At 67.1% G+C, this 56,313-nt stretch carries 54 protein-coding genes and 1 pseudogene (2 of these 55 running past the window's edge); 26 read left to right on the forward strand and 29 right to left on the reverse strand.

Annotated features, from left to right (window positions below; genetic code table 11):
- A protein-coding gene (locus OU998_RS12630) for an ABC transporter ATP-binding protein (protein WP_267513931.1) crosses the window boundary here: on the reverse strand, positions 1-328 show its 5' portion. The gene continues 302 nt to the left of window position 1, outside the view; the window shows 328 of its 630 coding nt (coding positions 1-328); its start codon is at positions 326-328; its stop codon lies off the left edge, out of view.
- Positions 329-444: 116 nt separating this feature from the next.
- On the opposite strand from OU998_RS12630, the gene OU998_RS12635 reads away from it, so the two are divergent.
- On the forward strand, positions 445-822 hold the full coding sequence (locus OU998_RS12635; RefSeq protein ID WP_267513932.1) for a MerC domain-containing protein: 378 nt from the start codon (positions 445-447) through the stop codon (positions 820-822).
- 197 nt (positions 823-1,019) lie between these two features.
- Here OU998_RS12635 and OU998_RS12640 read toward each other — a convergent pair whose 3' ends face one another.
- Positions 1,020-1,508, reverse strand: a complete 489-nt coding sequence (locus OU998_RS12640) for a DUF6702 family protein (protein ID WP_267513933.1) — start codon at positions 1,506-1,508, stop codon at positions 1,020-1,022.
- Positions 1,508-3,895 (reverse strand): M1 family metallopeptidase, encoded by a 2,388-nt coding sequence (locus OU998_RS12645; RefSeq protein WP_267513934.1) that lies wholly within the window; start codon positions 3,893-3,895, stop codon positions 1,508-1,510. The genes OU998_RS12640 and OU998_RS12645 overlap by 1 nt, the downstream gene beginning before the upstream one ends.
- Positions 3,896-4,065: 170 nt before the next feature.
- Between OU998_RS12645 and OU998_RS12650 the strand changes: the two genes are divergently transcribed.
- Genes OU998_RS12650 through OU998_RS12660 form a run of 3 tightly spaced genes read left to right on the forward strand, consistent with a single transcriptional unit; the run spans position 4,066 to position 7,495 of the window.
- Positions 4,066-4,806, forward strand: a complete 741-nt coding sequence (locus OU998_RS12650; protein ID WP_267513935.1) for an ABC transporter ATP-binding protein — start codon at positions 4,066-4,068, stop codon at positions 4,804-4,806.
- Positions 4,803-6,239 carry an ABC transporter permease gene (locus OU998_RS12655; RefSeq protein WP_267513936.1) on the forward strand — a complete coding sequence of 479 codons (1,437 nt, stop codon included), beginning with the start codon at positions 4,803-4,805 and terminating at the stop codon, positions 6,237-6,239. The genes OU998_RS12650 and OU998_RS12655 overlap by 4 nt, the downstream gene beginning before the upstream one ends.
- The gene (locus OU998_RS12660; protein WP_267513937.1) at positions 6,239-7,495 is read left to right on the forward strand and encodes an ABC transporter permease; all 1,257 of its coding nucleotides are present in this window, start codon (positions 6,239-6,241) and stop codon (positions 7,493-7,495) included. Before OU998_RS12655 ends, OU998_RS12660 begins: the two co-directional genes overlap by 1 nt.
- 60 nt (positions 7,496-7,555) lie before the next feature.
- Here the strand turns inward: OU998_RS12660 and OU998_RS12665 are convergent, their stop codons facing one another.
- Positions 7,556-8,830 carry a ferredoxin reductase family protein gene (locus OU998_RS12665; protein WP_267513938.1) on the reverse strand — a complete coding sequence of 425 codons (1,275 nt, stop codon included), beginning with the start codon at positions 8,828-8,830 and terminating at the stop codon, positions 7,556-7,558.
- A 465-nt stretch (positions 8,831-9,295) separates the two neighbouring features.
- On the opposite strand from OU998_RS12665, the gene OU998_RS12670 reads away from it, so the two are divergent.
- The 4 genes from OU998_RS12670 to OU998_RS12685 all read left to right on the forward strand — a co-directional run bounded on the left by OU998_RS12670 (position 9,296) and on the right by OU998_RS12685 (position 12,652).
- Complete coding sequence (locus OU998_RS12670; protein ID WP_267513940.1) at positions 9,296-9,955, forward strand: helix-turn-helix domain-containing protein; 660 nt, start codon at positions 9,296-9,298, stop codon at positions 9,953-9,955.
- Between the two features lie 167 nt (positions 9,956-10,122).
- Complete coding sequence (locus tag OU998_RS12675) at positions 10,123-11,580, forward strand: PAS domain S-box protein (protein WP_267513941.1); 1,458 nt, start codon at positions 10,123-10,125, stop codon at positions 11,578-11,580.
- Positions 11,570-12,172, forward strand: coding sequence for a response regulator FixJ (gene fixJ / locus OU998_RS12680; protein ID WP_267513942.1), 603 nt, complete (start codon positions 11,570-11,572; stop codon positions 12,170-12,172). Before OU998_RS12675 ends, fixJ begins: the two co-directional genes overlap by 11 nt.
- A gap of 75 nt (positions 12,173-12,247) precedes the next feature.
- Positions 12,248-12,652 (forward strand): response regulator, encoded by a 405-nt coding sequence (locus tag OU998_RS12685; RefSeq protein ID WP_267513943.1) that lies wholly within the window; start codon positions 12,248-12,250, stop codon positions 12,650-12,652.
- Between the two features lie 26 nt (positions 12,653-12,678).
- Here the strand turns inward: OU998_RS12685 and OU998_RS12690 are convergent, their stop codons facing one another.
- Both OU998_RS12690 and OU998_RS12695 read right to left on the reverse strand, forming a co-directional pair.
- The gene (locus OU998_RS12690) at positions 12,679-13,311 is read right to left on the reverse strand and encodes an NAD(P)H-dependent oxidoreductase (RefSeq protein WP_267513944.1); all 633 of its coding nucleotides are present in this window, start codon (positions 13,309-13,311) and stop codon (positions 12,679-12,681) included.
- A 43-nt stretch (positions 13,312-13,354) separates the two neighbouring features.
- Positions 13,355-13,993 (reverse strand): hypothetical protein, encoded by a 639-nt coding sequence (locus tag OU998_RS12695; RefSeq protein ID WP_267513945.1) that lies wholly within the window; start codon positions 13,991-13,993, stop codon positions 13,355-13,357.
- A 124-nt stretch (positions 13,994-14,117) separates the two neighbouring features.
- On the opposite strand from OU998_RS12695, the gene OU998_RS12700 reads away from it, so the two are divergent.
- Together OU998_RS12700 and OU998_RS12705 are read left to right on the forward strand one after the other, a co-directional pair.
- Entirely contained in the window at positions 14,118-14,534 is a 417-nt protein-coding gene (locus OU998_RS12700) for a c-type cytochrome (RefSeq protein WP_267513946.1), read from the forward strand.
- On the forward strand, positions 14,531-15,046 hold the full coding sequence (locus tag OU998_RS12705; RefSeq protein WP_267513947.1) for a pyridoxamine 5'-phosphate oxidase family protein: 516 nt from the start codon (positions 14,531-14,533) through the stop codon (positions 15,044-15,046). The genes OU998_RS12700 and OU998_RS12705 overlap by 4 nt, the downstream gene beginning before the upstream one ends.
- Before the next feature lie 22 nt (positions 15,047-15,068).
- Here OU998_RS12705 and OU998_RS12710 read toward each other — a convergent pair whose 3' ends face one another.
- The gene (locus OU998_RS12710) at positions 15,069-15,359 is read right to left on the reverse strand and encodes a hypothetical protein (RefSeq protein WP_267513948.1); all 291 of its coding nucleotides are present in this window, start codon (positions 15,357-15,359) and stop codon (positions 15,069-15,071) included.
- A gap of 142 nt (positions 15,360-15,501) precedes the next feature.
- Between OU998_RS12710 and OU998_RS12715 the strand changes: the two genes are divergently transcribed.
- Together OU998_RS12715 and OU998_RS12720 are read left to right on the forward strand one after the other, a co-directional pair.
- The gene (locus tag OU998_RS12715; RefSeq protein WP_267513949.1) at positions 15,502-16,152 is read left to right on the forward strand and encodes a BON domain-containing protein; all 651 of its coding nucleotides are present in this window, start codon (positions 15,502-15,504) and stop codon (positions 16,150-16,152) included.
- A 174-nt stretch (positions 16,153-16,326) separates the two neighbouring features.
- Positions 16,327-17,388, forward strand: coding sequence for a sensor histidine kinase (locus OU998_RS12720; protein WP_267513951.1), 1,062 nt, complete (start codon positions 16,327-16,329; stop codon positions 17,386-17,388).
- A gap of 12 nt (positions 17,389-17,400) precedes the next feature.
- Here the strand turns inward: OU998_RS12720 and trhA are convergent, their stop codons facing one another.
- The gene (gene trhA, locus OU998_RS12725) at positions 17,401-17,961 is read right to left on the reverse strand and encodes a PAQR family membrane homeostasis protein TrhA (RefSeq protein ID WP_324287965.1); all 561 of its coding nucleotides are present in this window, start codon (positions 17,959-17,961) and stop codon (positions 17,401-17,403) included.
- A gap of 288 nt (positions 17,962-18,249) precedes the next feature.
- Between trhA and OU998_RS12730 the strand changes: the two genes are divergently transcribed.
- The 10 genes from OU998_RS12730 (at position 18,250) to OU998_RS12775 (ending at position 29,330) form a co-directional block, all read left to right on the forward strand.
- On the forward strand, positions 18,250-18,708 hold the full coding sequence (locus OU998_RS12730; protein WP_267513953.1) for an aldehyde dehydrogenase family protein: 459 nt from the start codon (positions 18,250-18,252) through the stop codon (positions 18,706-18,708).
- Entirely contained in the window at positions 18,696-19,631 is a 936-nt protein-coding gene (locus tag OU998_RS12735; RefSeq protein WP_267513955.1) for an aldehyde dehydrogenase family protein, read from the forward strand. Before OU998_RS12730 ends, OU998_RS12735 begins: the two co-directional genes overlap by 13 nt.
- Before the next feature lie 94 nt (positions 19,632-19,725).
- A complete protein-coding gene (locus OU998_RS12740) occupies positions 19,726-20,892 on the forward strand; it encodes an NAD(P) transhydrogenase subunit alpha (RefSeq protein WP_267513957.1) in 1,167 nt (388 codons plus the stop codon).
- Positions 20,889-21,254, forward strand: coding sequence for a proton-translocating transhydrogenase family protein (locus tag OU998_RS12745; protein ID WP_267513958.1), 366 nt, complete (start codon positions 20,889-20,891; stop codon positions 21,252-21,254). Before OU998_RS12740 ends, OU998_RS12745 begins: the two co-directional genes overlap by 4 nt.
- A gap of 9 nt (positions 21,255-21,263) precedes the next feature.
- Entirely contained in the window at positions 21,264-22,709 is a 1,446-nt protein-coding gene (locus OU998_RS12750) for an NAD(P)(+) transhydrogenase (Re/Si-specific) subunit beta (protein WP_267513959.1), read from the forward strand.
- Between the two features lie 35 nt (positions 22,710-22,744).
- Positions 22,745-23,776: an alcohol dehydrogenase AdhP gene (gene adhP / locus OU998_RS12755; RefSeq protein ID WP_267513960.1), complete on the forward strand. Its 1,032-nt coding sequence runs from the start codon at positions 22,745-22,747 to the stop codon at positions 23,774-23,776.
- Positions 23,777-23,780: 4 nt separating this feature from the next.
- A complete protein-coding gene (locus OU998_RS12760) occupies positions 23,781-25,346 on the forward strand; it encodes an NAD(P)H-hydrate dehydratase (protein WP_267513962.1) in 1,566 nt (521 codons plus the stop codon).
- Positions 25,343-26,353, forward strand: a complete 1,011-nt coding sequence (locus OU998_RS12765; RefSeq protein ID WP_267516796.1) for a zinc-dependent alcohol dehydrogenase family protein — start codon at positions 25,343-25,345, stop codon at positions 26,351-26,353. The genes OU998_RS12760 and OU998_RS12765 overlap by 4 nt, the downstream gene beginning before the upstream one ends.
- Positions 26,350-27,096, forward strand: a complete 747-nt coding sequence (locus OU998_RS12770) for an HAD family hydrolase (protein WP_267513963.1) — start codon at positions 26,350-26,352, stop codon at positions 27,094-27,096. The genes OU998_RS12765 and OU998_RS12770 overlap by 4 nt, the downstream gene beginning before the upstream one ends.
- Entirely contained in the window at positions 27,093-29,330 is a 2,238-nt protein-coding gene (locus tag OU998_RS12775) for a glycosyl hydrolase family 65 protein (RefSeq protein WP_267513964.1), read from the forward strand. The genes OU998_RS12770 and OU998_RS12775 overlap by 4 nt, the downstream gene beginning before the upstream one ends.
- Positions 29,331-29,351: 21 nt before the next feature.
- Here the strand turns inward: OU998_RS12775 and OU998_RS12780 are convergent, their stop codons facing one another.
- From OU998_RS12780 to guaB, 8 genes and pseudogenes are all read right to left on the reverse strand, one after another.
- Entirely contained in the window at positions 29,352-30,134 is a 783-nt protein-coding gene (locus tag OU998_RS12780) for a VIT1/CCC1 transporter family protein (RefSeq protein WP_267513966.1), read from the reverse strand.
- Positions 30,135-30,364: 230 nt separating this feature from the next.
- Positions 30,365-32,884 (reverse strand): cation-translocating P-type ATPase, encoded by a 2,520-nt coding sequence (locus OU998_RS12785; RefSeq protein ID WP_267513967.1) that lies wholly within the window; start codon positions 32,882-32,884, stop codon positions 30,365-30,367.
- Between the two features lie 173 nt (positions 32,885-33,057).
- Positions 33,058-33,200, reverse strand: a pseudogene (locus OU998_RS17110) (integrase); the annotation flags it as partial.
- 128 nt (positions 33,201-33,328) lie between these two features.
- On the reverse strand, positions 33,329-34,891 hold the full coding sequence (gene guaA / locus OU998_RS12790) for a glutamine-hydrolyzing GMP synthase (protein WP_267513968.1): 1,563 nt from the start codon (positions 34,889-34,891) through the stop codon (positions 33,329-33,331).
- Positions 34,888-35,586: a 5'-methylthioadenosine/S-adenosylhomocysteine nucleosidase gene (locus tag OU998_RS12795; RefSeq protein WP_267513969.1), complete on the reverse strand. Its 699-nt coding sequence runs from the start codon at positions 35,584-35,586 to the stop codon at positions 34,888-34,890. Before OU998_RS12795 ends, guaA begins: the two co-directional genes overlap by 4 nt.
- Positions 35,586-36,887 (reverse strand): RsmB/NOP family class I SAM-dependent RNA methyltransferase, encoded by a 1,302-nt coding sequence (locus OU998_RS12800; protein ID WP_267513970.1) that lies wholly within the window; start codon positions 36,885-36,887, stop codon positions 35,586-35,588. The genes OU998_RS12795 and OU998_RS12800 overlap by 1 nt, the downstream gene beginning before the upstream one ends.
- A 16-nt stretch (positions 36,888-36,903) precedes the next feature.
- Positions 36,904-37,296, reverse strand: coding sequence for an MAPEG family protein (locus OU998_RS12805; RefSeq protein ID WP_267513972.1), 393 nt, complete (start codon positions 37,294-37,296; stop codon positions 36,904-36,906).
- 137 nt (positions 37,297-37,433) lie between these two features.
- Positions 37,434-38,891: an IMP dehydrogenase gene (gene guaB, locus OU998_RS12810; protein WP_267513974.1), complete on the reverse strand. Its 1,458-nt coding sequence runs from the start codon at positions 38,889-38,891 to the stop codon at positions 37,434-37,436.
- 127 nt (positions 38,892-39,018) lie between these two features.
- Between guaB and OU998_RS12815 the strand changes: the two genes are divergently transcribed.
- On the forward strand, positions 39,019-39,567 hold the full coding sequence (locus OU998_RS12815; protein ID WP_267513976.1) for a DUF2061 domain-containing protein: 549 nt from the start codon (positions 39,019-39,021) through the stop codon (positions 39,565-39,567).
- An 83-nt stretch (positions 39,568-39,650) separates the two neighbouring features.
- On the opposite strand, the gene OU998_RS12820 is transcribed toward OU998_RS12815, so the two are convergent.
- Both OU998_RS12820 and OU998_RS12825 read right to left on the reverse strand, forming a co-directional pair.
- Positions 39,651-41,981, reverse strand: a complete 2,331-nt coding sequence (locus tag OU998_RS12820) for a TonB-dependent receptor family protein (protein ID WP_267513977.1) — start codon at positions 41,979-41,981, stop codon at positions 39,651-39,653.
- A 186-nt stretch (positions 41,982-42,167) separates the two neighbouring features.
- Entirely contained in the window at positions 42,168-42,878 is a 711-nt protein-coding gene (locus tag OU998_RS12825) for an RlmE family RNA methyltransferase (protein WP_267513978.1), read from the reverse strand.
- Between the two features lie 73 nt (positions 42,879-42,951).
- On the opposite strand from OU998_RS12825, the gene OU998_RS12830 reads away from it, so the two are divergent.
- From OU998_RS12830 to OU998_RS12840, 3 genes are all read left to right on the forward strand, one after another.
- Complete coding sequence (locus tag OU998_RS12830) at positions 42,952-43,413, forward strand: peptidylprolyl isomerase (RefSeq protein WP_135193159.1); 462 nt, start codon at positions 42,952-42,954, stop codon at positions 43,411-43,413.
- A gap of 68 nt (positions 43,414-43,481) precedes the next feature.
- Positions 43,482-44,591, forward strand: a complete 1,110-nt coding sequence (locus OU998_RS12835; RefSeq protein ID WP_267513980.1) for a glycosyltransferase family 4 protein — start codon at positions 43,482-43,484, stop codon at positions 44,589-44,591.
- On the forward strand, positions 44,584-45,687 hold the full coding sequence (locus OU998_RS12840; protein WP_267513981.1) for a glycosyltransferase family 4 protein: 1,104 nt from the start codon (positions 44,584-44,586) through the stop codon (positions 45,685-45,687). Before OU998_RS12835 ends, OU998_RS12840 begins: the two co-directional genes overlap by 8 nt.
- Here the strand turns inward: OU998_RS12840 and OU998_RS12845 are convergent.
- From OU998_RS12845 to OU998_RS12895, 11 genes are all read right to left on the reverse strand, one after another.
- The gene (locus OU998_RS12845; protein ID WP_267513982.1) at positions 45,612-46,829 is read right to left on the reverse strand and encodes a glycosyltransferase; all 1,218 of its coding nucleotides are present in this window, start codon (positions 46,827-46,829) and stop codon (positions 45,612-45,614) included. The two genes, OU998_RS12840 and OU998_RS12845, sit on opposite strands and share 76 nt — an antisense overlap.
- A complete protein-coding gene (locus OU998_RS12850; protein WP_267513983.1) occupies positions 46,826-48,067 on the reverse strand; it encodes an O-antigen ligase family protein in 1,242 nt (413 codons plus the stop codon). The genes OU998_RS12845 and OU998_RS12850 overlap by 4 nt, the downstream gene beginning before the upstream one ends.
- Positions 48,055-48,975, reverse strand: coding sequence for a glycosyltransferase family 2 protein (locus tag OU998_RS12855; RefSeq protein ID WP_267513984.1), 921 nt, complete (start codon positions 48,973-48,975; stop codon positions 48,055-48,057). The genes OU998_RS12850 and OU998_RS12855 overlap by 13 nt, the downstream gene beginning before the upstream one ends.
- Positions 48,972-50,120, reverse strand: a complete 1,149-nt coding sequence (gene glf, locus OU998_RS12860) for a UDP-galactopyranose mutase (RefSeq protein WP_267513985.1) — start codon at positions 50,118-50,120, stop codon at positions 48,972-48,974. Before glf ends, OU998_RS12855 begins: the two co-directional genes overlap by 4 nt.
- On the reverse strand, positions 50,104-51,333 hold the full coding sequence (locus OU998_RS12865) for an oligosaccharide flippase family protein (RefSeq protein ID WP_267513987.1): 1,230 nt from the start codon (positions 51,331-51,333) through the stop codon (positions 50,104-50,106). The genes glf and OU998_RS12865 overlap by 17 nt, the downstream gene beginning before the upstream one ends.
- Before the next feature lie 111 nt (positions 51,334-51,444).
- Positions 51,445-51,903 carry a hypothetical protein gene (locus OU998_RS12870; protein ID WP_267513988.1) on the reverse strand — a complete coding sequence of 153 codons (459 nt, stop codon included), beginning with the start codon at positions 51,901-51,903 and terminating at the stop codon, positions 51,445-51,447.
- Between the two features lie 15 nt (positions 51,904-51,918).
- Positions 51,919-53,322 carry an MBOAT family O-acyltransferase gene (locus OU998_RS12875; protein ID WP_267513989.1) on the reverse strand — a complete coding sequence of 468 codons (1,404 nt, stop codon included), beginning with the start codon at positions 53,320-53,322 and terminating at the stop codon, positions 51,919-51,921.
- Positions 53,322-54,578, reverse strand: coding sequence for a GDSL-type esterase/lipase family protein (locus tag OU998_RS12880; RefSeq protein ID WP_267513990.1), 1,257 nt, complete (start codon positions 54,576-54,578; stop codon positions 53,322-53,324). Before OU998_RS12880 ends, OU998_RS12875 begins: the two co-directional genes overlap by 1 nt.
- Before the next feature lie 2 nt (positions 54,579-54,580).
- The gene (locus OU998_RS12885; protein ID WP_267513992.1) at positions 54,581-55,465 is read right to left on the reverse strand and encodes a DUF459 domain-containing protein; all 885 of its coding nucleotides are present in this window, start codon (positions 55,463-55,465) and stop codon (positions 54,581-54,583) included.
- A 100-nt stretch (positions 55,466-55,565) separates the two neighbouring features.
- A complete protein-coding gene (locus OU998_RS12890; protein ID WP_267513993.1) occupies positions 55,566-55,979 on the reverse strand; it encodes a DUF2177 family protein in 414 nt (137 codons plus the stop codon).
- A gap of 10 nt (positions 55,980-55,989) precedes the next feature.
- Positions 55,990-56,313 carry the 3' end of an SAM-dependent methyltransferase gene (locus tag OU998_RS12895; RefSeq protein ID WP_267513995.1) on the reverse strand. The gene runs 702 nt beyond the window's last position, so the window shows 324 of its 1,026 coding nt (coding positions 703-1,026); the start codon falls outside the window, past its right edge — the gene reads right to left on this strand; the stop codon is at positions 55,990-55,992.

The following is a 56,313-nucleotide window of genomic DNA, read 5'->3' on the forward strand; positions in this document are numbered from 1 at the left end:
GCGCTTCCCCCGCGTCCTGCGGCAATCCTCTGACGAAGGAGGCGAGCAGGATGTTCTCCAGCACCGAGAGACCCGGCAGAAGATGGACGTCCTGAAAGATCAGTCCGACCGTCGGCGGGGAATCGACGCCCGAGGCGAGCCTCTCTTGGCTCAAGATCACCGCGCCCGATATCGGCGCAAGCAGACCCGCCAGGGTGACCAGGGCCGTGGATTTTCCCGCGCCGGACCGGCCCAGCAGCAGCGCGCCTTCGCCGGCGCGCAGGGCGAAGTCGGGAACCCGTGCGACCGCGCGCGACCGCCGGCCGACGACCAGGTCCTCCAGGCGCAAGCGGTCATCCGCCCTCATGATTCAACGCAGAGAAATCGGATCAAAACGCGCCTCACGGGGTTGCAGCAGACGTTACACAATAACATATCCAAATCGTCAGACGAAGGAACCCGCTTTTGACCGCACATGCCCCTGCCCGCGCCGGCGACGCCGTCGCCATTAGCCTGTCAGGCCTGTGCCTGGTCCACTGCCTGATCCTTCCGCTTGCGGCGGGGTTCCTGCCGTTGCTAGGCGCCTGGACGGAGGCGGAATGGGTGCATTGGGGCTTCGTCGCCGTGGCCGCGCCGGTCTCGCTTTGGACCCTCTCGCGCCCCCAGACGAAATCCCTTTCCGCCGTGATCATAGGCCTGGCCGTCCTCGGACTCGGTCTTCTGATCGCGGGCGCCGCCGGCTATCCAGACCATGACTGGGAAACCGCCTTGACCGTCGTCGGAGGGCTAGCGCTCGCGACGGCCCATCTGATCAACTGGCGGCGGCAGTCCCACGGGCATTAGACAGGCCGGCGGCGCCCTGCTTCAAGATGAACGCCTTCTGGGCGTCCGACCCGAGGGGCGGCGCAGCCAAAATGCTGATGCCTTCATGGTCTTCCTCTCCCTCCCAGCCAGGGAAATCTCAGCGGAAAACTCCAACGTCCGGTGATCCAGTTTCTGTGGAGCAGATCACACCGCCAAGCGGTCTGGGCGCGACGCGGCTAGAACCGGACCGTCTGGGCGGTTGATCCCGGCCGGAACACGACAGTTCGGGTTACGCCGTCCACCCGCACATTGACCTGCTGCTGCTGGTCCTCGTGAACGCCCGGGAAGAAGTCGAGGTCGATGGTGACGGCCTGGACATAGCGGTCGTCCGTGTGGCCCGCGTAGTCCACCTGCACATTGTCGCCGGCCAGTTGCGTGTCGGCATGGGTCACGGCGACGACCTCGTCATCGATCAACAGACGGAAACGCTGGCCCAGATGGGTTTCCAAAGCGGCCAGGGCTTGCGGATCGTCGAGGGAGGGCTGGGCTTGGGGCGCAATAGTCTCCAGCGCGGGCTCCACATCGTGCGCGGCGAACCTGTGCTGGACGGTCACGACGCCGTCGCGGCCGATTTCGATCACCGTCAGCCCGCCATGCCCCTTGTGCGCCAGGGCCGGAGACGCGATCGCGGCGATCGCAGCGCCTATCATCAGGATCCTGCGCATCACGACCCGCTCACTACACGAGCGGCGGTGGAGTCCGGACTGACCTCGACATCACTGTCGCGCATCCGGTTCTCGCCCGGCGGGGATTCAGGCGAAAGACTCAGCGAACGTTCGTCGATCCGCTGCGGATAGCTGTTGTTGCCCCGGTTGGCGTCGGCCGTCTCCCAAAGCGGATCGATCTCGGCGCCCGCCAAGGTCTTCGACGAGACGTACTGCCAGACGACCTGATTGGGGTTCCGCCGCCAGATCTCGGCGGGGATGCGGATGGTTTCGTCTGTTCCGTCCGACCAGGTCAGTTTCACGATCACCGGCGACACCAGGCCGCCGATGTTCTTGAAGGTGAAGCGGTAGATGTTGTCCTCGAAGGTCTGGGCCCGGCGTCGCTCCGGCTTGGCCTTTCCGGCCGCCGAAGTTGCGTCCCGCCGCTGCTGGGCTGTGGTCGTGAACCGGTCGGTCTCATTGTAGAAATCGCGCGTCGCCGGATCCCGCTCGACCACGGTCTCGATGCCGGCGTTTCGTTGCGCCGTCAGCGAACCCGGCTGGCTTTCGAACCGCGTCCGCGCCGCCGCGTTGCGGACCTCGGGATCGGTCGATTCCAGCTTCGCCGCCGTCACGCCCTCTAACGCCACATCGACGTGATCGGTCGAATAGAACCAGCCGCGCCAGAACCAGTCGAGATCGACGCCCGAGCCCTCCTCCATCGAACGGAAGAAGTCATAGGGCGTCGGGCGTTTGAAGCGCCAGCGCTGGGCGTATTCCCGGAACGCCCGATCGAACAGCTCGCGTCCCAGAACCGTCTCACGCAGGATCACCAGAGCCGTGGCGGGCTTGGCGTAGGCGTTGGGGCCGAACTGGTTGATGGCGTCGGACTGGGTCATGACCGGCATCTGGTCCTGGCTGACCATATATTCGACGATGTCCTTGGGCTCTCCCCGCGACGGGAAGTCGGCGTCCCAGAGTTTCTCGGCCTGGAACTGTAGGAAGCTGTTCAGCCCCTCGTCCATCCAGCTCCACTGGCGTTCATCCGAGTTGACGGTCATCGGGAAATAGATGTGGCCGACCTCGTGGATGACCACGCCGATCAGCCCGTTCTTGGCGCGTTCGGTATAGGTCAGCCGTCCCTTGTCATCCTTTACCGGACGCGGCCCGTTGAAGGTGATCATCGGATATTCCATCCCACCCACCGGCCCGTTGACCGACTGGGCCGTTGGATAGGGGTAGGTGAAGGCGAACTGATTATAGACGTCGATGGTGTGGGCGATGGCGCGGGTCGAATAGGCGTCCCACAGCGGCCGCCCCTCTTTCGGATAGAAGGACATGGCCATGACGACGGGATGTTCGGCGCTGTCCTGTTCGATGCCCATCGCATCCCAGATGAATTTGCGGCTGGAGGCGAAGGCGAAATCGCGGACGTTGTCGGCGCGGAAGTTCCAGGTGCGGACGCCGGACCGGGCCGGCCGACCCTCCGCCGCTAAGGCTTCGGCGGGGGTGACGATATAGACGGGGGCGTCGGCGATGCGCGCCCGCTCCAGCCGCGCGCGCTGCTCGGCGCTCAATATCTCCGGATTGGTCAGAACGCCGGTCGAGGCGACGATGTGGTCGGCGGGGGCCGTGATCGAGACCTGGTAGTCGCCGAACTCGAGGGTGAACTCGCCCGCGCCGAGGAAGGCCTGGTTATGCCAGCCTTCATAATCTGAATAGACCGCCAGGCGGGGGAACCACTGCGCGGCCAAGAACAGGCAGTTTCCGTCTTCGCCGGGTTCGGTGAAACACTCATAGCCGCTGCGTCCGCCGACGACCTTGGTCTCCGGCAGAGGCAGGGAATAGCCCATTCTGAACGTGAAGCTCTCGCCGGTCGCAAGCGGCCGCGGCAGTTCGACCCGCATCATGGAATCGACGATGGTGAAAGGCAGCGGCTGGCCGTCCGGTCCGACGACCGTCAGATCGTTAAAGCCCCCTTCCCATTCCTGGAAACGCTGGACGCGCAGCACCTCGTTGACGCTGACTGTATCGGAGTTGGTGTAGGTCCGGCTCCGCTCGGCCATCGAATCGCGGCGATAGTTCTGCTGGTCGAGCAGCAACCACAGATAGCCGAGCGAATCCGGGGCGTTGTTGCGATAGGTCACCACCTGGGTCGCGTTCAGGGTCCGGTTGGCTTCATCCAAGGCGACGTCGATGTCGTAATCGACCTGCTGCTGCCAGTAGCGATAGCCGGGCGCCCCCGACGCATTGCGATAGTCGCTCGGAGTAGGCCAATCCTCCCCCTCGAACTGGCGGAACTTGTCCTCGAAGCCGCCCTTGGACTGGTCTACCGCGCCGACGCTGACCTGCGCCTGAGCGCCGGAAGCCAGCAAAGCGGCCGCAAGGCCGAACAGCGCGAATTTCATATCTCTTCCCCAACCCACAAGCCGTTACGCTATAACGCTTGAGGCGGCGCTCGCAAGCCTGGAATTCCCGCTATCGGTTGCCCTCCAAACCAGGGATGGGCGGCTCAACGAGTTGTAATGTTATATCATATAAAGTAAGACACGACCCTCCTTTTGTCATCGGAGACAATATGCCCGTGCCTGCGACGAGCCCGATTCATCTTTCAGATCTTCACGTCGCTTACGGCGCAAACTCGGTCTTGAATGGGCTGAATCTGGATGTGCCGGCAGGGTCCATCACCGCCCTTTTGGGCGGCAATGGCGCAGGCAAGTCGACGACGCTCGCGACGCTTCTCGGTTTCGTAAAGCCCCAATCCGGCTCGGTGGAGATCGATGGGGTGGACCCCGCCCAAGAACCGGACGCGGCGAGACGCAAGCTGGCCTATTTGCCCGAAAACGTCGCCCTCTATGAGCATCTCAGCGGGCTGGAGAATGCCGACTACCTGCTGGCGCTTTCCGGCATGAAACGGAATGTCGATGCGGTCAAGGACGCCTTTCGCGCCGCTGGCCTGCAGGAGCGGGCGTGGGCAGAGCGCCTCGGCGGATTCTCCAAGGGGATGCGGCAAAAGGTGGCTATCGCCGTCGCGCTTCTACGTGAGACGCCGGTGCTTCTGCTGGACGAACCCACCTCTGGTCTGGATCCCAGGGCGACGAAGGACTTCAACCTCCTGGCAGGCGCCGTTCGGGACCGCGGCGCGGCGATCTTGATGGTCACGCACGATCTGCTCAGCGCCGCCGACATCGCTGACCGTATCGCCTTCCTGGAGGACGGCCGGATCACCCATTCAGAATCCGCCAGCGGACCGGACCGGTTCGACGTTCGGGCCCTTCACCAACGCTTCGCGGCGCCGTCGGAGTTTGCGACGGCATGAGCGCAATCCGATTGATCGCGGTGGACGAGCTTCGGCTCATGGCGCGAAACCGGGTGGCGATGATCGCCCTTGTTCTGCTGATACTGCTTACGATCACCGCCGTCGTAAGCGCGTGGGCGCACCAGCGCAGTGTGGCTGATCTCCGGGCCAGACATCAGTCCGCCGCTGAAGAGGCCTTTGACGCCCAGCCGGATCGCCATCCCCACCGGGTGGTTCACTATGGCGCCTTCATCTATCGCCCGCTTGGCCCTCTGGCGGCTTTCGATCCTGGCGTCGACGCCTTCACGGGCAACAGCATGTTCCTGGAAGGCCACCGGCAGAACACGGCCAACTTCGGAGACATCCGCCAGAGCTCGCTTCTGGTCCGCTTCGGCCAACTGACGCCCGCCTTCGTGCTTCAAGCGGTCGCGCCTCTGCTCCTGATCTTTCTCGGCTATGGCGTTGTCGCCCGCGAGACAGAACGGGGAACCCTGCGGCTCCTGCTTCTGCAGGGCGTCAGCCGCCGCCAGATCGTTCTGGGCAAGCTGTCGGCGCTGGGCGTGGTGGCGCTGTTGCTGGGTCTGCCGGCCATGGTCGGCTTCGCACTGATTGCCGGACAGCCCGGCGCCTCGGCGGCGCCCATGGCGGTTATCGCTCTGGGATACGCCGCCTATCTGGCGCTATGGGCCGTGCTGATCGTGCTGTTCTCGACTTGGGCGAGACGCAGTCGGGACGCGCTTCTTTCTCTCGTGGCCGTCTGGGCGATCATGGTGGTCGTGGTTCCCCGCGTGGCGCCGGACATCGCCGGCTTCGCCATTCCCTTGCAGAATCGTTTCCAGACCGACGTCTCGATCGAGAACGAAATGCGCCAGACCGGCGACAGTCACAACCCCGACGATCCCTACTTCGCCGCCTTCAAGCAGTCGGTGCTGGATCGCTATGGCGTATCCCGCATTGAGGATCTGCCGATCAACTACAAGGGCCTGCTTGCGCTGGAAGGCGAGCGGATGACTTCCGCGCTTTTTGATCGCTACTCCAACGCTAGTCACGACGCGCAGGCCCGCCAGAACGAACTGGTCCGGACGGCCGGATTGCTCAGCCCGGCGATCGCCGTGCGCGATCTCTCCATGGCGGCCGCCGGCACGGATTTCGATGGGCACCGACGCTTTCTGGAGCAGGCGGAGGCCTATCGGTTCGCTCTGGTTCAGCGCTTGAATCGCCTGCAGGCGGAGGCGGTCAGCTATGCCGATGACACCGCGCAGGATGCAGGCGCTGATCGGCGCAAACGGATCGAAGCGGAGAACTGGCGCAAGATGCCGGACTTCGTCTTCCGTCCGCCCAGCGGCCCACAACTCGCCGCCTCTGCAATACCCGGACTATTGATGTTGCTGGCGTGGCTCGCGGCCGCAAGTCTGCTCCTGGTCGCCGCCACCCGTCGCCTCGGAGGCCGCTGATGTCACTCTGGTCTCATGAACTCCGGCTTCTGCTGCGGTCCAGGCTGTCCGTCGTCGCCCTCCTCCTTCTCTCAGCGCTCGCGTTGGCTGCGGTCCTCGCGGGCCTTGCCGAGGTATCGCGACAACAGGCCGCCATCGACGCCATTCCGGCGGCCCAGGCCAAAGACATCGGCGCCGTCGCGGCCTGGATTGACGTGGACAAGGACGCGGGCAGCGCCGCCTACTACAGCTTCCATCCGACCTGGGATGCGCCGTCCCCCCTGGCCTTCGCCGCCATCGGGATGCGGGACGTTTCCCCCTATATCTTGAGAGTCCGGGCGCTGGGTCTAGAGGCTCAGATCTACGACGGCGACGTCTATAATCCGGAACTCGCCCTGCCGGGACGATTCGACTTCGCCTTCGTGCTGGTCTTCCTCGCCCCCCTGTTCGTGATCGCCCTCTTCCATGACCTGATCTCGTCCGAACGCGAGGCCGGGCGGTTGCGCACGCTCGACGCCCTGCCTTGCGGCGGACGCCGGCTCTGGCTTCGGCGGGCGACGCTGAGACTGGGGCTGCTCTGGATCGCTTTGGCGGCGCCGTTCGCCATCGGCGCCCTCCTCTCGTTCGCTCCTCTTCTGCCAACCCTGGCCGTGTTGATTGTCACGGCCCTATATCTGGCATTCTGGATCGCCTTGGCGCTTCTGGCGTCGCGCCTCCGCTGGAGCTCGGTGACCAACGCCGCCTCCCTGGCCGCCGTCTGGCTGGTGCTGGTGCTGGTTCTGCCGACCCTCGCCCATGTCGTGATCAACCGATCCATCCCGGTCAATCAGGGCGCCGAGATCGCGCTCGCACAACGAGACGCCGTCAATCGCGCCTGGGACATCCCGCGCGAGGACACCATGCGCCGGTTCTACGCCAACCATCCCGAATGGGCCGACTCCCCGCCCCTGGGCGTCGCCTTCCATTATAAGTGGTACTTGGCCTTCCATCAGAACGGCGATGAGAGCGTCGCCGAAGCGGTCGGGGCTTATCGCAACGGGCTAGAGCGCCGCGACGCCGCAGCCCGCGCTCTGGGTTGGCTCCTGCCTTCGGTGGGCGTGCAGGCGGTGCTGACGCGGTTGGCCGAAACGGATCTGGCGGCCCAGTTGGCCTATCAGGATCGTATTCGAGCCTTCCATGGCCGACTGCGAGCCTTCTATTACAGCTACCTCTTCCATGATCGGCCGTTCGGCAAGGCGGATTTCGACCAGGCGCCGCGGTTCAGCGATCCCCCCTGAAGCCGCCGACCTTTCCCGCATGGGCTTCGGCGGCGCCAATGGCTGAGGCGCTGCCCCACGTCACCGAAACGCAAACCGCTCGCTGCGGATGGACCGGGGTGAAAAGGAGTTCTTGGCCGCCAGCGCGGCGACGGCGTCCGTCAGGCCGGACGGGCCGCAGACGGCGATGTCCAAGCTGGCGGGATCGCCCTGGAGCACGACCTCGGAAAACCGCTGCTTGAAGCTTTCGGTCGTGGGCCCGCTCGAGACCGGTACGAGCTCGACACCGCAATCGTCGGCCATCGCCTGCAGGGTCTCCAGGCTGGGGAAGCCGCGTCCCGGCGTGTAGAAATAGAACAGGGTGACACTGTCGAATCGGCTGGCCCCGGCATCGTTCATCCAGGCAATGAAGGGCGAGATACCGACGCCGCCGGCAACCCAGATTTCGCGATCCGCACCGACAGCGCGTGTGAACCGGCCATAGGGGGCGTGGACCTCGGCCCTCATGCCGACTCGAACGTCGGTCACCAGCCGCGCGGTGAAGTCGCCGAGTGATCGGATGACAAAACTCACTCGTCTGTCGTCCGAGCCCGCCGCCGCAATCGTGAAGGGGTGGGGTTCGCGAAGGCCCTGGGCCTTCATCCGAAGGAAGCCGAACTGACCCGGCTTGAAATCGATCCCACGGCCGGTCGGCAGGAGATCGATCTGGACGGCCGAACCGCCGCTGATGACCTCCACGACCCGGTACTCCGCATGGCGGGCGAAAAAGGGATAGAGGGTGAGTTTCCAGAGCGCCGCCGTAACCGCCAGCGACGCCAGAGCCGCCAACCACAGGCCCGCGGGACTGGCCAGAACGATGGGCGACTTGATGCTGAGCCAGTGCAAGACCACCACGACCAAGATCGGTCCCGACAGCCGATGCCACCAGCGCCAGACGCCGTAGGAGATGTTTCGGTTCAAGGCCAGCACCGCGATCAACATCAGCCCGACGAAGCTCGCCTGGCGCACCAGCCGGGCCCAGTCCGAGGGCAGGGCCAGGATCACCGCTGTGTCCCAGCCCCGCAGGTCCGCCTTGAACAACAGGTGGATCGAGGCCAGGGCCAAGGCATAGATGCCGAGCCATTTGTGTACCCTATAGACCCGGTCTAGGCCGCCGAACGCGCCCTCGCTCCAGCCCCAACGACCACCGAGGATCGCGGATCCCGCCATCAACGAGAGCGCCGCGACCCCGCAGGCCAGGCTGATGGCGGCCGTGGACAACCACGACGCCGCCGGTATGGCGAACGCCGTGGTCGCGAAGCTGATAGCGATTATCCCGGCGACGACGGGCCAGGTGGTGAAGCGAAACCTGGTCATGCTTCGTCGCTGCTCCCTATTGGCCCTGGACTAACCAGTTAGACGAGAAAGGGGCGACGAAAATGCCGACGTGCTTCTGCCATGTCACGACATAAGACGCTCCTGCATTCGATCATTCTTGACCCAGATCAACGGGCCTCTCTGATTTTATAGGAGGCCGCCAATGGGGCCATGCATGCCAGCGAGATTTGAAGAATGCTGAGGCTATGATCGCGACGATGGTGGGGTCGATATTCGAGGATACAGGCTTCGAAATTTGATCCGCGCAGGCCGCAGCTGAAGCAGATGTCCAGGTCCGAAATGTCGGGTAACCGAAATGGCGTCATGCGGACTTCGCCAATGCGGCGCCCCCTCGGTCCAGCGTTGTCTAGGCCTCCCCCTAAGGGATAGCCCTTAGGCGTCGCTCCCGAATACCGGTCCCTACCCTCCATCCATAGGTTGAGCTCACCGACTTGGAGAGCGCCGATGACCGCCCAGACGCAGATGATCGACCGCTTCATGCAGCCGCCGTCGTCCGGCGACACCGACCTGGAGGCCTCCTTCGGCGTTCGCATGCCGTTCGCCGTCGGCGAGGAAATCTACGCCCAGGAAGAGGCCGCCGATTTCATCTATCGACTGGTCAGCGGCGCCGTCCGAACCACCCACCTGCTGACCGACGGGCGTCGCCAGATCGGCGACTTCTACTATCCGGGCGACGTGTTCGGTCTTGAGGCACGAGCCACCCACAGGTTCTCCGCAGAGGGCCTGGGCAACTGTCAGGTCCAGGTGCTCAAACGCGTCGCGCCTTCGCGGCAGGGCGAGGACCGTCTCCGCTTCGACCGTATGGTGGCGGGTGCGACTTCAAACGAGCTTGAACGCGCCCAGGCGCACATCCTGCTGCTGGCGCGGATGACGGCGTGCGAAAAGGTGGCGAGTTTCCTTCTTGGGCTCGCGGATCGATTCAAGGCTGAACTTACCGCCCTGCCGATGAGCCGTCAGGACATGGCGGACTATCTCGGCCTGACGATCGAAACCATCTCGCGGACGCTTGGCAAGCTCCAGGCCGACGGCGTCGTGGAGTTCATGGGATGCCGGCATTTCCGTATCCGACATCGCACAGCCCTGGATCAGTTGGCGGTGTCCTAGGCCGTCGCCCAGCCATGCGTCCGAGCGCGAGCCGGACCTGAGGACGGTCTCACAACAGGACGTGGGCGTGAACTCCGCAACCGTGCCGCTTGCTAAAGCCGCGCGCTGCGCGCCTAGTCTGAATGGCGACCGACAAAAGTTCAGGTCACAGGCGTCAGAAGGACGTCATGACATTTCTGAGGATGGCCAGACCCAAGCCTTCCCCCCGGAACGCCTATTTGGCGGCGGTCATCGGTTCGGCGACCATGCTGGGCGTCGCGCTGGTGCTAGAATCCTACATTCAGGACCTTGCGCTTTTCATCCTCTATATTCCGCTGCTGCTGGCGGTCGCGGGTCTTGGGGGACGCGGGCCGACGTTGCTGGCGACCGCCCTGTGTTTCATTGGCAGCGCCCTCTTTCTAGGCGACGCCTTATGGGCCGACCACGCCAATCTATCCGGCGGCCTGATCTTCCTTTGTGTGGGACCGATCATCGCGCTGGCCGGCGACAGCCTGCGCCGTCAGGCGCACGAGGCGCAGCGTCGCCAGGCGCACCTGCAATCCATTCTGGAGACCGTCCCCGAAGCGATGATCATCATCGATGAGGCCGGACAGATGCGGTCCTTCAGCGCGACGGCCGAACGCCTGTTCGGCTGGGCCGCCGAAGAAGCGATCGGCCGCAACATCAGCCTTTTGATGCCGTCGCCTTACCGCGAGGAGCACGACCGGCATTTGCAGCATTACAAGATCACGGGCCAGCGTCGCATCATCGGTATCGGCCGGATCGTCGTGGGCCAGCGCAAGGACGGATCGACCTTTCCGATGAGCCTGACCGTCGGCGAGGCGTCGGTCGCGAAGGAGCGATTCTTCACCGGCTTCATACGGGATCTCACGGAGCACGACGATCAGGAACGCCGTCTACAGGCGCTGCAATCGGAGCTCGTCCATGTCTCGAGGCTGAACGCGATGGGAGAAATGGCGTCGTCCCTGGCCCATGAACTGAACCAACCCCTGTCGGCCATCGCCAACTATATGAAGGGCTCCGTGACCCTGCTCGGCGCACCGGAGCCGGACATCCGTCGCCTGCGCGACGCCCTGGGCGCGGCGGCGGAGCAGGCGATCCGCGCCGGCGACATCATCAAACGCCTTCGCGAATTCGTCGCCCGCGGCGAGACCCAGCACACGTTGGAGGAGCCGGCCCAGCTGATGGAGGAGGCCAGCGCGCTTGCGCTGGTCGGGGTCAAGGAGAAGGACCTGAGGGTCGACCTTCGGTTCTCGCGCGGCGTCGGCGTGGTGATCGTCGACAAGATCCAGATTCAGCAGGTCGCCCTGAACCTAATCCGCAACGCCATCGACGCCATGCACCGCGCAGACCGGGGTGAGCTGGAGGTGGCTGTGAAACGGGGCGAGAACGGCATGATCGTCATCTCGGTCGCCGACACGGGGCCCGGGCTCGATCCGAGCCTCGGCGAAAGCCTGTTTCAGCCTTTCGTGACCACGAAGCCGCACGGTCTCGGCGTCGGCCTGTCGATCTGCAGAACCATCGTCGATGCTCACGGCGGTCAGATTTGGACCGAGCCCAATCCCAAGGGCGGCGCGATCTTCTCCTTCTCCCTACCCGTGGCGGAGCCCTCGAATGGCGCATAGTCCAACCATCCATGTGATCGATGATGACGCGGCGATGCGCCAGTCGCTCTTGTTCCTGCTCGACGTTCATGGCTACGCGGTCCGCACCCATGCCTCCGCCACGGGATTTCTGCAGGCCGTGCCCGATGACGGCGACTGTATCCTGACGGACATCCGCATGCCTGAGATGACGGGGCTGGATCTGGTGCGTCGTCTCAGGAGTGACGGTCACACTCACTCCGTAGTCGTCATGACAGGCCACGGCGACATCGCCTTGGCCGTCGAGGCCATGAAGGCGGGCGTGACGGATTTCATCGAAAAGCCCTTCACCGACGACGTCCTTATCGCGGCGGTGACCGCCTGCGTATCGGCCGGCCAGCCTCCCAGCCAGGAAGAGGCGGCGCGAGAGGCCGAACTCAAACTATCGACCCTTTCGCCAAGAGAGCGCGATGTGCTGATCGGCGTGATCGCCGGCAAGCTGAACAAGGTCATCGCCTTTGAGCTGGAGATCAGCCCGCGCACGGTCGAAATCTATCGCGCCCATCTCATGACCAAGACCGGCGCCCAGAACATGCCGGGCCTGATGCGGATCGCACTCGCCGCCGGCCTCTGAGTTGCGCGAGATCAACAACCTTCTGCGTGGTCCGCCTAAGGAGTGAGAGGCCATATCGGCGTCAGAGGACCCGCCTTGCCGGCTTCAGCCCCCGCCTCACCCGTCGTCTTTGTGATCGACAGCGACCTGGCGGTCCTGAGCGCGCTCGCCTTCGCGCTGGAGGCCGAGGGCTATAGAACCTGCGCCTTCCGAAGCCCCGCACGCGCCGACCGATCCCCTGACCTGAGGACCGCGGCCTGCATCGTCCTGGATCAAGTCTTGCCCGACGAGTCTGGTCTGGATTTCATCGCCCGTTTGCGCGGGGAGACCTATCGCATCCCCGCGATCCTCATCCCCAGCGCGCCGCCCCTTCATGTGCGGCTCGCCGCATTGGACATGGGCGTACCCATCATCGAAAAGCCGCTGCTGGATGACGCGCTCTTCGAGGCCGTTCGCTCCCTGATCTACGCGCAGGTCGCCGAACGCACGCTTACGGCGTGATCATGCGATCGTCCTGCGGTTTGCGCTCAGGACGCCTCGACGCCATGGGCTTGAGCGAGACGCCAGCCGATGTCCGCGACTGCGGCGCGGCGCGCGGCGACGACGTCCGCGCTCATGCCTGGCGTGACACCGCCTGTATTGTGGTGTCCGATCAGATCCAGCCCGGCCACCCCGGCAAGATGCTCGTCGAAATGCTTGTTCATCGCGGTCCAGGCGCCGGACGTCTCGACCCAGGCCTGAGGCGCGCCGGACGACGTAAAACTGAGCAGTTTGCGTCCTTTCAGAAGCGGCTGATTACCGCCCGCATGAATGGAGGAATAGGCGAACCCCATGCCGAAGACCCGATCGACATAGCCCTTGAGAATTGCCGGCGTGGCGTTGAACCAGAGGGGATAGAAGAGGACGAACACATCGGCGCGGCCGATCAGACGGCGCTCCTCGACCACGTCGGGGCGCGGCTTGAACCCCGGGTGGTCGGGGATTTCTTCAGCGTGCAGCACCGGATCGAACGGGATGCGATAGAGATCGCGGACCACGGCCTGCCCGCCGGCCGCAGTGAAGGCGTCGGCGAAGCCGGAGGCCATGGCGCCGGTGAAGCTCTCAGCGCGAGGATGGGCCAGCAGGATGGCGGCGGTGAAGGGCTTTACGGTCTGGGTCATGACCGCACCCTGCCTGCACAGACTGAGCGCAGCTTGACCTGGCTCAACTTTTGAGCGGAACGGACGGTGTTTGTGGTTCGGACAAGTCTTCGACCCCGACGCCGGTTCTCAGCGCCTCCCGCAATCGGTCCAGCCTGGCGCGATAGCCGCCGGCGTCGCCGTATTCAACGAAGTCCTGGTAGCGTTTGTGCGGATGAGTGATCTTCAAGGCATGTTTGATCGGGCACCAGTACTGCTCGGTTTGGCTGGCGATTTCGCGCACATAGGCGGCGACGCCGTTGGCGTATTCGCAGAACCCGCAGTTCAGCCCCTCGATCCAGTTCAGATAGGCGAGCGAACTTCGGTCAAAAACAAGATAGTCGCGCCTCTGGACGCGCGGCAGCCGATAGGCGCGAAAACAGATCGCCTGATACGCCGAGGCCCACAGGTCGATCAGCGCCAGCGGGAGGATCAGGGAATAGATCACCGGCGCCGTCAACACGGTGAGGATCGGCGCCCCCGCCAGAAAGGCCGCGACGCCCAGCCTCAGGCGACGGTGCTCCATGGTCACCCCATGTTCGAACGCGACCAGATCCTTGTGCAGCGCCCAGCCGAGCGACTTTCGCCGTTTGAGGATCTCACGGTCCAGTTCGGACTGTAGCCGGACGATTTCCGAAGCGATCTCATCGATGCGGCGCGTCATGGGCATGTCTCCTTCGCCCTATGGCCCCTCCTCCTGCCGCTGTCCGTCGAACCGCTCGATGATCTGGATCAAGAAGCTGATCGTGAAGACGGAGTATGCTCGCGCTTCAACAAGGAATGCGCCCATGCGATCTATCGCTCTTGCGACGCTCGTTGTCCTGGCCGCCTGCGCGTCGGGCCCCGCCGCTGTGGCGCCGCCTCTGGCCCTGGCCAACACCGACGCTGAACCGACAAGGACGCCTGTCGGCCCCTGGGCTGGATCGCCGGAGCGCGGTCAGGCCCTTGTCCAGACGCGGTGCGCCGGGTGTCACTCTGTCGGCCAGACCGATGAAAGCCCGCTTGCGGTCGCGCCGCCCTTCAGGGACCTGCAGCGCCGCTATCCGGTCGAGAACCTGGCCGAGGCTTTGGCCGAAGGCATCGACACCGCCCACCCCGCCATGCCGGAGTTCGTCTTCGAGCCGGATCAGATCGCCGATCTGATCGCCTACCTGAAGACGCTGGAGGCGACGCCCGGCGCTCGGATCCCTGGGACCCATTCATGACGGCGGCAAAGATCACCCCCATTCACGGCGACGCCGTCACGGCGATCGTCGATCTCCTGTCCGCCGGTCGATTGATGGCGCTAGGGGTGAACCGCCCGGACGGATGGCCGCAGGTGACCACGGTGGGCTATATCAACGAGGGGCTGGATCTGTATTTCGTCATCGCTCGAGACAGCCAGAAGCTGGCGAATCTTCAGGCCGATCCGAGGGTTTCGATAGCCATTCGCAGGGAAGCGGGGCACGGCGACGCGGTGGGGGTCTCCATGGCCGGCCACGCGGTCGAAGTCACGGATCCGGCGACCATCTCACGGATCAACACCCTGGCCTGGGCACGCTACCCGGACTTCCATATCTATGGTCCCGGTTCGGATTTCGTGGCGGTGATCCATCTCACGCCGCAAATCATGTCGCCCGTCTCGATCACCGACGGACGAAGCCATGCCGAGACCTTTTCGCTCGGTGCGGCGACGGTAGACGCGATCCCGCCCCTTCCCGTCACCGCGCTCATCTGAGGCAAACCCTCAGAGTTGGATCCTAGCGGATCGCCACCAGCCCAATGAGTGTCGCGGCGATGGCGACCAGAGCCGTGGTCGCGACGGGGCGATCCCGAACTTCCGCAACAGCCTGGGCGGCCATGTTGCGGGATGTATGGCGAGCATCCTCGCTCAGCCGATGGGCCGCCTTGGTCAGTGCGGCGGCCGACCGCTCCAGTGCGGCCTTGGCGTCGTCGCCGGTCTTGTCGGCGGCGTCCCGGAGATGTTGTGAAACCTCGGCGCTGAGGGTCTGGATGTCGTCATTGAGACGGGATGCGGCGGATGCGGACATGGGGAGCTCCTTTGGTTGCGCGCCTTCCCTGCCCGGCTTGGTCTCTGCGGATTGTGATCTGGATCAAGGTCCGACCGTTTCGATCTGCGCTTTTGAAGGCCACGGCGACCGGCGCTTCGCCGCGCCGAGAAGGAATGCTCCCATGAAAGACCAAGCCCTCAAGTCGCGCGTCGAAACCGAGCTGGAATGGAACCCGAGCGTCGACGCCACACGAGTCGGGGTCGCGGTGAACAAGGCGGTCGTCACCCTCAGCGGCGTGGTCGGCTCCTACGCCGAAAAGACAGCCATCGAGCGCGCGGCATTGAACATCCGCGGCGTGCAAGGCCTGGCCGAGGGCGTAACCGTCAGGCCCTTCGGCGACACCGGCCTGGCCGATGACGAAATCGCCGAACGGGCGTTGCTGTCGCTGGAATGGGACGTGATGGTTCCCAATGACCGGGTCCAGGTCCGCGTCGAAAACGGACTGGTCAGCCTCTCGGGCGAACTGGACTGGCATTTTCAGCGCGATGCCGCCGAACGCGCCGTCCGAAACCTGTACGGCGTCGTGGCACTCAACAATCACATCACGCTGAAGACACGCGTCCAGGCCGCCGACATACACAAGCTGATCGGCGACGCCCTCGACCGCCAGTCCAATATCGACGGCGCGGCGATCCATTTGACAATCGACGGCGGCACGGTCCGTCTCGACGGTCAGGTCAAGGCCTGGGCGGACCGCCGCATCGTGGAGCGCGCGGCCTGGTCCGCCGCCGGGGTCACCTCCGTCGAGGACCGCATCACAGTCGCCGCTTGATACGAGACTTCAAGCCCGTCGTCAGATTGGAGTCGCCTTATTCGCCGCCGCCTTTGCAATCGTGCTAGGCGCAACGGGCGTTCGAATTATCGGAGCCTTCCGACCGTTCGAACGCCATGACCCACGGCTAGGCTTTCGCTTCGCGAGCCGCCGCAGCGTCAGGAAACACGTTCCATGGCTCCCCCGACGACGGATATCGCCGCCACCCTGGCCCTGGCCGTGGTGAACGCGACGGATACGCCGCTTCTGCTGCTCGACCGCAACCTGCATATCCTGGCGGCGAGCGCCGCCTTCTCGCTCGCCTTCGATCTCGATCCCCTGACTGTGACAGACCGATCAATCTTCGATCTGGGCAAGGGGGAATGGAATCTTCCGCGCCTGCGCTCGCTGCTGACGGCCGCCGCCTCCAGCAACGCCGAAATTCCAGCCTACGAGCTGTCGCTCGAACGGCTGGGCCGCCCCGCTTTGAGCCTACTGTTGTCGGCGTCTCGGCTAACCCATGCCCAGGACATGGACGAGCGGCTGCTGCTCACGATCAGCGACGTCACCCAGAGGCGCGCGACCGAAGCGCTGAAGGACAAGCTGATCGGTGAGAAGGACGTCCTGCTGCGCGAGATGCAGCACCGGGTGGCCAACAGTCTCCAGATCATCGCCAGCGTCCTCTTGCAGAACGCCCGCAAGGTGCAGTCCGAGGAATCGCGTGGCCATCTCCGCGACGCCCATCAGCGCGTCATGTCAGTCGCGGCGGTGCAGCGCCAATTGGCGGAATCCAACCTGAGTAAGGTGACGATCCGTCCCTATCTCGCCCAGCTGTGCCAGAGCCTCGGCGCCTCGATGATCGCGGACCACGACCAACTGCGGCTGGTGGTGACGGGGGACGAGAGCGACACCACGCCTGAGATTTCCGTCAGCCTCGGCTTGATCGTCACCGAACTGGTCATCAATGCGCTGAAACACGCCTTCCCCGATGATCGAAAGGGTCTGATCACCGTCGATTATCGCGCCTCTCCCGAGGGGTGGACCCTATCGGTCATAGATGACGGCATCGGAATGCGAAGCGCCGGCGCCCCCCCTAAGCCCGGACTGGGCACCAGCATCATCCAGGCGCTATCCGCCCAACTTGAGGCCACGATCACCATCGCCGACTTACGGCCGGGCACGGGCGTCACGATCGTCCACATCGACGCCGACAAGGTCGCGGGCGCGACGCCCTTGCCGGAGATCAACGCTGTCTAAGCGCACGAGACGCTAGGCGCGCGCGCCGTGACTGAGCACCGCCAGCAAGACAGCGACCCAGTGCACACAGGCCGCCGCGACGACATGGCCATGCCAGATCGCCCGCCGGAACCTCAGGGCCTTGTTGGCGTAAAACCCGACCCCGACCGTATAGAGCAGGCCGCCGACCGCGAGCAGGATCAATGGGGCCAGCCCCAGGCTCTGCATCAGGGGTTGGATCGCGATGACCATCAACCAACCCAGCGATAGATAGACGCCGATCCAGAAGGCGCGCCCCAGACCCGGCAGCAAAAGCTTGGCCAGGATGCCGAAGCCGGCGATGGCCCAGACCGCCAGGGTCATGCCCCAGGCCCAGCCGCCGCTCAGATGCTGGGTCGTGAAGGGCGTGTAGGACCCGGCGATCATCAGGAAGATGCCGGCGTGGTCGAACCGCCGTAGCAGCGGCTGATATCGGGCGGGCGAAAAATTATAGGCCGTGGACAGGGCCAGCATGGTCACCAGCCCACACGCATAGACGGCGGCGGCGGTCAGACGCCCGACCTGGCCGATACTGATGGCCAGCCCGATCAACATGCCCCGCCGACCAGCGCCAGGGCCAGACCCGCCAGATGGACGACGAGATCGGCGCGCCGCTCCGCGCCGTCGCCGTAGTGCTGCGTCTCAAGCGTTTGGACCGTCATTTTATCCGCTCGTCTCTCTGAAAGCCTCTGCCGCGGCGCCCCGCTCCGCTCCGCGCCCAACTATTTGCCGCGCGCCTGGCGCATTTTGATGTCGATCAAGATCGTCGCTTCGACTTGGGCGGAGAGTGATCGAACGCTCTGCGGTGTTCGCCGCCTCGCCTCCCGAAAAGCAGATCCAGTCATGGGCTACCAAAGCATCAATCCGTTCGACGGCGTTCTGGTCAAATCCTTCAATCCGCTCGCCGACGCCCACCTCGAACTTCGGCTCGCGGCCGCCGAGACCTGCTTCCAGTCCTGGAAGCTGAAATCCTATGACGAGCGCGCCGCCGTCATCGCCAAGGCGGGGGAACTGTTGCACGCCCGAGCCGATGAATTCGCTCGGATCATGACGATGGAGATGGGCAAGCGGATCAACGAATCCCGTGGCGAGGTCGAGTACAGCGCCCGCATCCTGGCCTATTACGCCAAGCACGCCGAGCGCTTCCTGGCCCCCGTCAAGCTCCATCCCGTGGATGGTCACGCCCATATGGAAAGCAGCCCCATGGGGGTGATCTTCTGCGTCGAGCCCTGGAACTTCCCCTATTATCAGCTGGCCCGGGTCGCCGGTCCGCATCTGATGGCCGCAATGTGCTGGTGGTGAAGCACGCCGGCATCGTGCCGCAATGCGCCATCGCCTTCGAGAAACTTCTGATCGAGGCCGGCGCCCCGGCGGGCCTCTATACCAACCTGTTCATCTCACACGCCCAGTCCGACACAGTGGTGGACGATCCCCGGATCAAGGGCGTGGCCCTGACCGGCAGCGTCGCGGCGGGCAAGAGCATCGCTGCTCGCGCCGGTCAGAACATCAAGATCTCCTCGATGGAGTTGGGCGGCAGCGACGCCTTCATCGTGCTGGAGGACGCCGATCTGGACCACGCCATCCCCTGGGCGGTGTGGGGCCGGATGTACAACACCGGCCAGACCTGCTGCGCGGCCAAGCGGTTCATCGTCGTCGAACCGCTTTACGACGCCTTCCTGGAGCGGTTCACGCTCGCCCTGTCCGCGCTGAAGGCCGGCGATCCCATGGACGAGACCACCACGCTCGGCCCCCTCTCGACCGAGTCCGCCCTGCTCGACCTTCTGAAGCAGGTCGAGGTCGCGACGACGCACGGCGCCAAGCTCGCCTTGGGCGGCAAGCGGATCGACCGCCCGGGCTCCTATATGGCCCCGACCATCCTGACCGATGTGGAACCCGGCAACCCGGCCTTCCGCGACGAGTTCTTCGGTCCTGTCGCGATGATGTTCCGGGTCAAGGACGAGGCGGAGGCCATCGCTCTGGCCAATGATTCCGATTTCGGCCTGGGCGGGTCGGTCTGGACCCGAGACGAAGACCGCGGCCAGCGCGTCGCCAGCTTGGTCGATACCGGGATGATGTTCATCAACAACATCGACTGGACCGACGCCGAACTACCGTTCGGCGGGATCAAGAACTCCGGCTATGGCCGCGAGCTCGGCGACATGGGCATCCAGCAGTTCGTGAACAAGAAACTGGTGCGCTCCTCAAAGGCCAGCGCGCCCGCCTGACCGCCTCTGCGCCCTCGTCGCGGAGGGTTCGCCCTCCCCGCCTCTCCTCACCTTCATCCGGGCCGCGTCGCCGGCGCGATCCCTGGAGCCTGCCATGTATGTCAATGTCGCCGTGCTGAAGGAGACGCGTCCTCACGAGAGGCGCGTGGCCCTGGTTCCGTCTGTCGCCGCCAAGCTGACCCGGCTCGGCGCCCGGTTGCATGTGCAGTCCGGCGCCGCAGATCCGATCCGCCTGACCGAGGCCGACTATCCGGATGTGGTCTTCATGGCCGATCGCGCCGCCCTGGTGGCGGACGCGGATGTGGTGCTCTGCGTCCAGCCGCCGGCGCTCGAGGTCGCGCAGGCGATGAAGCCAGGCGCGATCCTCATCAGCTTCGTCTACGCCCAGAAGGAGCCGGCGCTGATCGAACGGCTGATCGAGCGCCGGATCACCTGTTTCGCCATGGAACGGATTCCGAGGATCAGCCGCGCCCAGGCCATGGACGCTCTGTCCAGCCAGTCGGCGCTAGCGGGCTATTACGCTGTCCAGCTGGGCGCGACCCACCTGGCGCGAGTCCTGCCCAAGATCACCACTGCGGCCGGCGCCATCGGGCCGGCGAGGGTTCTGGTCATGGGACTGGGCGTCGCCGGGCAGGAGGCGATCGCCACCGCCCATAGGCTGGGGGCTGTGGTCGAAGGCTATGACGTGCGACCCGAGACCCGCGAACAGGCCCTGTCGCTGGGGGCTAAATTTGTCGAGACGAGCGTCAACGCCACGGGCAAGGGCGGCTATGCGCGCGCCCTGACGCCGGAGGAACAGGCGAAGGTCGCCGAGACCCTGACCGAACATATCCAGCAGGCCGACCTAGTCATCACCACTGCCGCCATTCCCGGCCGCCCCTCGCCCAAATTGATCAGCAAGCTCCAGGTCGCCGGCATGAAAGCCGGGGCGGTGATCGTCGATCTGTCGGCCGAGGGCGGCGGCAACTGCGAGGACACGGTCCCCGGCCAGACCGTCCGGATCGGGGCGGTCACCCTGGTCGCGCCGCTGAACCTGCCCTCCATGCTCGCCGAGGACGCCAGCGCCCTCTATTCCAAGAACCTGTTCAATCTGCTGGCGCTGATGCTGAAGGACAATGTCGTCACCCTCGACTGGGACGACGCCATTCTCGCCGGGACGGTCCTGACCCACGACGGCAAGCGCAAGGATACGCCGCAACCGCCCGCCGCTCCAACGGTTGACGCCAAGGCTGCACAGCCCGCCCTGGCGCCCCTGTCATGATCATCACCGGTCTTGTCGCCCTCTACATCTTCATGCTGGCCGGCTTTGCGGGCTGGGTGATCATCGGGCGGGTTCCCGCGATCCTGCATACGCCTTTGATGTCGGGCTCCAACTTCGTCCACGGCATCGTGGTCGTCGGCGGCGTCTACGCCCTGATCAACGCCGCCACCGTGACCGAGCAGATCATCGGCTTCTTCGCCGTGTTGCTCGGCGCGGGCAATGCGGCGGGGGGCTATGCGGTCACCGACCGGATGCTGGCCATGTTCCAACCCAGCACGCCGCCTCCCGCTCATCACGCCGGCAAGGGCCACACCGCCGCCAAACACGCGTCGCCTCGGCCGCGCCTCGCCAAGTCCGTCTGAGGGCCGATCATGCTCAACCTGTTTCCCAGCCTGTTGATCGGCGCCGTCGATCTCGTCGCCGCCTTCCTGTTTCTGTTTGGCCTGAAGCGGATGTCGTCGCCGGTCACGGCGCGGTCCGGCATCTTCGTCGCCGGCCTGGGCATGGTCGCCGCCATCCTGGTCAGCTTCCTCTATGTCTTCAGCGTCGATGCGGCGGCGCGTCCACATCTGGCGGTCAATGTCGGGCTGGCGCTCGCGGCCCTCGTCCTGGGCGGCGGCGGCGCCTGGTGGGCCGGGCGCAAGGCGAAGCTGACGGCGATGCCGCAGATGGTCGCCCTGTTCAACGGCATGGGCGGCGGAGCGGCCGGCGCCATCGCTGCGGTCGAACTGCTCGGCGGGCGGACGCAAGGCGTGACCCAGCTCGTGGTCACCCTGGCGGGCGCCCTGATCGGCGCCGTCTCGCTTTCGGGCTCGTTGATCGCCTGGGCCAAGCTGGACGGCGTGCTCAAGGCACCGCTCCGTTTCCGGGGACAGCGGATCGTCAACGCCGTCGTCCTGATCGCCGCCCTGGCCGTCGGCGGTTCTCTGCTGGCGCAGTCGATGGGCGCGCCAATCCTTCTGGCCGGCCCCGGCGGCGTCTACCTGTTCTTCGGTCTGGCGCTTCTGTTCGGCGTGTTGATGACCCTGCCCATCGGCGGGGCCGACATGCCGGTGGTGATCTCAATCTACAACGCCTTCACCGGCCTGGCCGTGGGGCTGGAGGGCTTCGTGCTTCAGAACCCGGCCCTGATGATCGCCGGCATGGTGGTCGGCGCGGCGGGTTTGCTGCTGACCCTGTTGATGGCCAAGGCCATGAACCGATCGGTCGCCAATGTGCTGTTCAGCAACTTCGGGACCGTGGTCGCCGCCAAGCCCGGCGACATCGCCGGGTCGTTGCGGCCGACAGAGGCCGCCGACGCCGGGGTCGCCATGCGCTATGCGAGTTCGGTGATCATCGTGCCCGGCTATGGGCTGGCGGTCGCGCAAGGCCAGCAGAAGCTCTACGAGTTCGTCAAACTGCTCCAGGCCGCCGGTGTTCTCGTCCGCTTCGCCGTCCATCCGGTCGCCGGCCGGATGCCGGGCCAGATGGACGTGCTCCTGGCCGAAGCGGGCGTTCCTTACGACCAGATCTTCCAGCTCGAGGACATCAACGCCGACTTCGCCACGACCGATGTCGTGCTGGTGATCGGCGCCAACGACGTGGTCAATCCGGCGGCGCGCACCGACAAGGGCTCGCCCATCTACGGCATGCCCATCCTCAACGCCGACCAGGCGCGGCAGGTCTTCGTGGTCAAGCGCGGCGAGGGCAAGGGCTACGCCGGCGTCGTCAATCCGCTGTTCTACGGCGACAACTGCAACATGGTCTACGGCGACGCCCAGGCGGTGCTGATCAAGATGATCGAGGCCGTGCGCGGCCTCGGCGCGGCCGCCGCATGACCGCCCTTCCCCACAATCCAACCCAAGGAGCTCCTATGGCCAAGATGCAGGCCGCCTTCGTCACCGCCTTCGGCAAGCCGCTGGAAATCCGCACCGTTGATATTCCCACGCCGGGTCCCGGCCAGATCCTGGTCAAGACCGAGGCCTGCGGCGTCTGCCACACCGATCTTCACGCCGCCAACGGCGACTGGCCGCTGAAGCCTGTGCCGCCCTTCATCCCCGGTCACGAGGCGATCGGGAGGGTCGTAGCCCTCGGCCAGGGGGTGACGGCGGTCAAGGAGGGCGAGCGCGTCGGCGTGCCCTGGCTCGCCTCGGCCTGCGGCCATTGCGAATATTGCCTCAGCGCCTGGGAGACGGTCTGCGGCGAAGCCCAATTCGGCGGTTACACCCGCAATGGCGGCTTTGCGGAATATGTCGTGGCCGACCCGAACTATGTCGCCCACATCCCGGACGGGTTGGAACCGCACGAGGCCGCCCCCCTCATCTGCGCCGGCGTGACCACCTACAAGGGTCTGAAGGAAACCGACGCCCGGCCCGGTCAGTGGGTCGCGATCTCGGGCGCCGGCGGTCTGGGCAATCTGGCCATTCAGTACGCCAAGGCCATGGGGTTCAAGGTCGCCGCCGTTGATATCGACGACGGCAAGCTGGCCCACGCGACCGAGCGCGGCGCGGACCTGGTCTTCAACGCCCTGAAGGGCGATGTGGCTGCGGACCTGAAGGCGGCGACCGGCGGCGGCGCCCATGGCGTGCTGATCACCGCCCCGTCGCTCAGCGCCTTCAAACAAGGCGTCGGCATGACCCGTAAGCTGGGAACCTGCGTCCTCGTCGGCCTGCCGCCTGGCGAGTTCCCGACCCCGCTTTTCAACGTGGTCGCCGACTGCATCACCATCCGGGGCTCGTTTGTCGGCACCCGTCAGGACATGGCCGAGGCCCTGGCCTTCGCCGCCGAAGGCAAGGTCAAGGCCGACATCGAACTGGCGCCCCTGTCGGACGTCAACAGCATCTTCGATCGGCTGTCGAAGGGCGAGGTCGCCTCCCGGGTGGTTCTCGATTTCCGGGCCGCCTAACGCCATGGCCGACCCCGCCGCCCCGCCGGTCGGCCTCAAGGCGGCGGACCGACGTCGACGCAGTCCCGCCCGCCTGCTCACCCCCGCCGAAATGGGCCAGTGCGACCTCGCCAGCCTGGAGGCCGGCGTCAGCGGCGTCGACCTCATGACCGCAGCCGGAAACGGCGTGGCCGAGGCCGTGACGGCGCGCTGGAGCCGGCGGCCGATCAGGGTGTTGTGCGGGCCGGGAAACAACGGCGGCGACGGGTTTGTGGCGGCCCGTCGTCTGCTGGCCGCCGGCTGGCCGACCCGCCTGTCCCTGCTCGGATCAATCGATCAGCTCAAGGGGGACGCGGCTCACCATGCGTCCCTCTGGCAGGGGGTCGTCGACCCTTTCGACCCTGGGCTCATGCTGGAGTCCGAATTGATCATCGACGCCATTTTCGGCGCCGGTTTGTCGCGTCCGGTCGATGGCGCGGCCCGCACCATGATCGAGGCCTTGATCGCGCGGCGCCCGCCGATCTGCGCGGTCGATGTTCCCAGTGGGCTGGACGGCGCCACCGGTCAGGTTCGGGGCGTGGCGGCGCCTGCGGACCTGACTGTGACCTTCTTTCGCAAGAAGCCCGGCCATCTCCTCTATCCCGGTCGTCGGTTCTGCGGCGATGTCGTGCTGATCGACATCGGCTCGCCCGAGGTGGTCCTGGACGCCATCCCCGGCGCGACCTTCGAGAACGGACCGGCGCTTTGGCGCGACGCCTACCCCTGGCCGAAGACCGAAGACCACAAATACAGTCGAGGCCACGCCCTGATCCTGGGCGGAGAGGTCATCACCGGCGCCGGCCGTCTGACGGCGCGCGGCGCCATGCGAAGCGGCGCAGGCCTGGTCACTCTGGCCGCGCCCCAACGCGCCTGGAGCATCTATGCGACTTCCATGATCGGCGCCCTGGTGCACGCCATCGACGGGCTCGAAGACTTCAAGGCCCTTTTGTCGGACATCCGACGCAACGCCGTCGCCATCGGACCGGGCGCCGGGGTGGGCGAGGCGACGCGGGCGGCGGCGCTCGCGGCCCTGGCGACCGGACGCGCCGTGGTGCTCGACGCCGACGCCCTGACCAGTTTCGCCGACGACCCGACGGAACTCTTCGCCGCATCAAACGGCCGCTGCGTGCTCACCCCGCACGACGGCGAGTTCGCCCGTCTGTTCGACGCTTCGGGCGACAAGCTGACCCGCACACGGCGTGCGGCGGCCGTAAGCGGCGCGGTCGTCCTGCTCAAGGGCCCCGACACGGTGATCGCCGCGCCCGATGGGCGCGCCGCCATCAACACCAACGCCCCCGCCGACCTGGCCACGGGCGGCAGCGGCGATGTTCTGACCGGGTTCGTCCTCGGCCTTCTGGCCCAGGGGATGGAGCCGTTCGACGCAGCCTGCGCCGCGACCTGGCTCCACGGCGAATGCGCTGCGGCCTTCGGCTCCGGCCTCGTCGCCGAAGACCTGCCCGAGGCCCTGCCGGGCGTCTTGGCGCGGCTGAAGGCCGGCCCTTTCGACGATGACCGGCAGACTGGATCGGGGACGCCGCCGTGCACGCCATGATGCTGAAGACGCCGGGCGGTCCGCTGGAATGGACGGAACTTCCCGATCGCGAACCCGGCCCCAACGAGATCCGGGTGCAGATCAGCGCCTGCGGCGTCTGCCGCACCGATCTCCATGTGCTGGACGGCGAACTGCCGGATGAGCGCCTGCCCATCATTCCAGGCCATGAGATCGTCGGCCGGATCGACCGGCTCGGAGACGGCGTCACGGACCTGAGGCTGGGCCAGCGGGTCGGCGTCCCCTGGCTGGGTCACACCTGCGGCGTCTGCCCCTATTGCCGCAGCGGCCGCGAGAACCTGTGCGACCACCCCCTGTTCACCGGCTATACGCGCGACGGCGGGTTCGCCACCTCGGCCATCGCCGACGCCCGCTTCGCCTTTCCGCTCGGCGAGACCGGCGACGACGTGGCCCTGGCGCCCCTGCTGTGCGCCGGCTTGATCGGCTGGCGCGCGCTCGGGATTGCCGGAGAGGGCAAGGCGCTCGGCCTCTATGGCTTCGGCGCGGCCGCCCATATCCTGGCCCAGGTGGCGCGCTTCCAGGGCCGGTCCGTCTACGCCTTCACCCGGCCGGGCGATCTGGCGGCCCAGGCCTTCGCCCTCAGCCTCGGGGCTGTCTGGGCGGGAGGCTCGGACGAGGCGCCGCCTGCCCGGCTCGACGCCGCCATCATCTTCGCGACCGACGGCGCCCTCGTCGCCCAGGCGCTGAAGGCCGTCCACAAGGGCGGCCGCGTCGTCTGCGCCGGCATCCATATGAGCGACATTCCCCGCCTGCCCTATGGCCTGTTGTGGGACGAACGCCAGATCGTCTCCGTCGCCAATCTGACGCGTCAGGACGGTTTGGACTTCCTCAAGCTTGCACCCGAGATCGGCGTCGTCACCCGGACGACGCCCTATCCGTTGCGAGAGGCCAATCGGGCGCTCGACGATCTGCGCAACGGGCGGTTCGAAGGCGCCGCGGTTCTGGTCATGCCTGACCCGAAAGGCGTCGACATGATCGGAGCCTCATGACCGTCGAGGCAAGGCGTCACATTGCGGCGATCATCTTCGACGTCGACGGCGTGCTGCTGGCCTCGCCCCATGAACGGGCCTGGCGCGAGGCCTTGACCGGGTTCGGCGATCCCGCGCGGTTCACCACCGCCCTCTATCAGGTCGAGGTCGCAGGCAAGCCGCGACTGGACGGCGCCCGCGCGACCCTGAAGGCCTTGGGCGTGGTGGACGGCGACGCGCGCGCCGAAGCCTATGCTCAGGCCAAACAGACCCGGCTGGAGGCCCTGATCGATGCGGGCGCGGTCAAGGCTTTTCCGGACGCCTTGAGGTTCGTCGCGGACGTCTCAAAGTTCGGTTGGCCGCTGGCGGTCGCCTCCTCGTCAAAGAACGCTGAGGCCATGCTGCGCCGGATCCAGCTGCCTTCAGGGCGGTCCCTGCACGACGCCTTCGTCGGCGACGTCTGCGGACACGATGTGCCGCACGGCAAGCCGGCGTCTGACCTCTTCCTGCTGGCGGCCCGGACGCTCGCCATACCGCCGGAGCGCTGTCTGGTGATCGAGGACGCGCCGGCCGGGATCGCGGCGGCCCGGGCGGGCGCCATGGCGGGCGCCATGGCGGCGCTCGGCGTCGCCCGTTTGCAGGATGCGGAGTCGTTGAATACGGCCGGGGCCGACTTGGTGGTCACCGGTCTCGACGCGGTGTCACGACCGGCGCTGGCGCGCGGAACGCTGCGTCTCGCGTCTTCGACGGATGAAGACCTGTGACGTCGGACCTGTTCGAGCCCCCCTCCGATCCCGACTGGTGCGTCGAGGAGCCGGGCTATTGCGCTCTGCGCGAGCTGGGGGTCGAGTCCCGGTTGACCACCGCCAACGGCCTGATCGGCGTCCGCGGCGTTCCGGCGCTTGTCCGCGCTGAGGCGAGGAACATTTCGCCGCGCACCTATATCGCCGGGATGTTCGACACCCCGGCCCGGCCGTTGTCCACGCCGGTCGGCGTCTCCCTGCCCGAAGGCTTCGGCGTCGATCTCCTGATCGACGGCCATCCACTCTCCGCCTCCGAGGATCGCATCCTAGACCTGAAGCGAGGTGTCCTGACCTCCAGCCTGCGTCCCGGCTCGGGTCCTCTTGCGGCGATGGACAGCGTCAGGCTGGCCTCCCAGGTAAGGCGGGGGCTCGGCCTGCAGGTCCTCAGACTGAGGTTTGCGGCCTCGGCCGAGGTCATCCTCAAGCTCCCGCCCCGCGCCGGAGTCCGAGATGTCGAGGCGGACCTTCTTGTCTCCCGGACCAGGCCTTCCGGTCGAAGCTACGCGGTCGCGAGCGCGGCGACCCTCACCTTGGACGGCCTCGACCACCCGCCCGAACAGCAAGAGGACGGGAGCCTTCAGTGGCGCTGGACCTCCGGGGCAGGCCAGGTCGCGGTATTTGAGCAATGGCGCACCGTCGCCCGCGACGACGAGACCGGCGCCCAGGCCCTGTCGGACCTCTCAGACGCGCGAAACGCCGGTGTGGAACGGGTCGTGGCCGCCCATGTCGCCGCCTGGGCCGCGCTGTGGTCGGACAGCGACATCACGATCGAGGGCGATCCGGACGCCCAGAAGGCCTTGCGGTTCGCGACCTATCATCTGAACAGCGCGGTCAATCCGGACGACGACACGGTCTCGGTCGGCGCGCGCGCCCTGACGGGCGACGGCTATCTGGGTCACGTCTTCTGGGACACGGAGATCTTTCTGCTGCCCGTCTACAGCCTCATCCGGCCCGAGGCGGCGCGGGCGATGTTGATGTACCGGTTCCACACCCTGGCGGCCGCCCGCGCCAAGGCCGCGCGCCTGGGCTGGCGCGGCGCCCTCTATGCGTGGGAATCGACGGACACCGGCGACGAGGCGACGCCCGAGAGCGGCGTGACCGCAACCGGGGTCCGCGTCGACATCCCGACCGGGCGCGACGAACAGCATATCAGCGCGGACGTCGCCTATGCCGTCTGGCGCTACTGGCGGGCCACGGGCGACGATGTTTTCCTGCGGACGGCCGGGGCCGAAATCCTTCTGGAGACGGCCCGATTCTGGGCCAGCCGGGCGATCTTGGAGGCGGACGGCCGGCGCCATATCCGCAAGGTCGAAGGCCCCGACGAGTATCACGAAGCGATCGACGACAACGCCTTCACCAACGTCATGGCAGCCTGGAATCTGCGGCGCGGCGCGGAGGCCTGGACCTGGCTCCAAAAGACCGCTGCGAAAGACGCCGCCGCCCTGGGTGCTCGGCTCTCCCTGACCTCTGCCGAGGTCGCGGACTGGCCCGACATCGCCGACGCCCTGGTCACGGGCCGGGACGCCAGAGCGGGTCTGGTGGAGCAGTTCGCCGGCTTCTTCCAGCTGGACGATCTGGACGCCCGGACCCGGGACCATCTGTCTGGATCGATGGGCGCGGCGCTGGGTCGGGCGCGCCTCGCCGAGGTCCAGATTCTCAAACAGGCCGACGTCGTCGCCCTGATCGCTCTTTTGCCCGAAACCTTCACCCAAACCGAGGCTCTGGCGAACTTCCGCTATTACGAGCCGCGCTGCGACAACGACAGCTCCCTCAGCCCCGCCATGCACGCCCTCGTCGCCGCGCGGCTCGGCGACACCGAGATGGCGCTCGCCTATTTCCGGGAGGCCGCCATGATCGACCTCGGCGACCGCGACGGACGCAGCGAGGCCGGGGTCCATATGGCGGCCCAGGGCGGCCTGTGGCAGGCGGCGGTCTTCGGGTTCGCCGGCCTCTGCTTGAAGACCGACCAAATCGTCTTCGATCCCCATCTCCCGGCCGGCTGGACCAGGCTGGCGTTTCCATTGCAATGGCGGGGCCGCAAACTGCTGATCCGGATCGAGTCCGGGGCGAACGACGCCCCGTCGAGGCTGACGATTACCCTGATCAGCGGCGCCGCGTTCGCTGTCAGCCTGCGCGACGCGCCTCACCGGGTCGATCCCGGTCCAGGCGGCCTGTCGCTTCTGTTTACGGCCTGACGCCTTCGACAAAAGCCACCTTCAGACCGCCGCGCCGAACAGGGCGCCGGCTCCGGCCGTGACCCCCAGGGCGAAGGCGCCCCAGAACACCACGCGGACGACGGCGCGTCCTAAGGGCGCATGGCCGGTCAGGGCGCCCGCCGCACCCAATCCGCCGAGGAAGACCAAGGTGGCGACCGACAGGATCGGGATCGCCAGACCGCGCGGCGCCGCCCAGGCGACAAGCAGCGGCAGGATCGCGCCGCTCGCAAACGTCGCCGCCGAGGTCAGGGCGGCCTGGATGGGCCGGGCCGCGGTCAGATCCGAGATGCCGAGTTCGTCGCGCGCATGGGCGCCGAGCGCGTCCTTGCGCATCAGTTGGTCGGCCACGGCGCTGGCGAGATCAGGCTCCAGGCCCCGTCCGACATAGATGGCTGTCAGTTCGGCGCGTTCCCCCGGAAGATCCTCCCGCAGCTCTTGGGATTCTCGGGCGAGCTCGGCCTTTTCGGTGTCCGCCTGGGAACTGACCGAGACATATTCGCCCGCCGCCATCGACATCGCCCCGGCGACGAGTCCGGCGCCCCCTGCCACAAGGATTGCGGACTTGCTCCCGCCGGCCGCCGCGATGCCGACGATCAGGCTGGCGGTGGACACCAGACCGTCGTTGGCGCCCAGCACTGCGGCTCGCAGCCAGCCGATCCGCCTTACCAGGTGATGCTCGTCGTGACGCCCCGAGCCTGGACCGCGCCGGATGGCGACGCGCGGAAGGACGCCCGAAGTCGACGGGTCGGCGGCGTCGTCGCCGCGCGGCGGGAAAGCGGTCATGACCAGGTATCCTCGTTGGCTTGACTAGGCCCGGTTCGCTCCGGACGGTTAGTGATCTGCGTCAAATCGCATCTGTCAAAAGCGCCTCCAGTCGCGGCCCGGACGACCGCCCGGTCTTCCCCTGAAGGAGCCTCCCATGAACGACCATGACGTTCGGCGCCGGCGTCGTCCATCGCGTCTCAGGTTCGCCCCGATCACAGCGGGTGCAGACCGCGTCACCTTGACCCGGCTCAAGAACCGGACCGCAAGCTCGGCGCCATAGGCGCCGGCGATTGCGACGGGCGGAGCCGACGCCAGAGCCAGCGGGCCGGCGCCGCCCAGCCGCCGGCCAGGAGCGCCACCGCGACCGCGACGCCAAGAATGGCCGTCGGCGGGGCGCCGAACCGGAACAGGCTGGCCACGGACGGCACGAAGAGGGCGATGGCGAGGACCCCGATCGCCCCTGTAAAAATCAGCCAGAAGACCTTGCGATGCGGATCGAACAGCGACACGCCGCTTGAAGCCGAGTCCGTCAGGGCCAACATCAGGTTCGCCAGCGCCAGAGCCAGGAAGGCCGCCGCCCGAGCTTCGACGTCGGTGATCTGCTGAAGCGCCCACAGATAGAAGCTGAGCACGGCCAAGAGGATCACCACCCCCTGAAGCGCGCCGAATGCGATCTGTTTCGGCCCGAACAGCGCGGCTGTAACCCGGCGCGGCGGCTTGCTCATGGCGTTCTTCTCGCTGGGTTCGGCCTCAAACACGAGCGAGCAGACCGGATCGATGACGAGTTCGAGGCACACGACGTGGATCGGAAACAGCAGCGGGGGCGCGCCCAGCAGAATGGGCAGCAAGGCCATCCCGGCCAGCGGCACATGCACCGCCACCACAAAGGTCAGGGCCTTGCGCAGATTGGCGAAAATCCGCCGGCCGAGACGAACACCGCCGACGATCGACCCGAAACTGTCGTCGAGCAGGACGATATCGGCCGCTTCACGCGCGACATCGGCGCCGCGCCGCCCCATGGCGATGCCGATGTCCGCGGCCTGAAGCGCCGGAGCATCGTTCACCCCGTCGCCCGTCATGGCGACCAGTTCGCCGTTCGCTTGGAAGGCCTGAACCAGAACCAGCTTCTGTTCCGGCTGCACCCTTGCGAAGACCCGGATCTGGCGAACCCGACTCCCTAGCTCCGTGGCGTCAAGTTTGGCGATATCCTCCCCGGTCAGGACGCCGGCGTTCACATCGATTCCGGCCTGCCGGGCGATGGCGACTGCCGTCGCCGGGTAGTCGCCGGTGATCATGACCACCGCGACCCCGGCGCGCCGGGCCTCCGCCAAGGCGGCAGGGACGTCTGGCCTGACCGGGTCGAGAAATCCGATCAGCCCCCTGAACCTGAAGCACGACTGGTCGGGATCCTCGATCCCCGCGCCCGTTCCGTTCAGGTCGGCGACAGCCAGGACGCGCAGCCCCTCGGCCGCCATGGCGTCAAGCCCGTCAAGGATCGGCGCCTGTTGCTCGGGGGTCAGACGGCACAGGGCGAAGATGGCTTCTGGCGCGCCCTTGGCGGCGGCGATCATGGCGGACCCGTCCACTCGCCACTGCTGGATCACAGCCATCCGCCCGGCTTTGAGCGGCCATACCTGCGTGAGGACTGCGGCCTCCGCTACCGCCGGCGACAGGGTACGGATCGCCCGATCCATGGGGTCGGTAGGACGAACTGGGCTGGCAAGGCCAGCCGCCTCCAGCACGGCCTTAGCCGCTGGCGTCAGATCCGATGCGGTGGCGTCGCAGGCCTCGTCCGTCGTCCAGATCCGCGTGAGCGACATTCGATTTTCGGTCAGGGTGCCGGTCTTATCGACGCACAGAACCGTAGCGCCGCCGAGGGTCTCGATCACCGCGCCACGCCGAACCAAAACCTGATGTTGCGCCAGCCGCCAGGCGCCCAGCGCCATGAACACGGACAGCACCATCGGAAATTCTTCCGGGATCAGAGAGATGGCCACCGTGATCCCGGCGAGCAGGGCCTCGATCCAGTCCCCTCTCAGAAGACCGTAAGACAGAACCACCGCGCCGCTGAGAATGACAGCCAGCAGTCCGAACACTGCGACCAGCCGGCCTGTCGATGTCTGCAACGGTGTCGCACCGGACCGGATGGTCGCCAGCGAGACGCCGATCTTGCCGAGCGCCGTCCGGGATCCCGTCTCTACAAGCTCCACCACCCCCTGGCCGCCCACAACCAGCGTGCCGGAGAACAGGCGGTCGTCTCGGGTCGAGGTTTCACCCGACTCCAGGATCATCTTGGCGACTGGCGCGGATTCGCCGGTGAGAACGGACTCGTCCACGCTCAGCACATCGCCGTCCACAAGACGACCATCCGCTGGAACACGCTGCCCCTCGCCCACGAGTATGAGGTCGCCTGGAACGAGGTCGGCGGCCGCCGCGACTCTCTCGGTCCCGTCTCGGATCAGCCGGACGGTCGGCTCGGACAGGTCGCGCAGGGCTTTCAAGGCCCGCTCGCTGCGCGCCTCCTGCACCACCACCAACCCGACGGTGGCGGCCGCCGCCAAGGTCAGGAACAGACCTTCTCCCAGATTGCCGATGAGGAGATAGAGGGCGGAGGCGACGACGAGGAGCAGGAACATGGGTTCGCGCAGGGTGCCGACCAGGATGCGTCCCAGCCCCCTCGAGCGGACGGGGGCGAGCGTATTGGGCCCCAAGGCACGAAGGCGTGCGAGCGCCTCAGCCTCGCTTAGACCGGTATTCAAAGGGGTCAAGGGACGTTCCAATGCCGGCGTGGATGCCCGCTGAACGAAGATGGACGCTCGCCCCGTCGCTGCCCTTGATGCAGGTCAAGATTCGTTGCGCAGACTGCTGCTCCGAGCCCGCTGAGGCCAACCGGGATTCAGTCATCAGTTGAGCGGGAACACCGATCAAACTGTGGTCTTGAGCCGACGTCATCTGCCGGCTGGGCGACCCGCTCGCCCTGCAGAACGGCGTGAGCGTAGATCTGTTTGACGATGTCCCGGACGTGGATAGCGTCGCCGGAGCCCCCCGATCCACGATGGTCATGCAATGGGCGCCCATGCCGTCCCAGCTACCGACAAACCCGCCTGCCGCCTCTAAAGAGGTAGCGAGAGTGGTCGAAAGCATTCTTATTTAACTTCAGTCTCTTCCTGCAGAATTTGGAAGCGATACCGAAAGGCTGCGAGAGCCCTGAATTACTCCCACTCGATGGTCCCGGGCGGCTTCGACGTCACGTCGTAGACGACGCGGTTCACGCCGCGGACTTCGTTGATGATGCGCGTGGCGGTCTTGGCCAGGACGTCCCAGGGGAATTGGTAGAAGTCGGCGGTCATGCCGTCGGTGGAGGAGACGGCGCGAAGGGCCAGGACCTTTTCGTAGGTGCGGGCGTCGCCCATGACGCCGACGGTCTTGACCGGCAGAAGCACGGCGAAGGCCTGCCAGATATCGTCGTACAGGCCGGCCTTGCGGATCTCGTCCAGATAGATGGCGTCGGCCTGTTGCAGGGTCTCGACGGCCTCGGGCGTGATCTCGCCGGGGATGCGGATGGCCAGGCCCGGTCCGGGGAAGGGGTGACGGCCGACGAAGGCGTCGCTCAGACCCAGTTCGCGCCCCAGAGCGCGGACCTCGTCCTTGAACAGTTCGCGCAGGGGTTCGACCAGTTTCAGCTTCATATAGTCCGGCAGGCCGCCGACATTGTGGTGGCTCTTGATGACGTGGGCCTTGCCGCTGGATGACGACACGCTCTCGATCACATCGGGATAGAGGGTGCCCTGGGCCAGGAATTCGGCGCCTTCGATCTTGGCGGACTCGCGATCGAACACATCGATGAACAGGCGGCCGATGGTCTTGCGCTTGGTCTCAGGGTCGGAGATCCCGGCCAACTCGCCCAGGAATTCCTTCGACGCATCAACATGCACCAGCGGGATATTGTAGTGCTCGCGGAACAGGGTGGTGACCTGAGTCGCCTCATCCTTGCGCAGCAGGCCGGTGTCGACGAAGACGCAGGTCAGCTGGTCGCCGATCGCCTCGTGGATCAACACGGCCGCGACGGACGAGTCGACGCCGCCGGACAGGCCGCAGATCACCTTGGCCGAACCGACCTGTTCGCGGATCTGGGCGATCTTCTCGTCGCGATAGGCGGCCATGGTCCAGTCGCCCTTCAGACCGGCGATGCCGTGGGTGAAGTTCTTCAGCATCTGATGGCCGCGCGGGGTGTGCATCACCTCGGGGTGGAACTGAACGCCGTAGAAGCGACGGGTCTCGTCGGCGATCACCGCATAGGGCGAGCCGGCCGAAGAGGCGACGACGTCGAAGCCCTCAGGGATGGCGACGATCTTGTCGCCATGACTCATCCAGACCGTCTCTTCCTCCCCGACCGGGGCCAGGCCGGCCAGCAGGGGCGAGGCCTTTTCGACGGTGATTTCAGCGCGGCCGAACTCGCGGGTGTGGCCGCCCTCGACCTTGCCGCCCAGTTGTTCGCACAGGGTCATCTCGCCGTAGCAGATGCCCAGCACCGGCACCCCGGCCTCGAACACGGCCTGGGGCGCGCGGGGGCTGCCCTCTTCGTGGACGCTCTCGGGTCCGCCCGACAGGATGATGGCCGCAGGGTTCATGGCGGCCAGGGCGGCCTCGGCCTTCTGGAACGGATGGATCTCGCAATAGACGCTGGCCTCGCGCAGCCGGCGCGCGATCAGCTGCGTCACCTGGCTGCCGAAATCGACGATGAGGACCTTCTGGTGGTCGTGCGGGGTGGTCATGTGATCGAATCCGGGGAGAGTTGCGCGGGGTCTTGGCCTTGTGAGGCCGGAATTTCAAGCGCGGGAAGGCCCTTGGCCTCCAGCATGGCGATCAGACGGTCCAGGGCGGCGGCCAGGTTCTCGTCCACATGGTGAAGGGTCGAGGTCCAGTCCTCCAGCGCCTTCAGCTCGGCCCGGCCGTCCGACACGCCGCGCAGGGCGATCAGGGGCACACCGAAGGTCTGGGCCGACCGGACCAGGGCCCAGGTCTCCATGTCCACCATCTCGGCCGCGATGGCGTCATAGGCGGCGCCGGAGACGACATTGGCCCCGGTCGACAGGGTGGCGGTCGGCACGTCAGGGATGGGGCACGGCAGGGCCAGGATCGCGGGCTGATCCAGCAGGGGCGTCACCCCCTTGGGAAAGCCCAGGGCGCTGGCGTCCATGTCGCGATAGGCGACCGACGCGGCCTGATAGACGCAGGCGTGCTCCAGCACCCGCGAGCCACACGACCCCAGCGACACGATCAGGTCCGGCAGGCCGCCGGCCGCCTCCAGCCGCGCCAGGGCGGCGGTCAGAACGACGGCGGCCTCCACCGGGCCGACGCCGGTCATCAGGGGCTGGATACGGGCGCGCAGGTGATCCCCGTATTCGGCGGGCGCAGCCATGACGTAGAGGACCGAAACCTCGCCATGCCGCGCCAGCCCAGCCCCCATCAGGCGGCGCGCTGATAGACGGCGGCGAAGAAGCCGTCGGTGTCCGCCGTTGCCGGCGACAGGCGCAGACGCGCGCCGGACGCCAGTTCGGCGAACTTCACCCGTGCGGCCTCGGTCAGTTGCGGCGCCGACAGGACATCGGCGACGGCGACCGGGCGGAAATCGGGGTTGGCGGCCTCGAAGGCGTCGGCGCTGGCCTCGTTCTCGCGCGCCAGCATCGAACAGGTGACATAGACCAGACGGCCGCCCGGCTTCACCAGCTTGGTCGCCTGGCTCAGGATTCGGACCTGAAGCGCGTGCAGCTTCTCGACCTCTTCGGTCGTCAGCCGCCAGGCGTCTTCCGGCCGGCGACGCCAGGTGCCCGATCCCGAACAGGGGGCGTCGACGAAGACCAGATCGGCCTGGCCGTTGACCGCCTCCAGCCCGCCGCCGTTCTGGCCGATCAGCACCAGCTCGGCCTCGACGCCCGCGCGTTGCAGGCGGGGCCGGATGTTCTCCAGCCGCTTGTTGACGACGTCAGACGCGACCAGCTTGCCCTGGCGGTTCATGGCCTGGGCCAGACCCAGGGTTTTGCCGCCGCCGCCGGCGCAGTAGTCAACCACGGTCATGCCCGGCTCGGCCCCGGCCAGCCAGCAGACGACCTGGCTGCCTTCGTCCTGGATCTCGAACTTGCCGGCCTTGAACCCTTGCAGCGCCTGGATATTGGGCGGCGGTTCCGACGGCGCGCGCAGGCCCCATTCGGACCAAGGGGTGCGCGAGACCTCCAGACCGGCGGCCCGCAGTTCGGCCTCGACTTCGTCCACCGTGGCCGCCGCGCCGTTGACGCGCAGGTCAATGGGCGCGCGCGGCGCCATCAGGGCGTGGGCCTCTTCGGCCCAGCGGTCGCCGAACGTGGCCTTGAAATCCTCGACCACGAACTCGGGCAGCCCGGCGGCGACCCAGCCGGGCAGTTCACCCGGCGCGGCCGTGATGCGGCTGCGTTCCTGCTTCGACAGGGGCCGCGGCCCATAGCCGTCGCCCGAGTGCAGAGCCTCGATCTCTTCCACCGACAGGCCGTCAATGGCGTGCAGCGATCCGATCACCAGGGCCCGACCGTCTTCGCGCCCGCCCATGATCCACGACAGACGGCCGCGCGCGCGCAGCACCTTGTAGACATGATCGGCGATGGCGCGTCGGTCCTTGGACCCGGCATAGCGGTTGGCGGTCCCCCAGGCCTTCAGGACGGTTTCCGCCGGCTGGCGGCCCTGGGCCATGGAGTCCAGGACGGAGGCGGCGGCGGCGAGACGGGCGGCTGGGGTCAATGCGGACTTTCAGAGATCAAAGGAACAGGGAGGCCAGGACCATGACCAGTCCCGCAAGCGAGACCAGCCAGACCAGCGACCGGATATAGGGAACGCCAAGGGCGTAGAGCGGCACATAGACGACGCGCGCCCAGAAATAGAGGGCCGTCCCCCACACGGTCAGGGGACCAGAGGCCTGGATCTGATGGGCGATCAGCACCGCGCCGATGAACAGCGGCAGGGTTTCATACAGGTTGGCTTGGGCGCGCTCGAGGCGACCGGTCAGCGGCTTCTTCGCCGCCGGCGTCTCGTCGCGCGGACCCGCATTCCATTTCGAGCCGAACTCGACCGTCCGCGCCCCGGCCGGCAGGAAGATCTGCACAAGGGCCAGGATCAAGGTCAGGGCCAGATAGGTCAGTTCGGTCGTCATGGCCTTATCCTCCAAACCGTCATCCTAGGCCTTGTGCCTAGGATCCATAAACACCGACATCTGAGGTCGGAAACCAGCCGTCGAACACCGGGAAAATGGATCCTCGGGACAAGCCCGAGGATGACGGGCTAAAACACTTATCCCTGCCGATAATTCGGCGCCTCGCGCGTGATCATCACGTCGTGGACGTGGCTCTCTCGCAGGCCCGCGCCGGTGATGCGCACGAAGCGGGCGCGTTCCTGGAAGTCGGCGATGGTGCCGGCGCCCACATAACCCATCGAGGCGCGCAAGCCGCCGACCAGCTGGTGCAGGACCGGCGAAATCGGTCCCTTGTACGGCGTCTGCCCCTCGATGCCCTCGGGCACCAGCTTCTCGGACGAGACTTCCTTCTGGAAATAGCGATCCGCCGAGCCGCGCGCCATGGCGCCGACCGAACCCATGCCGCGGTACGACTTGTAGGACCGGCCCTGGTACAGGAAGACCTCGCCGGGGCTTTCGTCGGTGCCCGCGAACATCGAGCCCATCATGGCCACATTGGCGCCGGCCGCGATGGCCTTGGCCAGGTCGCCCGAGTATTTGATGCCGCCGTCGGCGATGACCGAGGCGCCCGTGCCGCGCGCGGCTCGAGCGGAGTCCATCACGGCCGTCAGCTGCGGCACGCCCACGCCCGCGACGATACGGGTGGTGCAGATGGAGCCCGGGCCGATGCCGACCTTGACCGCATCCGCGCCCGCGTCGATCAGGGCCCGGGTCGCGTCATAGGTGGCGACATTGCCGGCGATGATCTGAAGCCGGTTGTTCTCGCGCTTGATCCGCTCGACCACCTGGGCGACCGAGGCCGAGTGGCCGTGGGCGGTGTCGATCACCACCACGTCCACGCCGGCGTCGGCCAGGGCCATGGCCCGTTCATAGCCCGCGTCCCCGACCGTCGAGGCCGCACCGACCAGCAGACGACCCTGGTCGTCCTTGGCCGCGTGGGGGAAGGCCTGGGCCTTCTCGATGTCCTTCATGGTGATCAGGCCGACGGCCCGATAATCCTCGTCCACCACGATGACCCGCTCGATCTTGCGGGTCTTCAGCAGGTCGCGCGCCTCTTCACGGCTGGCGCCCTCGCGCACCGTGATCAGGTCGCCCGTGGTCATCAGCGAGGCGGCCGTAAGGCTGAGATCGCTCTCGAACCGCATGTCCCGGTGGGTCAGCATGCCCACCAACTTGCCGGTCGCCGGATCGACGACGGGGAAGCCGGTGATCTTCTTGCGCGCCACGATCTCGCGCACTTCGCCCAGGGTCGTCTGCGGGCCGACCGTCACCGGATTGACCACCATGCCGCTCTCATAGCGTTTGACGGCGCGGACCTCGTCGGCCTGCTCCTCGATGGTCATGTTGCGGTGAAGCACGCCCAGGCCGCCGGACTGGGCCATGGCGATGGCCAGGCGATGTTCCGTCACCGTGTCCATGGCGGACGACAGCAGCGGGATATTCAGTCTGATGTCGCGTGTCAGCTGGGTCGAAACATCGACCATCGCCGGCATGAACTCGGACGGGCCGGGTTCGAGCAAAACATCGTCGAAGGTCAGTCCTTCGCGTATCTCCATAGGGAGTCTCCGTTTTGCGGGCCGCGTATAACGGTGCGGAGGGGCCTACGGCAAGGGTCTTGCGACTTATGGACCCGATAGATTTTATTGGTTTGCAACCGATGCGGCCAATGACCATTCTTGCAGCATGGTCGGAGTCATCCTCAGCACCGCGCGCAAACTGGCGTTGAAGATCGCCAGCTACGGCGTCATGCACCTCGTCGTGGCCGTTCTGGTGGCCTTCGCCATCACCCGCGACTGGCGTATCGCGTTGGCCGTCGGCATGGTCGAGCCCTTCTTCCAGACCATCGCCTATTCGATCCACGACCGCGTCTGGCACAGGATCGAACGCCGTCGCAGGGCCTCCAACATCGAAGAAGCGGCCGAGGCCTTCACCGCGCGGCTCGACATTATGTCGCCGGACGAACAGACCCGCGTCCATGACCACCATGGGCACGGCCACAGCCACGCCCTGCCCCGCTCGTTCAAACAGGTGGCGGTCAAGACCGTGACCTACGGCGTCATGCACTTTACCGTCGCCGTGACTGTCGCCTTCGCCCTGACCCAGGACATCCGCACCGCCCTGGCCATCGGCATGATCGAGCCCCTGGTCCAGACGGTCTTCTTCACCCTTCACGACCGCATCTGGTCGCGGATGGAAGAACGCCGCGCCAGCCGGCAACCGGCGACAGCCTGAACCAGCGACCTCAATCGGCCCGCGTGAGCGTCAAAAAAATATAGAAGCGAGGATGCGCCCGAAGGCGCACCCCCTTTTCTCCATCAGAAGCGCCGGCGAATGCTGGCGAACACCTGACGGGGCGCGCCGGGCAGGAAGGTCTGACGACCCGCGCTGTTCTGGAAGCCGCCGGACCCGACCGTCGAGATATAGTCCTCGTCCGTGAGGTTGGTGACATTGACCTGGATCTGCGTTCCGTCCAGCCAGCTTCCAGTGCCGTCGAAGCGATACCCGGCGGTCAGTTCGACCGTGGTGTACGCGTCGGCGCTTTCGTCGTTCAGGTAGCTGGAGAAGCGCTCGCCCGTATAAGCGGCGGCCAAAGTCCCGAACACCGCGCCGTTGTCATACGACAGCTCAGCCCGGAACAGGTTTTCAGGCGTCGCGACGACCTGCTTTCCAGCCGTCGCGGCGACCAGGACGCCGGCCCCGTCACGAACATCATCCTCGTAGGTCGAGTCGTTGTAGCTGTAGGAGCCGAAGGCCGACCAATCCTGTGCAAAGTTCCACAGGGCGGCCGCCTCAAAGCCACGGCTCTTGACCGAGCCGACGTTCTGGATGCCGTTGCCTAGGCCCAGGATCGGGGCGCCCAGGGCGACGGTCAGCAGACGATTCTCGAACTCGACGTCATAGGCCGCGACCGAGCCTTGCAGCCCGCCGTCGAAGCGGAAGCGCCAGCCGGCCTCGATCGTGCGCGAGCTTTCCGGTTCCAGCGTGTTCTTCAGCGCGCCGAATCCCGCCGCCGAGGCCGAGAAGGGTCCGCCGGTGTTCGAGGATTCGAAGGCCCGCATATTCTCGGCGTAAGAGGCGAACAACTGATGGTCGGCGTTCAGATCATAGCTGGCGCCGACCTGCGGCAGGAAGTTGTCTTCCGCCTTGATCGAGCCGGTCTTGTTGGCCCCGACGACGGTGCTGGCGTCATTCTCGACCCTGAGCGATTTGAAGCCGGCGTTCACCGTCAGGGCGTCGGTGATCGCCCAGGTGTCCTGTAGGTACAGGTTGGTCGTCTTGGTGTTGAAACTGTATTCCCACTCGGTCGCGAAGGGGTTCTCCAGGAAATCCAACGAATCCCGGCCGCCGTCGCCGCTGCGGCTCAGACCATAGTAGCGGCGGGCCTGGTTGAAGTCGTTATCCTCGACCCAGAAGCCGGCCTCGATGCTGTGGGCGCCCAGATCCAGCGTCGCCGATCCGATCGCGCCCTTGCGGTCGATGTCGTACTCCGTGGTGCGGACGGCCAGGGGGGCCGGGCTGGCGATGACCGAACCGTCCTGTCCCTTCGCCCCGGTCGGCGTCGCCACATAAGGGGTCCACCATAGGCCCTGGCCCTCGTTCTTGTGGCCATAGCCGGTCAACGAGATGCTGAAGTTGTCGGTGACGGGGTAGTCCAGGGTCACGGCGCCGATGGTGTCGTCGCGCAGACCCGACGCATCGTAATAGGCGTCATCGACGCATTTGATCGGGCTGGGATAGGCGTTGGTCGTGCAGTCGCCCGCCGGATTGGCCCGGTAGATGTCGGCGACCTGCACCGCCAGGGCGTAGTTGTCCGAGATATTGTCCCAGTCGCGGCCCAGCCGGTCGATCATGCCCAGCGACATGTCCTGGTAATCGTTCTCGCGGCGCTCTGAGTGATTGACGAAGCCGCGCAGCTCGCCGGCGGCAATTGGCTGGACGAAGCTTGCGTTGATCTGCTGCTGTTTCTGCTCGCCCGCGCCCTTCCACTTGTCGGCGCTCTGGTCGGCATACGACACCGACAGGCGCGTGCCGGCCGATCCCAGGGCGCCGGTGTCCAGACGCACAAAGCCGCGCAGGGTGTCGTCGCTGCCGAAGGCGCCCGACACATCCACGCCGAAGTCCTGCGTCGGCATGCGGCTGATGAACTCGACCGTGCCGCCCAGATTGCTGCTCGAGGCGGTGCCCAGCGCGCCTGACCCTTGGGCCACATCCACCCGAGCGACGTTCTCGGAGATGATGGCGCGCGAGATGTGCAGGCCGTTGTGATTGCCGTAGCTCATGTCGCCCAGCGGCACGCCGTCCAACGTAAAGCCCAGCTGGTTCTGGTTAAAGCTGCGCAGGGTGATGCGCGCCGACCATTCATACGACCCGAAGGCGTCGGCCGACTGGAAGCTGACGCCCGGCAGACGCTCGATGGCCTTCAGCGGGCTGCTGCCCGGCGCCTCGACGGCGATGGCTTCGGCGTTGACCGACGCCTGCTGCCGCGTCTGGCCGCGACCGAAGACGACGATCTCGTCGACTTCGGATACCTGGGTGTCAGCCGTCGCCATGGCCACGGCCGCGTCCTGTGCGGCGGCGGCGGCAGGCACCATCAACAGGGCCAGCGTCAGAAGCGACGCGCCCGAGAGGAAACGATTGGAAGTCATGTCAGCCCCGCTGTCGGCGCAGATCGCGCCTAGGCCCGGCTAACGGCGCGTCGTGACGAGGCCGCTACCGCTTCATTTGGATTTCATGACAGCAACATTTGACATGCAGATGATCGTCCAAAGTGGCCTTATGGCTACGCTTGCGGGGTGTTCGGACAATCGCTCAGGCCAGAGGACAGGGCCCCCTCACCGCTTGTTCAGCGCCACCAGAAACACCTCGGCGCTGTCCTTCCGGCTCGACTCCGGCTTGACGTATTTCACCGTCTCAAACTCTTCCCGCAGCCGCGCCAAAACCCCGCCGGCGTCGCCGCCCTGGAAGTTCTTGGAGACGAAGTTGCCCCCCGGCCGCAGGGTGCGGATGGCGAAGTCGGCGGCGATCTCGATCAGGGCGATGATCTTCAGGTGGTCGGTCTGGCGGTGGCCGACCGTATTGTGGGCCATGTCCGACAGCACCAGGTCGGGCGCCCCGCCGATAGCGTCGATCAGTTGCTGGTCCACGCCCGGATGGGTGAAGTCGGCCTGCAACAGGGTCGAACCGGGGATCGGCTCGATCATCAGCAGGTCCACGCCGGCCACGGCGCCCGCCCCGCGATTGACCGCCACCTGGATCCAGCCGCCCGGCGCCGCGCCCAGGTCGATGACCTTCGAGCCACGCTTGATCAGGTGGAACCGGTCGTCGATCTCGATCAGTTTGAAGGCCGCGCGCGAGCGCCAGCCTTCGGCCCGCGCCTTCTCGGACCATTTGTCGGACAGCTGCCGCTTGATCCACTGTTGGCTCGACATCGACTTGGTGTCGGCCGTCTTCATTTTCGTGCCCATGCCGCGTCCGGCGGCGGTTCCGCCCGTGGGCGGCCTCACCATTCGGCGACGTTCTTGCGGCTTTTCATCTTCACTCATCGTTCCCACATAGCCCCGACCGACGTTGCGGGCTATGTCCCGCCTCAAATCAACCCCCAAGAGGACGACCGAAATGGCCGAAACCCTGACCTTCACCCTGGACACCGGCGACGGCGAAGCCCGCGACGTGGTCATCAAGCTGCGCTCCGACCTGGCTCCCGGCCACGTCGAACGCATCACGGAGCTGGCCTCGGAAGGTTTCTATGACGGCGTCGTCTTCCACCGCGTGATCGCCGGCTTCATGGCCCAGGGCGGCGACCCCACCGGCACCGGCACCTCGGGCTCCAAGAAGCCGAACCTGAAGGCCGAGTTCTCGGCTGAGCCGCACAAGCGCGGCGTCTGCTCGATGGCTCGCACGTCCGATCCCAACAGCGCCAACTCGCAGTTCTTCATCTGCCTGGACGACGCCACCTTCCTGGATCGCCAGTACACCGTCTGGGGTGAAGTCGAATCCGGCATGGAACACGTCGACGCCCTGCCCAAGGGCGAGCCGCCGCGCGCCCCCGGCAAGATCGTCAAGGCGACGGTCAACTAAGATACAATCTTGACGTTTCTCGCAGATCGTGTCGGCTGCATACCGATACGGTCCGCGAGGGACGCGAGTTGCACATACTGCTTGTGATCGAGCCGTCGGGCGGCGGCTCCGGCCGACATGTGGTCGATCTGGCCCAGGGGCTGATCGAGGGCGGCCACGACGTCTCCCTGATCTACTCGCCCGTCCGGGCCGAGCCGCGCTTCGAAGCCGAGGTCGCCGCCCTTCCCCTGCAACATCTCGAGCGCCTGCCGATGCGCCGCGCCGTCGGCCCGTGGGACATCGGCGCCCTGATCGCTCTGCGCCGTCTGATCGCCCGTCTGGGTCCGTTTGACATCGTCCACGGCCACAGCGCCAAGGCCGGCGCCCTGGCCCGCCTGGCGGCCCCGGCGTCTTCCGCCCGCATCTACACACCCCACGCCCTGACGACGTTGAATCCGGTTGAGGTGGGCGCAACGCCTTATGGCCTGATCGAAACCCTTCTGGCCCGGCTGGTCAGCGAAGCCGTCATCGCCGTATCGGACGAAGAGGCTTCGCACGCGGCGCACCGTGGCTTTCCGGTCGAGCGGCTGCACACGATTCCCAACGGCCTGACGGCCTACGACAGCCTGGATCGTACCGCCGCGCGCCGGTTCATGGGGCTGCCGGACGAGGCCTGGGTCGTCGGATTCGTCGGCCGGCTGATCCCACAGAAGGATCCGGTCCGATTCGCCCAGGCCCTGAGTCTGGCCCATGCGCGCGATCCTCGCATCCTCGGCGTCATGATCGGCCAGGGGCCGCTGTTCGACGAGGCCCGCGAGATCGGCGGTCATGCGGTTCATATGCTGGGGGCGCTCGACGCCCGCCCGCTGATGCCCGGTTTCGATCTGTTCGCCATGACCAGCCGTTACGAGGGCTTCTCCTACGCCATGGTGGAGGCGGCGGCGGCGGCCCTGCCTCTTCTGACCTCCGAGGTCGGCGGGGTCTCGACCCTGGCGCGCGCCGGCGCCCGCATCGACCGCCTGCCCGTGTCGGCGAGCCCGCGCGCATGGGCCGACGCCGTGACCGCCGCCTTCCAGCGCCGGACGCCGCCCTCGATCTCGCCGGCGCTTGTCGAACGTTTCTCGGCCGCGCGAATGACCGCCGATACGGTCGCCGTCTATCACCTGGCCCATGCCCGTCGCTGGGCCGCCCGTGGCTGAGTCCCACGCCGCAGAGCTCACAGTCTTCATCAACGGGCGTTTCCTGACCCAGCCCCTCAGCGGCGTCCAGCGCTACGCCCGCGAGATGATCCGCGCCCTGGATCGGCGCCCCGGCGCCGGGACGCGTTACGTCCTGCTGACGCCCCCGGGCGCGGACCCCTCCAGCCTCGATCTAAGGTCCATACCCGTTCGCACGGTCACAGGCGGACGCGGGCATCTGTGGGAACAGATCGCCCTGGCCTGGGCCGCCCGCCGGGGACGTCTGCTGTCGCTGGGCGGGTCAAGCCCGATCCTGCATCCGCGCCAGCGGGTCGTCATCCACGACGCCGCCGTCTTCCGCCATCCCGAGCATTTCCGCCGGGGCTACGCCGTCTTCCACCGCGTGCTGGGACGCCTTTTGTCACGTATCGCCGTCCTGGCGACCGTGTCGCAATTCTCGCGCGGGGAGCTGGCTGCGGTCCTGGGCCTGCCTGAATCCCACATCGCCGTCGTCCCCAACGGCGCGGACCACCTGATGCGCGCGACGCCTCTTCAAGGTCCGCTCGCGGATCTGGACCTGACCGGCCGCCCCTATTTCGTCGCCCTGGGCAATCTGGCGCCGAACAAGAACCTCGCCGTCATGATCCGAGCCCTGGGCCGCCTGCCCGACCCCGACCTGCGCCTGGTCCTGATCGGCGCGGCCGCCCCGGCCATCTTCGACCGCGCCGCCCCGGCCGCCGATCCACGCGTCCTGTTCGCCGGCCGCCGCACCGACGCCGAGGTCGCGCCCCTGCTGCGCGGCGCCCGCGCCCTGATCTTCGCCAGCCTCTACGAAGGCTTCGGCATTCCGCCGCTCGAGGCCTTCGCCCAGGACCGCCCCGTCATCGCTTCGGACATTCCCGCCGTGCGCGAGGTCTGCGGCGACGCCCCCGACTATTTCGCCCCCTGGGACGACGCCGCCCTGGCGGATCATATGGCGGCCTTGCTGCGCGCAGGCCCTGCCCCGCACCGTTTCGCCCAGGGTCGCGCCCGCCTGGCGTTCTACACCTGGGACGGATCGGCGCGGCGGCTCGAGACCTGGCTGGCCGAAGACCGACCCGCCAGCACCTCCCGATAGACGGCGAGATGAGCCTGAACCACCGACGCCTCGGTCCAGATCGGACGGAACGGCGGCCCCGGATTTCGCCAGCAGGACGGATTTTCGACCACCGCAGCCAAGGCGCCAGCCAGCGCCCCTGCGTCGCCGGGCGGAACCAGGGTCACGCGCGCCCCGCTCGCGGCCGCTTCCGGCAGGCCGCCGATGCGCGAGGCGATCACCCCCCGCCCGCGCGCCAGGGCCTCGACCACGACCCGCCCGAACGGCTCGGCCCAGATGGCCGGGGCCACGACCCCGTCGATGCTCTGATAGAAGCCGTCGGCCTCCACCGGCCCCAGCCACTCGATCCGAGGATCGGGAAAGGCCCGACGCAGCCGTGCGACATAGGCCGCCTGTCCCCGCCCGGCGATCCTCAGCCGCCAGTCGCCGCCCAGGTGCGTCGTCGCCCTCAGCAGGACCTCGATCCCCTTCTCCGGCTCGATCCGTCCGATGAAGCCGAAGGCGGCCGGCCCGGCCCGCGCAGTCGCAGCGCCGTCCGGCGCGCCGGCCGCATTGCCGATGATCGTCGCGGGCGTATCGCCAAAACAGCCCGCCGCCTGATGCCGCTCCAGCAGCGCACGGCTGATCCCCACCACATGATCGACCCTGGCGGTCGCCCGACGACGCGGCTCGCTCAGCAGCACACAGTCTGCGCAACGCTGCGCGCACACCCGTCCCCGCCGAAACAGGGCCGCCCGGCTGCACAGGGTCGAATAGTCCCTCAGGGTCTGCACCAGCGGCAGTCCCACCCGTCGCGCCGCCCGATGAACCGCCCCCGCGAACCCGGTCGTCACCTGGGCGTGGATCAGATCCGGCTGTTCGGCCCGCACCACATCCGCCACCGCCCGATCCATCAGCGGGCTGAACGCCTCAAGTCCATGCCACAGGGCGCGCATGACGCCCCCGCGCCGCCGCCCGCCATAGGGCCAGTAGACATGCCGCAACGGCAGACTGTGGACCCGCACCCCGTCGCGAACCTCCAAGCCCCCGCCGTTCTCGACCAGCGTCGCCACCGACGCCGTCACGCCCGCCCTCGCCAGCCCCCGCGCCAACTGCTCAACGCTCCGCTCGGCCCCGCCCACATCGGCCGGCGGATACAGGCTGTTGACCAGCAGCACTCTCACGGCGCGACCGGCCTGCGCCAGGCCAGGGCCGCGACCAGACAGATCAGGAAGACGAACCCCGCCCCCTGGGCCAGGTCCTCGCTCAACATCATCGTCAGCAGATAGACCGACAGGGGCGTAAAGACGTCCAGTCGCGCGACCGACCACAGGTGCAGCACAAGCGCCGCGATCGCCGCCAAAACCCCCACCGTCCGCCCCATGAACAGATAGCCGTTGTGGCTGACCGTCAGGGCCCGAAACGTCCCCAGTTCGTCCGCCGTCGACCAGCCGACGCCCAGCGGCCGCTCCGCAACGAAGTCGAGGGTGCGGGTCCAGGTGTCGATCCGCCCGCGCAGGTTCTCGGCCATCTGCTCCTTGTCCAGCCGAGCCGCGAACCGGCTGACATCCACCTCGACCCGCGTCACCTGGATCGCAGCCAGACCCCCGGCCAACAGACAGACGGCCAGCAACAGGCCCAGCGGACTGCCTGCCTCACGCCACCGCCGTCCCACCGCCACCCGCGCGATCCAGGCCGCCCCCGCCGCGATCAGTCCGCCCCGTGACAAGGTGCAGAGGAAACCCACCGCCGCCACGCCCGCCGCAGACAGCGCCACCGTCCGCCGCGACCACTGCCGGCTCAGCACCTCTAAGGCGGCGGGGACGGCCAGACCGATCATCCCCATGGCGGCGTTCGGATGCTCGGCCACCGTCGTGATCCGCACCCGCGCCACGACCGAGGTATAGGCCGCGCGCGGCGACGCCAGCCCCACGGCCTGAAGCCCGTCCCGCCCGAACAGGGACAACAGCCCATAGGTGGCCAGATGACAGACCGCCCCCGCCAGAACGGCGGCGAAGAACAGCCGCCGCCGCTCCGCATCCTCGACGATCAGGGCCCCCACCGCCGGCGCGACCAGCGCCGCCGCCAGCCAGCGGAACCAGAAGGCGGCGTCCGAGACGTTCAACGTCTGCCCGATACTGGACACTTGGATCAGCATCGTCGCCAGCAAGACGAAGGCCGCCACCGGCCCCGCCGCCCGCGCCGCCGGCCCCATCCGTCCCCATTGCAAAGCAATCAGCGGCAGCGCCGCCGCCAGGGCCAGATCGCCCAGGCGCGGCGCACTAACCCAGCCGGGCACCAGAAACACCGGCAGCGCCACCCCCACGCCCAGCAGCACCAGCGCCCAGGCCTCATAGGCCGCCCGAACGTCGGACAGACGCACGCCCCGCCACGGCGCAGCCCGCACGATCAGGACGCGCAATATTCGATCTGCGGAGCGAACCGCACCCCGTCCAGAACCCCGGCGACCAGCACCCCCGCCTTGCGCCACTGCCCTTTCGCCGCCAGCCGCAGCGCGATCCGCCCCCGCGAGGCCGCATAGCGCAGGACCGAACCCGCGCCCTCATGGCGGCGCTTGGCCAGAATGACATTGCGCGTCAGCAGCCGGTGCAACCGCTCGCGCCGTGGATCGGTCTCGGTCTCCAGGCTCAGCCCGCCCGGCGCGGCCCGCACATGCTCGACCCGGCTGGCCCCGACCAGAAACCCGGACCGCTCGGCCGATAGCCGCAGCGTATATTCGGTGTCGTCGCCCCAGATGAACATGGGCGCCAGCGGCAGGCCATATCTCTGCACCGCCGCCCGTGGCACCAACAGAGACACGAAGGTCGCCTGCCGCACCGGCGCAATCCCCCGCTCCAGCCGCTCGCCCCAGGCCGCATATCCCAGGGCGTTGGTCCGTCGATCGATCTCGGCTGTATTGGTCAGCAGCCCCTCGGGCGTCCGCACCGTCGAACACAGGAAGGCCGGCTCCACTCCCTCGCTCGTCAGCTCGGCCTCGGCCTGCAACAGCCGCTCCAACGCATCGGACGCCGGCAGGACGTCGTCGTCCATCAGCCACAGCCGCGTCGCCCCGACCTCCATGGCCGCCCGTATCCCGGCGTTGAAGCCGCCCGCCCCGCCCGTATTGACCGACAGTCTCAGCCGATCGACCCGACCCGCCCACGCCTGATCCAGCCATTCCGCCGTCCCGTCGTCGCTGGCGTTGTCGACCACCAGGATGCGGTCGCAAGGCCGAGTCTGGGCGGCCAGATGGTTCAGGCATTGCTCCAGCAGTTCTCGCCGGTTCCAGGTCACCACCACCGCCCAGACTCTGAAAGAAACCCCGCTCACGCCGCCGCCTTCAGGATCGCCGGCGCCAGCGCCTTCTCGACCAGGCTCAGCCCCCGCCCCACCGCCTGGTCCATATTGTAGTAGCGATAGTCGGCCAGCCGCCCGGCGAACCAGACCCGCCCCTCGAGCGCCCGCGCCATGGCCCGGTACAGATCCGCCAGCGCCTGCGACGCCTCGGTCGGGATCGGATAGAAGGGCTCGGTCCGCCCCGGCTCATGCGGGATCGGATATTCGGTTAGCAGACAGGTCGTCTCGCCCCGCTCTCCGGTCAGATGGCGGAAATCGGTGACGCGGGTGAAGTCGAACTCGTTCGGATAATTGACTGTCCCGACCGGCAGCCCGTCCTCCGCCCCCACAATCTGCCGCTCGAACCTCAGGCTCCGATACGGCAGCGCCCCGGCCACCTGCCCGAAGTAGTCGTCCAGCGCCCCGCAATAGACCATCCGGTCGAACCGCCCCGGCTCGATCTCGGCCAGATCCGTATTCAGAGACAGATGGATGTTCGGGTGATCCAGCATCCGCTGGAACAGGGCCGCATAGCCGTCGCGCGGCATCGCCTGATAGCGGTCGGTGAAATACCGGTCGTCACGGCTGACCGCCACCGGCACCCGGGCCGTGACGGACGGGTCCAGCGCCTCGGGCTCCATGCCCCACTGTTTGCGACTGTACGCGGCGAAGACCTTGTCGAAGACATAGTCGCCCAAGAACCGCAGATCCGCATCCTCTCCGGCCTGCCTCAGATCCGCGATGGTCGGCCGCGCGCCGAAGCCGAAGGCGGCGATCAACCGCTCCGACAGTCGCTCCGCCATCCCCGCCGGAAACAGCATCCGCATGGAATCCAGATTGAACGGGATCGGGACCAGCTGCCCGTCCACATGCCCCCGCACCCGATGGAAATAGGGCCGCCAGTCGGTGAACTGGCCCAGATGGTCGAAGATGCGCCGGCTGTTGGTGTGGAAGATGTGCGGGCCATAGGGGTGGACCGTCCGCCCGCTCTCGTCGCGCCGGTCATGGGCGTTGCCGCCGACGTGGTCGCGCCGGTCGATGACCAGCACGCGCTGATCCAGCCCCCGCGCCAACCGCTCGGCCACTGTCGCGCCAGTAAACCCAGCGCCGACGATCAGCCAGTCATACCGCCGGGACATGTCGCCCCCTTGTGAACAGGAAACGCCAGTGCGGCCGCAGGCAAGCCAGGCTGGCCAGCACCACCACCGCCTCCCCGGTCAGCCGCGCCCCGGCCATGCCCAGTGCACCCCCGCCCGGCGCCAGCGCCACCGCCGGCGCCAGGGTGGCGACACAGCCCAACCCGACCATCAGCGCGAACCGCCCATCCATCCGCAGGGCCGTCATCAGTTGCAGCCCCAGCACCTGGCTGGCCGCCACCAGAGGCAGGACGAAGACCAGCGTCCTCAACACCCCCGCCGCGTCCCCAAACCCTTCCCCGACCAGCATCCGCACCAGCAGCGGCGCCGCCAGCCACAGTCCCGCCGCCACGCCCAGAAACAGCCCCGGCGTCACCATCAGGCTCCACCGCGCGGTGCGGAATGCGGTCGGCGCATCCTCGGCCAGCAGACCGGCGATCCTCGGCCCCACCAATCCCACCAGCGGCCGCATCAACGAACTCGCCGCCGCCACCACCTTGTCCGCCACGGCGTAGATCGCCGCCTGAGCCGGCCCCGCCAGGGCCGCCACGACAAATCCCCCCGCCCCCGTATAGGCGACGACCGCCGCTCGACTGGCGAACAGGGCGCCGCCCTCGACCAGTCCGCGTCGGACAAACCCCCGCTCCGGCCACTTCAGCTGAACCCGGCGCAGCATCATCGCCGCCCCAAGGCCGACGCCCAGCCACAGCCCCGCCGCTTGCACGGCCAGAGCGCCCGCCGCGCCCAGTCCGGGGGACAGCATCACCACGACCGCCGCCGCCAGCGTCCCTGCGACTTCGGCCAGGGCTGCGGGCGCCGGGTCGCGCAGGCCTTGAAACACCCAGACCAGGCTCGCCCCCTGCCCGACGCCCAGGGCGATCCCCGCCCCGACCACCGCCCAGGCGCCGGCCAGCACCGGATTGATCCAGCCCAGCAAAAGTCCCAGAATCGCGGCGGGCAGGACCAGCACCGCCCGCAGCGCCAGCATCCGTCCAATGATCGACCCCGCCGCCTGTCGCGCCGCCGCGATGTCGCGCGGCCCCGACAGCGACGCGCCATAGTCCACGACCACCGCCGTCATGGCCGCCAGGGACACGGCGGCCACATAGAGGCCGAACCCCTCGACCCCGAACCGTCGCGTCAGCACCGGATAGAGCAGCAGGGGCGCCAGGAACCGCAGCCCGTGGGCGCCATAGACCAGCCCGGCGTCGATCACGCCCCTGGCCGACAACAATGGCCGCCCGCCCCCGTCCAACCTCGCCCCCGCGACAGCAACCTGAACGGGCAGTTCATACACGTCAAATACAGAACGGCAAGCCGTCGGGCTTCAGGTCTTTTCGTCCTGGCGCCCGTCGAACCGCGTCGCCTGCAAGCCGCGCCAGGTCTCGTGCAGCCCCTCCACCGGCAGGTTCGCGCCCAGCAGATCCAGCTGCTCCACCCACACGGTCGCCAGCCGATCAACTGTTGACTGACTCCAGCTCGGCGGCTGCTGACGCGCCCAGTTCTGCACCGACCCCGCATTGAAGATCATCAGGAAGGCGCAGGCCACGAACAGGGTCTGGCTGGTCCACCGCCGCGCCCGCGACGCCTCGCCCTCTTCGTCCAGAGCGGGCGCCGGGGGAAAGGCGAACCGACCCAGGGCGACCAGGGTGTTCTCTCGCGTGGGCAGGTCGTGGGCGTCCGCCGTATCGATCCAGTCGCTGGGCGGATCCAACGGCGGGAACGGCGACACCGGCGGGTGCGCCTGCGTCGGGAAGGGATCGACCGGGTCCTTGGGATCGCTCATCGTCGGATCAACGCCTCAGAACTGGAAATAGATGAAGGGCGCCACGCCCTCGGGCCGCATCGCCTCGACCAGCAATATGGCCACCCCGATCAGCACCCCCAAGGTCGGCGACGGCGCGGTCTTCAACCGCTCGGCCAGCCCCTCCACCGCGCGCGGCGGCAGCCCATGCATCGCCAGCCCGCCGACGATCAACACCAGCACGAAGGGCGTCACCAGGCTGAACGCCTCGAACCGCCCCAGCCCGGCCAGCATCTGCATGGCCAGATCGAAGGTCTCGGCCCGGAACAGGATCCACCCCAGGCAGACGACGTGGAAGGTGATCAGAACCCCCAGCCAGGTCGGGATGACCTTGCGATCCTTAACCACCGCGCGACCGAGGCGCTCGACCACCTGCGCCCCGCCGTGCAGCGCGCCCCAGGCCACGAAGGTCCAGGCCGCCCCGTGCCACAGCCCGCCCAACAGCATGGTGATCATCACATTGAGGCACGACGACCACAGACCTTTGCGTCCCCCGCCCAGCGGCACATACAGATAGTCGCGCAGCCAGCTGGACAGGCTGATATGCCACCGCCGCCAGAAGGCCTGCATCGAGGCCGCCCGGTACGGCTGGTCGAAATTGCGCGGGAAGGAATAGCCCAGCAGGGCCGCGATCCCGATGGCCATGTCCGAATAGGCCGAGAAGTCGCAATAGATCTGAACCGCATAGGCATAGACCGCCGCCGCTATGTCGACCGCCCCATAGGCCGACGGATCGAAGAAGACCGGATCGACCAGCCGCGTCGCCAGCTCGGACGCGATCACCGTCTTCTTGAACACGCCCCAGACGATCAGCAGCAGCCCATGGGTCGCCATCTCGCGCGTCAGCCGGGGCGCCCGCGTGAACTGCGGCAACAGGTCCGACGCCCGTACGATGGGCCCCGCCACCAGGTGCGGGAAGAAGCTCATCAGCAGCATGACGTCCAGCAGACTGTCCGCCGGCGCCGTCTTGCCGCGATAGACGTCGACCACATAGCTGATGCCCTGGAAGGTGAAGAAGCTGATCCCCACCGGCAGCACCACCTGCAACAGCGGCAGGTCACGTTCCCAGCCAAATTGCCCCAGAAGATCAACGGCCTGTTCGACGAAGAAGCCGTAATACTTGAAGAAGCCCAGGATCACCAGATTGACCGCAACCCCCAGGCCGACCCACAGTTTGCGCCGCTTCTCCTGATCGCTGCGCACGATCAGAGCCGCCACGCCCCAGTTCAACACGGCCGAAGCGATCAGCAGGCCCACGAACCGCCAGTCCCACTGGGCGTAGAAGAACCAGCTGGCCAGCAGCAGGAACAGTTTGCGCCGCCCGTTCTCGCGATCCAGGCTCCAGCTGACCAGATAAACGAACAGGAAGAAGACCGCGAAGGCCAGGGTCGGAAACAGCATCAGTTCGCCTCCCCCTTGGCCGCCGTCCAGCGGTCATAGGCCCGCATCAGATCGTCGCTCAACACCCCGCCGATCCACTCCGCCCCTATGGAGGTGAAATGCACCCGATCGGGCCGCATATAGGGCTCTGGCATGGTCGCCAGCCGCTCCGCCGAACAGTCGCCCCCCATCCGTCCGTACCAGTCCCAGAAGGCGACGCCCGTCTCGCCCGCGACCCGCCGCTGCACATCCCGCACCACCGCCAGCGACGCCGGGGCCGCCCGCGATCCGTCCGCCCCGCATCCGCCCGCCATGCCTGACTTCAGCCCCTCCGGCGCCGCCAGGATCAGCAGCGACGCCTCCGGCGCCAGCCGCCGCAGCCGCTCGATCTGCCCCCGCAGCAGGCCAGCGTAGGCCTCGGGCTCGACCCCTTCAAATCCATCATTGACGCCAAAGGCCAGAATGATCAGCGACGGCCGCCACGCCTCCAGCTCCACAGCCACCACGGCCTGATCCCGCGCCGCCAGATCCCGCAACTTCGCCCCGACCACGCCCAGGCTGGACATGACCACGCCGGGCCCGCTCCGCTCAATCCAGACATCGTGCAGGGCCACGCTCCCCGTCGGACGCAGCGTCACCGTCTGCGTCGGCGCCGCCAGCCGCCAGGTGCGGCATAGAGGCTTCGCCTCCATAGCGTGGAAGTCCGGTTCGACCGTCTCTTCCGGCGTCGTCACCCTGATCCGTCCCGCCTGCGGTCCGCCGTCCCCGCACAGACCGACGACGTCAAAGGCCGCGCCCGGCTCCGCGGTCAGGGTCAGAACGGCGCCCGGCCCCACATCCGACCGCGCCCCGCTCAACCCCGCCCGCAGGGTCGCCGCCCCGTCCGGCGCGGTCAGGGGCGCGACCGCGATCGGCCAGTCGCGGGCCGTCACCTCAACCTGCATCGGCCCATAGCCGGCATAGGGCACGCCCGGCGGCAGCACCCCGCGCCCGCCGGCCCCGAACCGGGCCTGCAACCGCGCCCGCAGAGCGCCGGTGATCCGGTCCCCCGCCGTATGGCTGTCGCCGATTTGCAGGATGTGGACAGGCCGGTCTCGCTCTCCCGCCTCGGTCGCCGCCAAGGCCTCGAACACCCCCTCCAGCGCCTCGACGCCGCAGATGCCCTCGGGACAGACCGAAGCCCCCGCCGCCGGCGCGGGCATGGGCACATACGGCACCTCGGTCCCGCTCTGCATCCCCAGCATCAGCAACGCCGCCCCCACAGCCCCCAAGCTCATGGTCAGCCGGTCGTCTGCGGTTGAGCCGCCGCAACATCCAGGCTCGCGTCGCGCTTCAGCCGCTCCGCCACCGGCGCGCCCATTCGGCGATAGCCGGCCATGGTCATATGGATCCCGTCATTGGCCCGCATCAGCTGCGGCCGCCCGCTGGCGCCGGGCAGATAGGCCGCATAGTCGCCCGCCGCATCGGCGGTGACGTCGGTCGTCTCGATCAGGGGCACGCCCAGGGCCGCCATCCGCTCGCGCACCACGGCGTTGATGATCGCCATCTTGGCGTCGAACCCGGCCCGTTTCATCTTCGGCAGTCCGACCCAATAGACGGCCACGCCCCTGGACCGCATCAGGGCGACCAGATCGTCGATCCGCTTCCCATAGGCCGCCTTCCAGCCGGGCGTGCCGAAATCATGGATCACCCCGTCCAGACTGATGCCCTGGGCGTCATTGGTCCCGAACATCACCACGGCCGCATCCACGCGATTCTCGCTCAGTTGCCGCGCTGTCTTGGCCTGGATGTCCACATAGTCGTAGCGGGTCAGGCCGGTGGAGACCGCGCTGAACTGGGTCACCGTGACCCCCTGTTTGCCGTTCAGGTCGCGATACAGGGCGGCCCACAGGCCGTCCGCCATCGAATCGCCGAACACCCCGATCCTCAAGGCCCCGCTGGCCGCGCGCGCCTTCAGCGGGGTCACGCTCGCCTTCGCGACCGGGGGGGGCGCCGGGCTCTCCACCGGGGCGCCAGCCGTAGGCGGACTGGCCGAGGCATTGGCCGAACCGCCCAGCATCAGGGTCGGGTGACGCAGCCATTCCCGCCCGTCGGGCGTCAGCATCAGGCCGATCACGACCCCGACGACCAGGGCCGCCGTCAATCCGTTGATGCCTGCGCGCAAGACCGCCCCCGTCGAAAACAGGGTTAGCTATAGCTTAACGACCCCGGCCTGCGCCATGCCGGTCCCGTGTCAGGCGAAAGACAAGCCGACGACAGCAGGGTCAGCCGAAACGCCCCTCGGCCCAGCGCGCTGCGAAATAGCCGCCGGTCGCCGAAACCATGGTCAGGACCGTCCCCCAGATCAGGTCGATCACCGTCAGCTTGGTCTGCCAGATCGCCAGGGTCGCCTGATTGGTCAGGTCATAGGTGGCGTAGGCGACGAAGCCCAGCACGGCCCCATTAAGCGCCGCCCGTGTCCAGCCTCCATCCTTCAAGGCCGGGGCGATGGCCAGGAAGACCGTCCCGGCGATGGAGATCAGATAGAACAGAACCGCCGCCCTCATGTCCGGTTTATCCGCCAGGATGGGACCCAGCACCGGCTTGTACAGCCGGTCGGTCATGGTGGTCAGCCAGACGGCGTCGATCACCGCGAAGGTGATTCCGGCGCCCAGATAGGCGAAGACATATTTGATCACGACAAACTCCTCAGGCGGGTTTCAGGCGATAATGGCTGACCATCCATGTGCAGCCCCAGTCGTTGCCGAACAGGCCGGCGGTCGCCAGGTAGAAGCGCCGCCAGCGCCGGACCCACAGCTTGGCGTCGTCGCCATAGGTCTCGCGCATCAACACCGCGATCCGCGCGGCGTTCCGGTCCATATTGGCCAGCCACTGATTGGCGGTGCGGGCGTAATGTCCGCCGTTCCAGGTCCATTCCTGCTCGACCGCGAACAGGTCGGGGAACTGCCGGATCAGTCCGTGGCTGGGCATGATCCCGCCGGTGAAGAAATGCTGGGCGATGAAGTCGCCGCT

Source organism: Brevundimonas sp. SL130 (assembly GCF_026625805.1).
Taxonomy (GTDB): Bacteria; Pseudomonadota; Alphaproteobacteria; order Caulobacterales; family Caulobacteraceae; genus Brevundimonas.

Excerpts from the sequence above, each read along its gene's own strand:
- OU998_RS12765 (WP_267516796.1), top strand. The coding sequence starts at position 25,343 with ATGATGCTGAAGACGCCGGGCGGTCCGCTGGAATGGACGGAACTTCCC.
- guaA (WP_267513968.1), bottom strand. The coding sequence starts at position 34,891 with ATGACCACCCCGCACGACCACCAGAAGGTCCTCATCGTCGATTTCGGC.
- OU998_RS12645 (WP_267513934.1), bottom strand. The coding sequence starts at position 3,895 with ATGAAATTCGCGCTGTTCGGCCTTGCGGCCGCTTTGCTGGCTTCCGGC.
- OU998_RS12655 (WP_267513936.1), top strand. The coding sequence starts at position 4,803 with ATGAGCGCAATCCGATTGATCGCGGTGGACGAGCTTCGGCTCATGGCG.
- glf (WP_267513985.1), bottom strand. The coding sequence starts at position 50,120 with ATGTCCCGGCGGTATGACTGGCTGATCGTCGGCGCTGGGTTTACTGGC.
- OU998_RS12770 (WP_267513963.1), top strand. The coding sequence starts at position 26,350 with ATGACCGTCGAGGCAAGGCGTCACATTGCGGCGATCATCTTCGACGTC.
- OU998_RS12675 (WP_267513941.1), top strand. The coding sequence starts at position 10,123 with ATGACATTTCTGAGGATGGCCAGACCCAAGCCTTCCCCCCGGAACGCC.
- OU998_RS12670 (WP_267513940.1), top strand. The coding sequence starts at position 9,296 with ATGACCGCCCAGACGCAGATGATCGACCGCTTCATGCAGCCGCCGTCG.
- trhA (WP_324287965.1), bottom strand. The coding sequence starts at position 17,961 with ATGTTGATCGGGCTGGCCATCAGTATCGGCCAGGTCGGGCGTCTGACC.
- OU998_RS12830 (WP_135193159.1), top strand. The coding sequence starts at position 42,952 with ATGGCCGAAACCCTGACCTTCACCCTGGACACCGGCGACGGCGAAGCC.
- OU998_RS12745 (WP_267513958.1), top strand. The coding sequence starts at position 20,889 with ATGATCATCACCGGTCTTGTCGCCCTCTACATCTTCATGCTGGCCGGC.
- OU998_RS12740 (WP_267513957.1), top strand. The coding sequence starts at position 19,726 with ATGTATGTCAATGTCGCCGTGCTGAAGGAGACGCGTCCTCACGAGAGG.
- guaB (WP_267513974.1), bottom strand. The coding sequence starts at position 38,891 with ATGGAGATACGCGAAGGACTGACCTTCGACGATGTTTTGCTCGAACCC.
- fixJ (WP_267513942.1), top strand. The coding sequence starts at position 11,570 with ATGGCGCATAGTCCAACCATCCATGTGATCGATGATGACGCGGCGATG.
- OU998_RS12705 (WP_267513947.1), top strand. The coding sequence starts at position 14,531 with ATGACGGCGGCAAAGATCACCCCCATTCACGGCGACGCCGTCACGGCG.
- OU998_RS12640 (WP_267513933.1), bottom strand. The coding sequence starts at position 1,508 with ATGCGCAGGATCCTGATGATAGGCGCTGCGATCGCCGCGATCGCGTCT.
- OU998_RS12780 (WP_267513966.1), bottom strand. The coding sequence starts at position 30,134 with ATGACCGCTTTCCCGCCGCGCGGCGACGACGCCGCCGACCCGTCGACT.
- OU998_RS12690 (WP_267513944.1), bottom strand. The coding sequence starts at position 13,311 with ATGACCCAGACCGTAAAGCCCTTCACCGCCGCCATCCTGCTGGCCCAT.
- OU998_RS12875 (WP_267513989.1), bottom strand. The coding sequence starts at position 53,322 with ATGCTGTTTCCGACCCTGGCCTTCGCGGTCTTCTTCCTGTTCGTTTAT.
- OU998_RS12650 (WP_267513935.1), top strand. The coding sequence starts at position 4,066 with ATGCCCGTGCCTGCGACGAGCCCGATTCATCTTTCAGATCTTCACGTC.
- OU998_RS12715 (WP_267513949.1), top strand. The coding sequence starts at position 15,502 with ATGAAAGACCAAGCCCTCAAGTCGCGCGTCGAAACCGAGCTGGAATGG.
- adhP (WP_267513960.1), top strand. The coding sequence starts at position 22,745 with ATGGCCAAGATGCAGGCCGCCTTCGTCACCGCCTTCGGCAAGCCGCTG.
- OU998_RS12820 (WP_267513977.1), bottom strand. The coding sequence starts at position 41,981 with ATGACTTCCAATCGTTTCCTCTCGGGCGCGTCGCTTCTGACGCTGGCC.
- OU998_RS12870 (WP_267513988.1), bottom strand. The coding sequence starts at position 51,903 with ATGAGCGATCCCAAGGACCCGGTCGATCCCTTCCCGACGCAGGCGCAC.
- OU998_RS12805 (WP_267513972.1), bottom strand. The coding sequence starts at position 37,296 with ATGACGACCGAACTGACCTATCTGGCCCTGACCTTGATCCTGGCCCTT.
- OU998_RS12710 (WP_267513948.1), bottom strand. The coding sequence starts at position 15,359 with ATGTCCGCATCCGCCGCATCCCGTCTCAATGACGACATCCAGACCCTC.
- OU998_RS12665 (WP_267513938.1), bottom strand. The coding sequence starts at position 8,830 with ATGACCAGGTTTCGCTTCACCACCTGGCCCGTCGTCGCCGGGATAATC.
- OU998_RS12730 (WP_267513953.1), top strand. The coding sequence starts at position 18,250 with ATGGGCTACCAAAGCATCAATCCGTTCGACGGCGTTCTGGTCAAATCC.
- OU998_RS12660 (WP_267513937.1), top strand. The coding sequence starts at position 6,239 with ATGTCACTCTGGTCTCATGAACTCCGGCTTCTGCTGCGGTCCAGGCTG.
- OU998_RS12720 (WP_267513951.1), top strand. The coding sequence starts at position 16,327 with ATGGCTCCCCCGACGACGGATATCGCCGCCACCCTGGCCCTGGCCGTG.
- OU998_RS12795 (WP_267513969.1), bottom strand. The coding sequence starts at position 35,586 with ATGGGGGCTGGGCTGGCGCGGCATGGCGAGGTTTCGGTCCTCTACGTC.
- OU998_RS12880 (WP_267513990.1), bottom strand. The coding sequence starts at position 54,578 with ATGAGCTTGGGGGCTGTGGGGGCGGCGTTGCTGATGCTGGGGATGCAG.
- OU998_RS12815 (WP_267513976.1), top strand. The coding sequence starts at position 39,019 with ATGGTCGGAGTCATCCTCAGCACCGCGCGCAAACTGGCGTTGAAGATC.
- OU998_RS12825 (WP_267513978.1), bottom strand. The coding sequence starts at position 42,878 with ATGAGTGAAGATGAAAAGCCGCAAGAACGTCGCCGAATGGTGAGGCCG.
- OU998_RS12695 (WP_267513945.1), bottom strand. The coding sequence starts at position 13,993 with ATGACGCGCCGCATCGATGAGATCGCTTCGGAAATCGTCCGGCTACAG.
- OU998_RS12760 (WP_267513962.1), top strand. The coding sequence starts at position 23,781 with ATGGCCGACCCCGCCGCCCCGCCGGTCGGCCTCAAGGCGGCGGACCGA.
- OU998_RS12700 (WP_267513946.1), top strand. The coding sequence starts at position 14,118 with ATGCGATCTATCGCTCTTGCGACGCTCGTTGTCCTGGCCGCCTGCGCG.
- OU998_RS12750 (WP_267513959.1), top strand. The coding sequence starts at position 21,264 with ATGCTCAACCTGTTTCCCAGCCTGTTGATCGGCGCCGTCGATCTCGTC.